This window comes from Streptomyces sp. NPDC005574, assembly GCF_040605435.1.
Classification (GTDB): domain Bacteria; phylum Actinomycetota; class Actinomycetes; order Streptomycetales; family Streptomycetaceae; genus Streptomyces.
On the sequence record NZ_JBEXCW010000064.1, the window covers coordinates 1 to 49,854 of the forward strand.

General features: G+C 72.2%; 47 protein-coding genes and 1 pseudogene. 21 read left to right on the forward strand and 27 right to left on the reverse strand.

Going from position 1 to position 49,854, the window contains the following annotated elements; genetic code table 11:
- Positions 1–102: 102 nt before the first annotated feature.
- The gene (locus ABZT03_RS30455; protein WP_356045290.1) at positions 103–954 is read right to left on the reverse strand and encodes a hypothetical protein; all 852 of its coding nucleotides are present in this window, start codon (positions 952–954) and stop codon (positions 103–105) included.
- Positions 955–1,665: 711 nt separating this feature from the next.
- On the opposite strand from ABZT03_RS30455, the gene ABZT03_RS30460 reads away from it, so the two are divergent.
- From ABZT03_RS30460 to cseC, 5 genes are all read left to right on the forward strand, one after another.
- A complete protein-coding gene (locus ABZT03_RS30460) occupies positions 1,666–2,601 on the forward strand; it encodes an A/G-specific adenine glycosylase (protein WP_356045292.1) in 936 nt (311 codons plus the stop codon).
- Positions 2,602–2,848: 247 nt separating this feature from the next.
- Positions 2,849–3,388 carry a SigE family RNA polymerase sigma factor gene (locus ABZT03_RS30465; protein WP_356045295.1) on the forward strand — a complete coding sequence of 180 codons (540 nt, stop codon included), beginning with the start codon at positions 2,849–2,851 and terminating at the stop codon, positions 3,386–3,388.
- Positions 3,389–3,459: 71 nt separating this feature from the next.
- Positions 3,460–4,092: a hypothetical protein gene (locus tag ABZT03_RS30470; protein WP_356045298.1), complete on the forward strand. Its 633-nt coding sequence runs from the start codon at positions 3,460–3,462 to the stop codon at positions 4,090–4,092.
- A gap of 228 nt (positions 4,093–4,320) precedes the next feature.
- Positions 4,321–5,025: a two-component system response regulator CseB gene (gene cseB, locus ABZT03_RS30475; protein WP_356045300.1), complete on the forward strand. Its 705-nt coding sequence runs from the start codon at positions 4,321–4,323 to the stop codon at positions 5,023–5,025.
- Positions 5,026–5,040: 15 nt separating this feature from the next.
- Positions 5,041–6,375 carry a two-component system sensor histidine kinase CseC gene (gene cseC / locus ABZT03_RS30480; protein WP_356045303.1) on the forward strand — a complete coding sequence of 445 codons (1,335 nt, stop codon included), beginning with the start codon at positions 5,041–5,043 and terminating at the stop codon, positions 6,373–6,375.
- A 99-nt stretch (positions 6,376–6,474) separates the two neighbouring features.
- Here cseC and ABZT03_RS30485 read toward each other — a convergent pair whose 3' ends face one another.
- Positions 6,475–8,058: an MDR family MFS transporter gene (locus tag ABZT03_RS30485; RefSeq protein ID WP_356045305.1), complete on the reverse strand. Its 1,584-nt coding sequence runs from the start codon at positions 8,056–8,058 to the stop codon at positions 6,475–6,477.
- Positions 8,059–8,183: 125 nt separating this feature from the next.
- Between ABZT03_RS30485 and ABZT03_RS30490 the strand changes: the two genes are divergently transcribed.
- Positions 8,184–8,771, forward strand: coding sequence for a helix-turn-helix domain-containing protein (locus ABZT03_RS30490; RefSeq protein ID WP_356045308.1), 588 nt, complete (start codon positions 8,184–8,186; stop codon positions 8,769–8,771).
- An 89-nt stretch (positions 8,772–8,860) separates the two neighbouring features.
- Here the strand turns inward: ABZT03_RS30490 and ABZT03_RS30495 are convergent, their stop codons facing one another.
- Complete coding sequence (locus ABZT03_RS30495) at positions 8,861–9,547, reverse strand: M23 family metallopeptidase (protein WP_356045311.1); 687 nt, start codon at positions 9,545–9,547, stop codon at positions 8,861–8,863.
- 372 nt (positions 9,548–9,919) lie between these two features.
- On the opposite strand from ABZT03_RS30495, the gene ABZT03_RS30500 reads away from it, so the two are divergent.
- Positions 9,920–10,105 (forward strand): hypothetical protein, encoded by a 186-nt coding sequence (locus ABZT03_RS30500; RefSeq protein ID WP_356045313.1) that lies wholly within the window; start codon positions 9,920–9,922, stop codon positions 10,103–10,105.
- Between the two features lie 431 nt (positions 10,106–10,536).
- Positions 10,537–11,175: an HAD family acid phosphatase gene (locus ABZT03_RS30505; protein ID WP_356045314.1), complete on the forward strand. Its 639-nt coding sequence runs from the start codon at positions 10,537–10,539 to the stop codon at positions 11,173–11,175.
- A 74-nt stretch (positions 11,176–11,249) separates the two neighbouring features.
- On the opposite strand, the gene ABZT03_RS30510 is transcribed toward ABZT03_RS30505, so the two are convergent.
- The gene (locus ABZT03_RS30510; RefSeq protein WP_356045317.1) at positions 11,250–13,778 is read right to left on the reverse strand and encodes an ATP-dependent Clp protease ATP-binding subunit; all 2,529 of its coding nucleotides are present in this window, start codon (positions 13,776–13,778) and stop codon (positions 11,250–11,252) included.
- Between the two features lie 442 nt (positions 13,779–14,220).
- Here ABZT03_RS30510 and ABZT03_RS30515 point away from each other — a divergent pair, with 442 nt between their 5' ends.
- Positions 14,221–15,006: an SCO3374 family protein gene (locus ABZT03_RS30515; RefSeq protein ID WP_356045320.1), complete on the forward strand. Its 786-nt coding sequence runs from the start codon at positions 14,221–14,223 to the stop codon at positions 15,004–15,006.
- On the opposite strand, the gene ABZT03_RS30520 is transcribed toward ABZT03_RS30515, so the two are convergent.
- The 10 genes from ABZT03_RS30520 to ABZT03_RS30565 form a co-directional block, all read right to left on the reverse strand.
- Positions 14,985–15,320 (reverse strand): Lsr2 family protein, encoded by a 336-nt coding sequence (locus ABZT03_RS30520; RefSeq protein ID WP_356045322.1) that lies wholly within the window; start codon positions 15,318–15,320, stop codon positions 14,985–14,987. The genes ABZT03_RS30515 and ABZT03_RS30520 overlap by 22 nt on opposite strands.
- Positions 15,321–15,597: 277 nt before the next feature.
- Positions 15,598–16,131, reverse strand: coding sequence for an amino-acid N-acetyltransferase (locus ABZT03_RS30525; RefSeq protein ID WP_356045324.1), 534 nt, complete (start codon positions 16,129–16,131; stop codon positions 15,598–15,600).
- A gap of 9 nt (positions 16,132–16,140) precedes the next feature.
- Complete coding sequence (locus ABZT03_RS30530; RefSeq protein ID WP_356045325.1) at positions 16,141–16,584, reverse strand: BlaI/MecI/CopY family transcriptional regulator; 444 nt, start codon at positions 16,582–16,584, stop codon at positions 16,141–16,143.
- Between the two features lie 119 nt (positions 16,585–16,703).
- Positions 16,704–16,883, reverse strand: a complete 180-nt coding sequence (locus tag ABZT03_RS30535) for a hypothetical protein (protein ID WP_356045328.1) — start codon at positions 16,881–16,883, stop codon at positions 16,704–16,706.
- 87 nt (positions 16,884–16,970) lie between these two features.
- Entirely contained in the window at positions 16,971–17,609 is a 639-nt protein-coding gene (locus ABZT03_RS30540; RefSeq protein ID WP_356045397.1) for a hypothetical protein, read from the reverse strand.
- A gap of 246 nt (positions 17,610–17,855) precedes the next feature.
- A complete protein-coding gene (locus ABZT03_RS30545; protein ID WP_356045330.1) occupies positions 17,856–18,653 on the reverse strand; it encodes a type III pantothenate kinase in 798 nt (265 codons plus the stop codon).
- Between the two features lie 4 nt (positions 18,654–18,657).
- The gene (gene nadC / locus ABZT03_RS30550) at positions 18,658–19,638 is read right to left on the reverse strand and encodes a carboxylating nicotinate-nucleotide diphosphorylase (protein WP_356045333.1); all 981 of its coding nucleotides are present in this window, start codon (positions 19,636–19,638) and stop codon (positions 18,658–18,660) included.
- 5 nt (positions 19,639–19,643) lie between these two features.
- Positions 19,644–21,368 carry an L-aspartate oxidase gene (locus ABZT03_RS30555; protein ID WP_356045335.1) on the reverse strand — a complete coding sequence of 575 codons (1,725 nt, stop codon included), beginning with the start codon at positions 21,366–21,368 and terminating at the stop codon, positions 19,644–19,646.
- Positions 21,365–22,357, reverse strand: a complete 993-nt coding sequence (panC, locus tag ABZT03_RS30560; protein WP_356045337.1) for a pantoate--beta-alanine ligase — start codon at positions 22,355–22,357, stop codon at positions 21,365–21,367. Before panC ends, ABZT03_RS30555 begins: the two co-directional genes overlap by 4 nt.
- On the reverse strand, positions 22,354–23,298 hold the full coding sequence (locus ABZT03_RS30565; protein ID WP_356045340.1) for a DUF2520 domain-containing protein: 945 nt from the start codon (positions 23,296–23,298) through the stop codon (positions 22,354–22,356). Before ABZT03_RS30565 ends, panC begins: the two co-directional genes overlap by 4 nt.
- A gap of 183 nt (positions 23,299–23,481) precedes the next feature.
- Between ABZT03_RS30565 and ABZT03_RS30570 the strand changes: the two genes are divergently transcribed.
- Complete coding sequence (locus ABZT03_RS30570; protein WP_356045342.1) at positions 23,482–24,819, forward strand: beta-eliminating lyase-related protein; 1,338 nt, start codon at positions 23,482–23,484, stop codon at positions 24,817–24,819.
- A gap of 92 nt (positions 24,820–24,911) precedes the next feature.
- A complete protein-coding gene (locus ABZT03_RS30575) occupies positions 24,912–26,018 on the forward strand; it encodes a DUF5937 family protein (protein ID WP_356045345.1) in 1,107 nt (368 codons plus the stop codon).
- Positions 26,019–26,033: 15 nt separating this feature from the next.
- Here ABZT03_RS30575 and ABZT03_RS30580 read toward each other — a convergent pair whose 3' ends face one another.
- The 3 genes from ABZT03_RS30580 to ABZT03_RS30590 form a co-directional block, all read right to left on the reverse strand.
- A complete protein-coding gene (locus ABZT03_RS30580; RefSeq protein ID WP_356045347.1) occupies positions 26,034–26,666 on the reverse strand; it encodes an AAA family ATPase in 633 nt (210 codons plus the stop codon).
- A 48-nt stretch (positions 26,667–26,714) separates the two neighbouring features.
- Positions 26,715–27,386, reverse strand: a complete 672-nt coding sequence (locus ABZT03_RS30585) for a response regulator transcription factor (protein WP_356045350.1) — start codon at positions 27,384–27,386, stop codon at positions 26,715–26,717.
- A 63-nt stretch (positions 27,387–27,449) separates the two neighbouring features.
- Entirely contained in the window at positions 27,450–28,652 is a 1,203-nt protein-coding gene (locus ABZT03_RS30590) for a sensor histidine kinase (protein ID WP_356045353.1), read from the reverse strand.
- Positions 28,653–28,770: 118 nt separating this feature from the next.
- Here ABZT03_RS30590 and ABZT03_RS30595 point away from each other — a divergent pair, with 118 nt between their 5' ends.
- Positions 28,771–29,769, forward strand: a complete 999-nt coding sequence (locus tag ABZT03_RS30595) for an SAM-dependent methyltransferase (RefSeq protein WP_356045356.1) — start codon at positions 28,771–28,773, stop codon at positions 29,767–29,769.
- A gap of 1 nt (position 29,770) precedes the next feature.
- Here ABZT03_RS30595 and ABZT03_RS30600 read toward each other — a convergent pair whose 3' ends face one another.
- A complete protein-coding gene (locus ABZT03_RS30600; protein ID WP_356045358.1) occupies positions 29,771–30,922 on the reverse strand; it encodes an NADH-quinone oxidoreductase subunit D in 1,152 nt (383 codons plus the stop codon).
- Positions 30,923–30,953: 31 nt separating this feature from the next.
- On the opposite strand from ABZT03_RS30600, the gene ABZT03_RS30605 reads away from it, so the two are divergent.
- A complete protein-coding gene (locus tag ABZT03_RS30605; protein ID WP_356045360.1) occupies positions 30,954–31,484 on the forward strand; it encodes a PH domain-containing protein in 531 nt (176 codons plus the stop codon).
- Positions 31,481–32,815, forward strand: a complete 1,335-nt coding sequence (locus ABZT03_RS30610; protein ID WP_356045363.1) for a PH domain-containing protein — start codon at positions 31,481–31,483, stop codon at positions 32,813–32,815. Before ABZT03_RS30605 ends, ABZT03_RS30610 begins: the two co-directional genes overlap by 4 nt.
- 111 nt (positions 32,816–32,926) lie before the next feature.
- Here the strand turns inward: ABZT03_RS30610 and ABZT03_RS30615 are convergent, their stop codons facing one another.
- Together ABZT03_RS30615 and ABZT03_RS30620 are read right to left on the reverse strand one after the other, a co-directional pair.
- On the reverse strand, positions 32,927–34,489 hold the full coding sequence (locus ABZT03_RS30615) for a hypothetical protein (RefSeq protein ID WP_356045365.1): 1,563 nt from the start codon (positions 34,487–34,489) through the stop codon (positions 32,927–32,929).
- A 121-nt stretch (positions 34,490–34,610) separates the two neighbouring features.
- The gene (locus tag ABZT03_RS30620; RefSeq protein WP_356045368.1) at positions 34,611–35,738 is read right to left on the reverse strand and encodes an alpha/beta hydrolase-fold protein; all 1,128 of its coding nucleotides are present in this window, start codon (positions 35,736–35,738) and stop codon (positions 34,611–34,613) included.
- 226 nt (positions 35,739–35,964) lie between these two features.
- Here ABZT03_RS30620 and ABZT03_RS30625 point away from each other — a divergent pair, with 226 nt between their 5' ends.
- From ABZT03_RS30625 to ABZT03_RS30650, 6 genes are all read left to right on the forward strand, one after another.
- Positions 35,965–37,776 (forward strand): phosphatidylglycerol lysyltransferase domain-containing protein, encoded by a 1,812-nt coding sequence (locus ABZT03_RS30625; RefSeq protein ID WP_356045371.1) that lies wholly within the window; start codon positions 35,965–35,967, stop codon positions 37,774–37,776.
- Positions 37,777–38,218: 442 nt separating this feature from the next.
- Entirely contained in the window at positions 38,219–39,124 is a 906-nt protein-coding gene (folP, locus tag ABZT03_RS30630) for a dihydropteroate synthase (RefSeq protein ID WP_356045374.1), read from the forward strand.
- Positions 39,121–39,624, forward strand: coding sequence for a nuclear transport factor 2 family protein (locus ABZT03_RS30635; RefSeq protein WP_356045377.1), 504 nt, complete (start codon positions 39,121–39,123; stop codon positions 39,622–39,624). Before folP ends, ABZT03_RS30635 begins: the two co-directional genes overlap by 4 nt.
- Before the next feature lie 269 nt (positions 39,625–39,893).
- Positions 39,894–40,253, forward strand: a complete 360-nt coding sequence (gene folB / locus ABZT03_RS30640; protein WP_356045379.1) for a dihydroneopterin aldolase — start codon at positions 39,894–39,896, stop codon at positions 40,251–40,253.
- The gene (gene folK / locus ABZT03_RS30645) at positions 40,250–40,861 is read left to right on the forward strand and encodes a 2-amino-4-hydroxy-6-hydroxymethyldihydropteridine diphosphokinase (protein ID WP_356045381.1); all 612 of its coding nucleotides are present in this window, start codon (positions 40,250–40,252) and stop codon (positions 40,859–40,861) included. The genes folB and folK overlap by 4 nt, the downstream gene beginning before the upstream one ends.
- 101 nt (positions 40,862–40,962) lie before the next feature.
- Positions 40,963–41,448: a DUF3180 domain-containing protein gene (locus ABZT03_RS30650; RefSeq protein WP_356045384.1), complete on the forward strand. Its 486-nt coding sequence runs from the start codon at positions 40,963–40,965 to the stop codon at positions 41,446–41,448.
- A gap of 22 nt (positions 41,449–41,470) precedes the next feature.
- Here ABZT03_RS30650 and folE read toward each other — a convergent pair whose 3' ends face one another.
- The 6 genes from folE to dacB all read right to left on the reverse strand — a co-directional run bounded on the left by folE (position 41,471) and on the right by dacB (position 49,150).
- Positions 41,471–42,076: a GTP cyclohydrolase I FolE gene (gene folE, locus ABZT03_RS30655; protein ID WP_356045386.1), complete on the reverse strand. Its 606-nt coding sequence runs from the start codon at positions 42,074–42,076 to the stop codon at positions 41,471–41,473.
- Positions 42,077–42,212: 136 nt separating this feature from the next.
- Positions 42,213–44,252, reverse strand: coding sequence for an ATP-dependent zinc metalloprotease FtsH (gene ftsH / locus ABZT03_RS30660; protein ID WP_356045389.1), 2,040 nt, complete (start codon positions 44,250–44,252; stop codon positions 42,213–42,215).
- Between the two features lie 195 nt (positions 44,253–44,447).
- Positions 44,448–45,008, reverse strand: a complete 561-nt coding sequence (hpt, locus tag ABZT03_RS30665; RefSeq protein WP_356045399.1) for a hypoxanthine phosphoribosyltransferase — start codon at positions 45,006–45,008, stop codon at positions 44,448–44,450.
- A gap of 125 nt (positions 45,009–45,133) precedes the next feature.
- Positions 45,134–46,156, reverse strand: a complete 1,023-nt coding sequence (gene tilS / locus ABZT03_RS30670; protein WP_356045392.1) for a tRNA lysidine(34) synthetase TilS — start codon at positions 46,154–46,156, stop codon at positions 45,134–45,136.
- Between the two features lie 191 nt (positions 46,157–46,347).
- Positions 46,348–47,481 (reverse strand): zinc-dependent metalloprotease, encoded by a 1,134-nt coding sequence (locus tag ABZT03_RS30675; RefSeq protein ID WP_356045394.1) that lies wholly within the window; start codon positions 47,479–47,481, stop codon positions 46,348–46,350.
- 88 nt (positions 47,482–47,569) lie between these two features.
- Positions 47,570–49,150, reverse strand: a complete 1,581-nt coding sequence (dacB, locus tag ABZT03_RS30680) for a D-alanyl-D-alanine carboxypeptidase/D-alanyl-D-alanine-endopeptidase (RefSeq protein ID WP_356045401.1) — start codon at positions 49,148–49,150, stop codon at positions 47,570–47,572.
- Positions 49,151–49,274: 124 nt separating this feature from the next.
- On the opposite strand from dacB, the gene ABZT03_RS30685 reads away from it, so the two are divergent.
- A complete protein-coding gene (locus tag ABZT03_RS30685) occupies positions 49,275–49,784 on the forward strand; it encodes an inorganic diphosphatase (RefSeq protein WP_356045403.1) in 510 nt (169 codons plus the stop codon).
- On the opposite strand, the pseudogene ABZT03_RS30690 reads toward ABZT03_RS30685, so the two are convergent.
- A pseudogene (locus ABZT03_RS30690) lies at positions 49,756–49,854 on the reverse strand (IS6 family transposase); the annotation flags it as partial. The gene ABZT03_RS30685 and the pseudogene ABZT03_RS30690 sit on opposite strands and share 29 nt — an antisense overlap.

A 49,854-nucleotide genomic window follows, 5' to 3' on the forward strand; every position in this document is an offset into this window, starting at 1 on the left:
GCTGCCCTTCGTCCCCGCCGGCGCGCTCCTGGTCTTTCCTAGTGCCGTGACCGGAAAGGTTCACCGGCTCGCGACGCCCGGCAAACCCTTCCGGTCACGGCACTAGTCGTTCTGGAGCACGAACGACGTCTGGGCCTTGGCGAAGGCGGGTGCCTTGGCCTCGACCAGGTAGGTGCCGGCCTTGGCCGATCCCGCCGGCGGCGTCGCGCACTCGGGCGCACTCGGCTTGCGGTCCCACTTCACGGTGTACGTGATGCTGCTTCCGGCCGGCACCCGGAAGACCAGACCGCCGGACACCTTGGGGCAGTCGGCGGAGGACCAGTAGTCGTCGTCGGTGCCGGCCTGCGTGATCGTCAACACCGCGTTCTTCGGGCCGAGATCGACCTTGCAGTCACTGGCGGCGGAGTTCTTCGCGGTCAGCTCGAACGTCGGCGCCTGTCCCGGCTCGTAGGCGTTCTTGGCGCTGCGCAGGGTCAACTTCACGTTGCTCGCGGTGCAGTTGGGCAGAGTGGAGCCGGCCGGAAGCACGTCGGCGGACCCGACACCGCCGCCCGTACCGCCCGCCGCGGCACCGCCGGCACCGCCGCCCGCGCCTCCGGCACCGGACCCGGAGCCCGAACCGTCACCGGTGCCCGAGCCGGAGCCCGACGTGGTGCCGGAGCCCGAACCGTCACCGGTGCCCGAGCCGGACCCGTCGGAGGCGCCGCCGCTCGACTCGTCGCGCCCGCCCGGGGCTTGGCTGATCGCGGGGCCGCTGCCGGAGGGTCCCGCGGTGATCGTGGGGACGGGGTTCTTGCCGTTGGAGCCACCCGCGCCGTTGTCGCCGCCGCCGCCGGAGGCCACGATCCAGACGATCAACAGCGTCAACAGGGCGAGTACGGACAGCAGTACGGCCCTCCGTCGCCAGTAGATGGTGGAGGGAAGCGGCCCGACCGGATTGCGCAGAGATCCCACGGCGCAAACTGTACGAGAGATCGCCACGTTCGCTTGCCCCACCCGCCGCCCGGGGCCACAACTTTTCCGGATCATCATCCCGGTTCCGGCCGTCCCCGCCCGGGTGTTGGCCGAGCCGGGCCCGCCATGATCGCGGACTGTCACGACAACGCCGTCTCGCCTACCGTGCGTGATCACGGAGTGCGGTGCCGATGGTCCCGGCCCGGCCGCCCGCGCGACAGCCGTACGTGGGCGCCTGCGCCGTCAGACCCATCCGTGCCGTAGACCCGTCACGACCGGACGACCGCCCCCACCCGTCGCGACGGCCACCCCCCATCCCTCCGTTGCGACGGCGCCCACCCCTCCGTCGCGACGGTCGCCGCTCCACCCCTCCGTCGCGACGGTCATCGCTCCACCCCTCCGTCGCGACGGTCGCCGCTCCACCCCTCCGTCGCGACGGTCATCGCTCCACCCCTCCGTGGTGAGGTCGCCTCCCCACCCCGCCGCTGCGACGGTCGACGCCGGAACGGTCACCTCCTCATCCCGGTCCGCCCTCCACCGTCGGTCACCGGCGACCCGCGCGCGGGCACGGTGGCGCCCCCCTGTTCGCGATCGCGTCCCTTGCAGCTCTGGCCACGGGTGCGACACTCCGTCGCGCCGCCTTCAGCCGCGCCTCCCCCGGGGTGGCGCCGCCCCCGTCCGCCCGCCCACGCATGGCAGGATCAAAGGGCCATGACTGCGCCCACGAAACCCCCGCACAGCACCCCCTCCGGCACCGCGTCCGACCGCGATCCCGGAGCGTCGCTCCACTGCCCCGTCATCGACTGGTTCGACACGCACGCGCGTGACCTGCCCTGGCGGCGGGCCGAGGCCGGGCCCTGGGGGGTGATGGTCAGCGAGTTCATGCTCCAGCAGACGCCGGTGAGCCGGGTCCTGCCCGTCTACGAGCAGTGGCTGGCCCGCTGGCCGCGCCCCGCCGACCTGGCCGCCGACGCGCCCGGCGAGGCCGTCCGCGCCTGGGGCCGGCTCGGCTACCCGCGCCGCGCGCTGCGGCTGCACGGGGCCGCCGTCGCCATAACGGAACGGCACGGCGGGGACGTACCGACCGAGCACGCTCAGCTCCTCGCGCTGCCCGGCATCGGCGAGTACACGGCCGCGGCCGTCGCCTCCTTCGCCTACGGGCAGCGGCACGCCGTCCTGGACACCAACGTCCGCCGGGTGCTGGCGCGCGCCGTGACCGGCGTCCAGTACCCGCCGAACGCCACCACCGCCGCCGAACGCAGGCTGGCGCGCGAGCTGTTGCCGCCGGACGAGGCGACCGCGGCCCGCTGGGCCGCCGCCTCCATGGAACTCGGCGCGCTGGTGTGCACGGCCAGGAACGAGACGTGTCACCGCTGCCCGATCGCCGGGCAGTGCGCGTGGCAGCTGGCGGGCAAGCCCGAGCACGACGGGCCGCCGCGGCGCGGACAGACGTACGCGGGTACCGACCGCCAGGTCCGCGGCAAGCTGCTGGCCGTCCTGCGGGAGGCGCACACGCCCGTCCCGCAGTCGGCGCTCGACCGGGTGTGGCACGAGCCGGTGCAGCGCGCGCGGGCGCTGGACGGACTCGTCGCGGACGGTCTGGTGGAGCCGCTGCCGAGCGGTCTGTATCGGCTGCCGCACGCCTGACCACACACCCGCTCGCACCCGCCGAGCCCTCAAATCCCGCTATAACGCGCCCATTCGGTGCACCCCCTTACCCCGTTCCTACTTCCGTTACACAACCGACGGACAGCCGAGTCCTAGCCGCGCGCTGCTTCGGACAGCCCCGTGACAAGCCCTCCGTACCTTCAGTTGCGTACCGCGGGGAAGCGGGACGCAGGCAACGGAGAACCGGCAGCGGGCAGGTCGGAAACGGGGATGGAGGCGGTTGATCATGGCGCAGGGCGAGGTGCTCGAATTCGAGGAGTACGTCCGCACCCGGCAGGACGCGCTGCTGCGCAGCGCGCGTCGGCTCGTCCCTGACCCGGTCGACGCGCAGGACCTGCTGCAGACCGCGCTCGTACGGACGTACGGCCGCTGGGACGGTATCGCCGACAAGCGGCTCGCGGACGCCTATCTGCGCCGGGTCATGATCAACACGCGGACCGAGTGGTGGCGGGCCCGGAAGCTGGAGGAGGTCCCGACCGAGCAGCTGCCGGACGCCTCGGTCGACGACTCCACCGAGCAGCACGCGGACCGCGCCCTGCTGATGGACATCCTGAAGGTCCTGGCTCCCAAGCAGCGCAGCGTCGTCGTCCTGCGACACTGGGAGCAGATGTCCACCGAGGAGACGGCCGCCGCCCTCGGCATGTCGGCGGGAACGGTCAAGAGCACGCTGCACCGGGCGCTCGCCCGGCTCCGCGAGGAGCTGGAGAGCCGCGATCTGGACGCACGCGCGCTGGAGCGTGAGGAGCGGGAGCGTTGCGCGGCCTAGGCACCAGGGCCGGGGACACCGGGCAGGGCGGGTATCCGGCGGACGGAGCACCCCTCCCGCCCGGTAGCCCGTTGGTCCGGGGGACCCTGCAGGCGGCGATCACGGCAGTGGCCGTGCTCGCCGCCCTCGCCCTTTTCGTCTCGGCCTGCGCCACCGGCGGCACCGGCGCGCGCGACGAGGGTCCGGCCCACTCCGACGTGGTGGGCGGCGGCAAAGTGGCCTCGGCCTCCCCCGCGGTGAGCCCCGCCAGGACCGCCGCCCGCGTCGACGCCGTCCAGCTGGTCAAGGACGATCCGGCGGTCTCCGCGGAGGTCAAGCGCGAGCTGAAGCCGTGTGTCGCCGACGAGTACCCCGTGGACGTGTCGTACGGCGACCTGACCGGCTCCTCGGCGGACGACGTCGTGGTCAACGTGCTGACCTGCGGTGACGCGGTCGGCGTCGGCTCGTACGTGTACCGCGAGGAGAACGGCCGGTACGAGAACGTGTTCCGGGCCGAGGAGCCGCCGGTCTACGCCGAGATAGACCGCGGCGACCTGGTGGTGACCAAGCAGGTGTACGAGAAGGGCGACCCGGTGTCGAGCCCTTCCGGCGAGAACGTGATCACCTACCGCTGGGGTTCGGGCCGGTTCACCGAGGCGTACCGCACGCACAACGACTACAGCAACGCCGTGGGGGACCAGCCCACGGTGGCTCCGGGCGACTGAGCGGCACGGCTGGGGACCTTGCGGACTCCACGAACTTCACGGACCTTGGGAGCCTCACGCGTCCGGTGCGCGGCGCGCGGTCCGCGATCCTCGCGGATCTCCGGCAGAGTGAACCGATCGGACCCCCCGAAACGATTCCCCGGTGAGCAGCCCGCGCACCCGCGAGGGCACGGGCCGTCGACCACACGTCCGCGGACGGCGGCAGGAACGAGAGGCGAGAGCAGCGGCATGGCAGACCAGACCCACGTCCTTTTCGTCGAGGACGACGACGTCATCCGTGAGGCCACCCAGCTCGCGCTGGAGCGGGACGGCTTCGCGGTCACCGCCATGCCCGACGGGCTGTCGGGCCTGGCGGCCTTCCGCGCGAACCGCCCCGACATCGCGCTGTTGGACGTCATGGTCCCCGGGATCGACGGAGTCAGCCTCTGCCGCCGGATCCGGGACGAGTCGACGGTGCCGGTGATCATGCTGTCGGCGCGCGCCGACTCCATCGACGTCGTGCTCGGCCTGGAGGCCGGCGCCGACGACTACGTCACCAAGCCGTTCGACGGCGCCGTGCTGGTCGCCCGGATCCGCGCGGTGCTGCGCCGCTTCGGGCACGCGAGCGGCGGTGACCGGACCGAGGGCGCCGACGCGCCGGCGGACGGGGGCGTGCTCAGCTTCGGGGAGCTGGAGATCGACACCGAGGGCATGGAGGTACGCCGCTCCGGCCGGCCGGTGGCACTGACACCGACCGAGATGCGGCTGCTCCTGGAGTTCTCCTCCGCGCCCGGCACGGTCCTGTCCCGCGACAAGCTGCTGGAACGCGTGTGGGACTACGGCTGGGGCGGGGACACCCGCGTGGTCGACGTCCATGTGCAGCGGCTGCGCACGAAGATCGGCCAGGACCGGATCGAGACGGTCCGCGGCTTCGGCTACAAGTTGAAGGCCTGAGCAGGGGATCAGAGTATGCGGGGGAGATCGCGGCGCCCGGTCCGGGAGCGCCAGGGCATGCGGACGGGCCTGCGGTGGAAGCTCAGCGCGGCCATCGCGCTGGTCGGCGCGCTGGTGGCGGTCGCACTCAGCCTGGTCGTGCACAACGCGGCCCGGGTGTCGATGCTGGACAACGCGCGGGACCTGGCGGACGAGCGCGTGCAGATCGCCCAGCGCAACTACGAGCTGTCGGGACGGCCGAACTTCCCGAACATCAAGATCGACGACTCGCGGCTGCCGGGCGAACTGCGGGAGAAGGTCGGGCAGGGCCGCCGGGCCACCTACGTCGCCGACCGGCCGGACGGAGTGCCGGACATCTGGGCCGCCGTACCGGTCAAGGACGGGCACGTCCTGTCCCTGCACACCGGCATCCCCGACCGCAGCACGGACATCCTGAAGGACCTCGACCAGGCGCTGGTGATCGGCTCCATCGCGGTCGTCCTCGGCGGCAGCGCGCTCGGCGTGCTCATCGGCGGCCAGCTCTCGCGCCGGCTGCGCAAGGCGGCGGCGGCCGCCAACCAGGTCGCCCGGGGCGAGTCGGACGTACGGGTGCGGGACGCCATCGGCGGTGTCGTACGGGACGAGACCGACGACCTGGCGAGCGCGGTGGACGCCATGGCCGACGCGCTACGGCAGCGGCTGGAGGCCGAACGCCGGGTCACCGCGGACATCGCGCACGAGCTGCGCACCCCGGTGACCGGACTGCTGACCGCCGCCGAGCTGCTGCCGCCGGGCCGGCCCACGGAGCTGGTCCTGGACCGGGCGCAGGCCATGCGGACCCTCGTCGAGGACGTGCTGGAGGTGGCCCGCCTCGACGGCGCCTCCGAGCGGGCCGAACTCCAGGACATCCTGCTCGGCGAGTTCGTCCGCCGGCGGGTGGCGGCGAAGGACCCGGAGATCGAGGTACGCGTGGTGCACGAGTCGGAGGTCACCACCGACCCCCGGCGCCTGGAACGCGTGCTGTTCAACCTGCTGGCCAACGCGGCCCGGCACGGCAAGCCGCCCATCGAGGTCAGCGTCGAGGGCCGGGTCATCCGGGTCCGCGACCACGGTCCCGGCTTTCCCGAGGACCTGCTCGCCGAGGGCCCGAGCCGCTTCCGCACCGGCAGCAGCGACCGCGCCGGGCACGGCCACGGGCTGGGCCTCACCATCGCGGCCGGCCAGGCCCGCGTCCTCGGCGCCCGCCTGACCTTCCGCAACGTACGCCCGGCAGGAGCCCCGCCCCACGTACCGGCCGAGGGCGCGGTGGCAGTCCTGTGGCTACCGGAACACGCCCCCACGAACACGGGGAGCTATCCGATCTTGCCGTAGGGACGGCGTCACCGACCTCCGCGCAGCCGCCCGCGCGGAGCGCGAAAGGCCCCCGGGGGCGGACACCACCCGGGGGCCTTCGGCTTGCGTCGTAGCGGATCAGACGGCTTCGACGATCGCGGCCGGCGCCGCCGCCACCGCGTCCTCACCCGGCTTGCCGGCGCCCGGGCCCGCGCCCTTCAGCGGGACCTCCTTGACGAACACGGCCGCCGCCAGCGCGACGACCGCGACCACGGCGCCCAGCAGGAAGGCGGAGTGCGTACCGGAGGACACCGCGTGCTGGTAGGCCTCGCGGGCCGCCGTCGGCAGCTTCGCCAGGCTCGCCGCATCCAGTTGGGCGGACCGTTCGGTGACCTTCGAGCCGAGCGCGCCGGCCCGCTCGGACATGACGTCCTGGACCCGGTTGTTGAACAGGGCGCCCATGATGGCGACACCGAAGGAGGAGCCGAGCGTACGGAACAGGGTGGTGGAGGACGAGGCGACGCCCATGTCCTTCATCTCCACGCTGTTCTGCGCGACCAGCATGGTGATCTGCATCAGGCAGCCCATGCCGAGACCGACGACGGCCATGAAGACGCCGGAGGTGAACCGGCTCGTGCCGGTGTCCATCGTGGACAGCAGGTACAGCCCGACGACCATCAGCACACTGCCGACGAGCGGGAAGACCTTGTAACGGCCGGTGTTCGTGGTCACCCGGCCGGCGACCATCGAGGTGACGAGCATCGCGCCGAGCATCGGCAGGAGCAGCAGACCGGAGTTGGTCGCCGAGGCGCCCTGCACCGACTGCTGGTACAGCGGCAGGAAGAGCGTCGCGCCGAACATCACGAAGCCGGTGACGAAGCCGATGGTCGACATCAGGGTGAAGTTGCGGCTGCGGAAGATGTGCAGCGGCAGGATCGGCTCGGCAGCCCTGCGCTGCCAGAACACGAAGCCGATGAGCGAGGCGACACCGATCGCGATGAGTTCCATGATCCGTGCGGACGACCAGGCGTACTCCGAGCCGCCCCAGGTGGTGACGAGCACGATGGAGGTGATGCCCACGGTCAGCAGTCCGGCGCCCAGGTAGTCGATGCGCGTCTTGGCCCGCTTCTTCGGCAGGTGCAGGACGACGCTGATCGCGGTGAGCGCGATCACGCCGAGCGGCAGGTTGATGTAGAAGGACCAGCGCCAGCCCCAGTTGTCGGTGATGGTGCCGCCGACCAGCGGCCCGCCGATCATCGCGAGCGCCATGACGCCGGCCATCATGCCCTGGTACTTGCCGCGCTCGCGGGGCGGGATCAGGTCGCCGATGATCGCCATGACACCGACCATCAGACCGCCGGCGCCGAGGCCCTGCACGGCACGGAACCCGATCAGCTCGCCCATGTTCTGGGCCATGCCGCTGAGCGCGGAGCCGATCAGGAAGATCACGATCGAGGTCATGAAGGCGCCCTTGCGCCCGTACATGTCGCCGAGCTTGCCCCAGATGGGGGTGGAGGCGGCGGTCGCGAGGGTGTACCCGGTCACGACCCACGAGAGGTGTTCCAGGCCGCCGAGCTCGCCGACGATCGTCGGCATCGCCGTGCCCACGATCATGTTGTCGAGCATCGCGAGCATCATCGTGATCATGAGCGCGAGCAGGACCACCCGCACGCTCCTGGGCGGTTTCTCCGCCCCGGCCTCTGTTTTCTCTGTGTCCGCCATCGTTTCCCACTCCCCTGGGTACCACCGCCCGCGGCCTACTTACTTGCCGCCCGGCTAGTTGACTACACTGGGACGGTAGACGCGCAACTAGCCGGGCGTCAAGTAAGTATGTCGGGGGTGCGACGATGGGCGGCACGATGGACGGCATAAAGCGGCAGCGCCGCGGCAACACCCGCCAGCGCATCCAGGACGTGGCGCTCGAACTCTTCGCCGAGCAGGGCTACGAGAAGACCTCGCTGCGGGAGATCGCCGAGCGCCTGGACGTCACCAAGGCGGCGCTGTACTACCACTTCAAGACCAAGGAAGAGATCATCGTCAGTCTCTTCGCCGACCTGACCCAGCCGATGGAGGACCTCATCGAGTGGGGGCGGCTGCAGCCGCACAACCTGGAGACGAAGCGGGAGATCCTCGGCCGCTACAGCCAGGCCCTGTCGGACGCGGCGCCGTTGTTCCGCTTCATGCAGGAGAACCAGGCGACGATGCGGGAACTGAGCATCGGCGAGTCCTTCAAGACCCGCATGATGGGCATGCGCGAGATCATCGTCGACCCGGACGCGGACCTGGTCGCCCAGGTCCGCTGCGTCAGCGCCCTGTTCACGCTGCACGCCGGGATGTTCTTCCTCCAGGACCTCAGCGGCCGGCCCGAGGAGAAGCGCGAGGCCGTCCTCCAGGTCGCCATCGACCTGGTGACGCAGGCGCACCAGGGGTCGTAGCCCCCGCTGTTCGGGACCCGGCCGGATCAGGTCTCACAGAACCTGCCGGGCAGCCAGGGCCCCGCCGGGCGGGACCCGCTCGGCGGGAACTAGACCGTCACGCCCTTGGCGTGCAGGAACGCGACCGGGTCGATGGCCGAGCCGTAGTTCGGGGTCGTACGGATCTCGAAGTGCAGGTGCGGGCCACTGGAGTTACCCGTGTTGCCGGACCGGGCGATGTGCTGGCCGGTGGCGACGATCTGGCCGACCCGCACGTCGATGCGCGAGAGGTGGGCGTACTGCGAGTACGTGCCGTTGCCGTGCTTGATGACTATCGCGTTGCCGTACGCGGGACCGTCACCGGCGCCGTTGCCGCCGGCCTTGACGACCGTGCCGCCGTGCGCGGCCATGACGTTGGTGCCGCTGGGCACGGCGAAGTCCTGGCCGCTGTGGGTGGAGTGCCACATGCCGCCGGCCTGGGCGAACTTCGCGGAGAGCGTGTACTTCTTCACCGGGTCGATCCAGGAGGCGGCCTTCTTCGCGGCGGCCTTCTTGGCGACGGCGGCCTTCTTCACGGCGGCCGCCTTCTTCACGGTCGCGGCCTTGGCCTGCGCCGCGGCCTGCGCCTGGACGGCGCTCGCGGCACCGGCGGCCGGCAGGGCCGTCACGCCGGTGTCGGCTGCGGCCGCGACCCCGGCCCCCAGCACGACCGACGCTCCCAGGCCCGTGGCCAGGAGGGCCGCACGGGTACGAAGGCGGGACGCACGGGAAGAACGGGACGAGACGCGCTGGGTCATCGGATACCTCACGGGACGGGGACAAGGAGAACCACCCGGCGCACTGTCGTCCGCCGGATGGGGCATCCCTTGGTAACCCTGGAGCCCGTCGGCACCCAAACGGCTCATCTACGACGGAACCTAGTACTTCATCTCAAAACTTCCGTCTTCTTGACAGACACCCCATTCAGGCCGAATCCACCCACTACGGCCGCCTCGGACTCCGACTTGAGGGATAAATGTCCTTTTTGCCAGAATCCGTCCACTTACTAGGCCGGGTAGTAACGGACATATCGCCTGTGCGGCTTGTCACCGGCCGACAAGATCCGAACTCCCGGGAATGTGACCGGGACTACGCTGCCGACCGGTCAACGGGACCCAGGGGGAGGCCACATGGAACCGACCACCGTGGGCGTGAAGATGGCGTCGAGCGTGGTCACCCCGCTGGTGCGCAGACTCTTCGTCACCGAGGGCCCCGGCGCCGCCCCGGTCGACGGGCCGAACAGTGGGCGGACGTGGCGCGGATGGCGGTGGCGCGCGCCCGTCCACGCGAACGCGTGCGCCTGCTCACCGACTTGACCGCTTCGGCACGGCGGCTCGCCGACCCGGTGGCCACCCGCGTACGGCTCCTCGCGCCCGGCCGCCCTGGAACACGCCGCCGCGCGGGCTGTAGTTGCACGGCACGACCGGCCTGGAAAGGCGGGCCCCGCACGTCCTCTGCGGCTCCACGACGCCGGAAGGGCTCGACCTCGCGACGCCGCCTGCAGGAGACACCCTCCCGGCCTGCGCGAGGTCTCCGTCCTCCTCGCCCCGGACGTGACAGCCGTATCCGAGGACGTCTTCGCCCCGCTCCCCCACCCGCCCGAAGTCACCAAGGTCTACGGCGTACTGTGACGCACGTCTCTGGCCACCTACCCCCCGGTAACCCTACGGTTCCCCTCGCGCCACCCACGTGAACGAACATGCACCCGACAACCGCACGTACGTCCGGACGTGAGAGGAACCCCCACATGAGAAGCCGACGCCCCTTGGCGCGCCGCACCGCCGTCCTCGCCGCCTCCGCGGCCGCCCTCGTGGCCATGGCCGCCCCGGCGAACGCCGTCACGGCGACGACGAGCACCTCCTCCACCACCGCTGCCGCCGCCGCCGCCGAGGACGTCGACTACGCCACCTGGCAGCAGGACTGCCAGGCCGTGATGAACCAGGCGCTGCCCGCCCTGAAGCAGCGCATCGCCGCGACGAAGCCGGGCGAGAAGCAGGCGATCGTCTTCGACATCGACAACACCACCCTGGAGACCGACTTCGGCTTCAGCTACCCCCAGCCGGCCAACAAGCCGGTCCTGGACGTCGCCGAGTACGCCCAGGAGCACGGCGTCTCGCTGTTCTTCGTCACCGCCCGCCCGGGCATCATCGACTCGGTGACCTCGTACAACCTCACCTACGACGGCTACAAGGTCTCCGGCCTCTACACGCGCGGCCTGCTCGACCTCTTCAAGGACGTCGCCGCCTACAAGACGGCCCAGCGCGTCGCGATCGAGTCGAAGGGCTACACGATCATCGCGAACATCGGCAACAGCGCCACCGACCTCTCGGGCGGCCACGCCGAGACGACGTACAAGCTCCCGGACTACGACGGTCAGCTGTCGTAGGACTTCCGGACACGCGGAAGGGGCCGGTGCTGTGAACAGCACCGGCCCCTTCCGTCGAGACGGACCCCGGAGGGTTACGCCTCCTTGCTCAGGTTCGGACCGGCTCCGCCGGCCGCCTGCTCGATCGGCGGGACGTCCGGCAGGGCCGCCTTCTCCTCGCCGCGGAAGGTGAAGGTCTTGGTCTCGCCCTCGCCCTCCGTGTCGACGACCACGATGTGACCGGGACGCAGCTCGCCGAAGAGGATCTTCTCCGAGAGCGTGTCCTCGATCTCGCGCTGGATGGTGCGACGCAGCGGACGCGCACCCAGCACCTGGTCGTAACCCTTCGTGGACAGCAGCTCCTTGGCGGACTGGGAGAGCTCGATGCCCATGTCCCGGTCCTTGAGGCGCTCGTCCACCTTGGCGATCATCAGGTCGACGATCTTGAGGATGTCCTCCTGCGTCAGCTGCGGGAAGACCACCACGTCGTCGACGCGGTTGAGGAACTCGGGGCGGAAGTGCTGCTTGAGCTCGTCCGAGACCTTGTTCTTCATGCGCTCGTAGTTGGACTTCTTGTCGCCCGAGGCCGCGAAGCCCAGGTTGAAGCCCTTGGAGATGTCCCGCGTGCCGAGGTTGGTCGTCATGATGATGACCGTGTTCTTGAAGTCCACGACCCGGCCCTGGGAGTCGGTCAGGCGACCGTCCTCCAGGATCTGCAGCAGCGAGTTGAAGATGTCCGGGTGGGCCTTCTCGACCTCGTCGAACAGGACGACGGAGAACGGCTTGCGGCGGACCTTCTCGGTCAGCTGGCCGCCCTCTTCGTAGCCCACGTAGCCGGGGGGCGAACCGAAGAGACGCGAGACCGTGTGCTTCTCGCTGAACTCCGACATGTCGAGGGAGATCAGCGCGTCCTCGTCGCCGAAGAGGAACTCGGCGAGCGCCTTGGACAGCTCGGTCTTACCGACACCGGACGGGCCGGCGAAGATGAACGAACCACCGGGACGCTTCGGGTCCTTCAGACCGGCACGCGTACGGCGGATCGCCTTCGACAGCGCCTTGACGGCGTCGATCTGGCCGATGACCCGCTTGTGGAGCTCGTCCTCCATGCGCAGCAGGCGGCTCGACTCCTCCTCGGTCAGCTTGAAGACCGGGATGCCGGTGGCCGTCGCGAGGACCTCGGCGATCAGCTCGCCGTCGACCTCGGCCACGACGTCCATGTCGCCGGCCTTCCACTCCTTCTCCCGCTTGGCCTTGGCGGCCAGGAGCTGCTTCTCCTTGTCGCGGAGGGAGGCGGCCTTCTCGAAGTCCTGCGAGTCGATCGCGGACTCCTTGTCGCGGCGCACGCCCGCGATCTTCTCGTCGAACTCGCGCAGGTCCGGCGGCGCGGTCATCCGGCGGATGCGCATCCGGGAACCGGCCTCGTCGATCAGGTCGATCGCCTTGTCCGGCAGGAAGCGGTCCGAGATGTACCGGTCGGCCAGGGTGGCGGCCTGGACCAGCGCCTCGTCGGTGATGGAGACGCGGTGGTGCGCCTCGTACCGGTCGCGCAGGCCCTTGAGGATCTCGATGGTGTGCGGCAGCGACGGCTCCGCGACCTGGATCGGCTGGAAGCGGCGCTCGAGGGCCGCGTCCTTCTCCAGGTGCTTGCGGTACTCGTCGAGCGTGGTCGCACCGATGGTCTGCAGCTCACCGCGGGCCAGCATCGGCTTCAGGATCGAAGCGGCGTCGATGGCGCCCTCGGCGGCACCCGCACCGACCAGCGTGTGCAGCTCGTCGATGAACAGGATGATGTCACCGCGGGTGCGGATCTCCTTGAGCACCTTCTTCAGGCGCTCCTCGAAGTCACCGCGGTAGCGGGAGCCGGCGACCAGTGCGCCGAGGTCGAGGGTGTAGAGGTGCTTGTCCTTGAGGGTCTCGGGCACCTCGCCCTTGACGATGGCCTGAGCAAGGCCCTCGACGACGGCGGTCTTGCCGACACCGGGCTCACCGATCAGGACCGGGTTGTTCTTGGTACGGCGGGACAGCACCTGCATGACCCGCTCGATCTCCTTCTCGCGCCCGATGACCGGGTCGAGCTTGGACTCACGAGCGGCCTGGGTGAGGTTCCGGCCGAACTGGTCGAGGACCAGGGACGTCGAGGGGGTGCCCTCCGCAGGACCGCCACTGGCGCCGGCGGTCTCCTTGCCCTGGTAGCCGGAGAGCAGCTGGATGACCTGCTGCCGCACCCGGTTGAGATCAGCGCCCAGCTTGACCAGGACCTGGGCGGCGACGCCCTCGCCCTCACGGATCAGGCCGAGCAGGATGTGCTCCGTGCCGATGTAGTTGTGGCCCAGCTGAAGAGCCTCCCGGAGCGACAGCTCCAGGACCTTCTTGGCACGGGGGGTGAAGGGGATGTGGCCGGACGGGGCCTGCTGCCCCTGCCCGATGATCTCCTCCACCTGCTGGCGGACCGCCTCGAGCGAAATCCCGAGGCTCTCAAGGGCCTTGGCGGCGACACCCTCACCCTCGTGGATCAGGCCCAGGAGGATGTGCTCGGTGCCGATGTAGTTGTGGTTGAGCATCCGGGCTTCTTCCTGAGCCAGGACGACAACCCGCCGCGCGCGGTCGGTGAACCTCTCGAACATCGTTAATCGCTCCTCAGAGCGGTCAGGCAGTAAGGGGACGCTCCCCTCCCTGTCCTTCCGCAGCTTAGTCCCGCAAGCGGGGACCGCTCATTCCAACTGCCGACACCGGACCGAGAACCAACACTGCCTCCTGACCCCGTACGCCGACATATGCTCCAACCCGATCGTGCGAGACGATGTTCCCGCAGGCCAGGCAGTTACCCCCGCCACCAGTACGCCGATGGCGAACGTGAGACGGCCCGATCTGCTCGTCGCCCCCTCCCACTAGGGATTGTCTTACCCGCTCCGGCGGACACTCCATGCCGCGCGCACCGGTTCGCTCCGCTATGGGCGAACAACCTCGCTCCGCCCCGCGCCCCCGCACGCCCCCCTGTCCGGCACTGTGTGCGTTTGCCGAAACACCCAGCGTAACTCGCGGGGCTTTCCGGCGGTTGCACTTGGCATGGTTGGCACCCCTGGCCCGGTCCCCCGTCCCGTCCGCGCTTCCCATTCGGCCTCCCTCCCGCCCTCTGTCTCGCAGCCCGCCTCGCAGCCCGCTCCGCTTCCTCTCCCGCTTCCCCGACGGCCGCTCGACGCGAGCGATCAGGTCCGCCTCTGGTACGAGAACGAACTGGGCTGGCCCACCGTGCCCGCGGACCCGGCGGGCGCGCACGAGGCCGGCGTTCCGGGGAGCCGGGGAGGGACTGCGGGCCGGAGAGGGTCCGGCGGCCGGGGCGGCCCGGAGAGCGCCCGGGTCCCGCTGCGGCTGCGGACGGGCGTGCGCTTCGACGTCCTGGACCTGCCGGCCGAGGCGGGCCGGGCGGCGCTGCGGCACCTCGCGCCGGACTCCCCGGTGGCCGTGCGGGGCGACCGGATGCGGCTGCTGGTGGCGGCGGGCAGCGCGGAGGAACTGCCGGGGGTGCTGGCCTGGCTGGAGTGGGGGGCGCTGCCCCTCGATCTCACGGCGCTCGGCGAGGGCGGGCTCATGGACGCGCCCGCTCCTCCCGCCACGGGGCGGGCCGGAGGGCTCTCGCTCTCCCCGGGCGGCGCGGAGGTCCTGCAGGGGGCCGCCACGTGGTTGCGGCCCCCCGGGCCGGGACGCGAGGTCGAGGCCTCGCTGCCGACACTGTCGGCCTTGGGGGGCGGTGGGGGCGCCCCCGATCTCGTGCGGGTGGTGGCCACCGCGGCGACGCGGTGCCACCGGTTGAGGCTGATGCGCGCGAGCGCTCAGCCGTTGGCCTTCTCGTAGGCCTCGCGGATCGACGCCGGAACGCGACCGCGGTCGTTGACCTCGTAGCCGTTCTCCTTGGCCCACGCGCGGATCTGCGCGGTGTCCTGGCTGCCGCCGGAAGCGACGCGCGTCTTTCCGCGCCCGCCCGCGGCCCGGCCCCCGGTGCGGCGGCCGCCCTTCACGTAAGGGTCGAGAAGACCGCGCAGCTTGTCCGCATTGGCGGTCGTGAGATCGATCTCGTAAGTCTTGCCGTCCAGTGCGAACGTGACAGTCTCGTCCGCCTCGCCGCCGTCGAGGTCGTCGACAAGAAGGACCTGAACCTTCTGTGCCACCGGATTTCCTTTCATCCATAACCTGTGGGCCCGGGGCCCGCGGCGTCCGCCGTTTCGCCGTCCCCTGTTATATGCAGTACTGCAGTACGTCGGAAAGCAAACCGCTTTTGCCGGAAAAACACAAACCCCCGGCAGAGACCCGCAGGTCCGCCCCGGTCCGGAAACGTACGCGTTTCGGACATAGGGAACCCGGGCAGGGCGGGCCGGAGTGGAATATCTCTTGACGGTCCTTGTGGATCCTTGACGGGGCTTGGGGATGCTTGGGGATGCCCGGCGATCACAGATGCAGAAGCATCCGGCTGTTGCCCAAGGTGTTCGGTTTCACCCGTTCGAGACCGAGGAACTCCGCAACGCCTTCGTCATAGGAACGCAGGAGCTCCGCGTAGACATCGGTGTCGACGGGTGTCTCACCGATCTCGACGAAGCCGTGCTTGCCGAAGAAGTCCACTTCGAAGGTCAGACAGAAAACGCGGCGAACACCGAGCCAGCGTGCGGTCTCCAGCAACTTCCCCAGCAACTGATGACCCACACCGGCGCCCTTGAGGCCGTCCTTCACGGCGAGAGTGCGGACTTCCGCGAGGTCTTCCCACATCACGTGCAGAGCCCCGCAGCCGACGACCTCCGCGTTGTCGTCCCGTTCGGCGACCCAGAACTCCTGGATGTCCTCGTAAAGCGTCACGGTGGCTTTGTCGAGCAGGATGCGGTCACGGACGTAGGCATCGAGGAGACGGCGCACAGCCGGGACATCGCTGGTTCGGGCCCGCCGGACGGTGATGGCTTTCGAGGTGACTTCGGGGCGCTCTGCTGACATGAGCGGACGCTATCGCCCGCCGGCCCCCGGTGCCGAGCCGGGGTTCTCGCCGCCGGTATCGGGTGCCGTATCCGGGGCGGGTTCGGGAGTTTCCGGCCCCTGGACGATCCGTACGGCGTCCCGCAGGGCATGTCGCTGTTCCTCGCTCATCATCCCGAAGAACGCGACGAGAGCGGCGGCGGGGTTGTCGCTCTGCGACCAGGCGTCGTTCATCAGGGCGGCGGCGTAGGCGGCCCGTGTGGAGACCGCCTCATATCGATAGGCCCGGCCTTCCGCCTCACGGCGCACCCAGCCCTTCTGATGGAGATTGTCCAAAACGGTCATCACCGTGGTGTAGGCGATGGACCGTTCCTGCCGAAGGTCTTCCAGGACTTCCCGAACGGTCACCGGGCGGTTCCACTTCCACACCCGCGTCATGACCGAGTCTTCGAGTTCTCCCAATGGGCGAGGCACAGCTCAGCACAATAGTGGGAGATCCGGGTATTGACCTGCCGGACGTGCGCTTTCACCGGCAAAGATGACAAAAAGGGCGTACGACGGGGAAGTCGTACGCCCTGCGAGGTGCGGCGGGTTCAGGCGTCGGTGGGCGCCGAGGCCTGGCGGGCGCCCTCCGCGCGCGCGAGGGCGGCGTCGACGGCCGCGTCCTCCTTGGCCTTGTTGGCCCCGCCCTGGGTCTTCACGATGACCCGGATGAGCCCGATGAAGAAGACGGCCATGACCACCGGAGGCACGAGCGCGGAGACGTAGTCCATGCGTCCAGAGTAGCCACGGCCCCGAAGGCGGGCGGGGCGGGGTGGGGCGAAACGGGCCGGAAGCTGCTGCAGGCGGGCGCGGGCCCCTCAGACGGCGGTGAGCTGGTGCGGCGGGTTCGCCGGCGGCGGGGCCGGCTTGCGGCGGGGGAAGACCTCGCCCGGGGTCGGGATGGGACGCGGCGGCCGGGGGGCGTCGGGGGCGGGCCGGGGGGCCGGCCTCTCGGCGGGCTTCTTCTCGGGCCGCCGGGCGGGGTCCTGGCCGCCCGACCCGCCCGAGCGGCCGCCGGGCAGGGCCAGCAGGCGCGTACGGGAGGCGGGAACCGCCGGGACGGCCGCGAGGGCGGCGGGCGCGGCCCGGCGCGCGAGGCGGGCCCGTACGTCCTGTTCTGCCGGCCCCTGGCAGCGTTCGAGGAGCGCCGCCGCCACGGGGCTGCCGCGCAGGGCCCGCAACGCGGCGAGGTCGTCGGCGTCCGGGCGGTGTCCGGCGCCGAGGACCTCGTCGAGGAGCGCGAGGTAGCCGGCCGCGGTGCCCGGCAGGGCGGCGCGGTAGCGGACGAGGTCGGCCACCAGGAAGGCCCGCAGCCGGGCGCCCTCCCGCAGCGCCTCGTCGAGGGACTCGGCGAGCCGGAGACAGTCCTGGACGTCCTCGGCCGGGGCGGGGCTGGGCTGGAGGGCGAGGGCGAGAGCGCGGCGGAGCACACGCAGCTCCTCCGCACTGAACGCCATGCCGCCGCGGGATCCGTATGGCGTGGGCATGCGGCGACAGTACGCGCTAATCAGACAAATTCGACATAACGGGCTGGTGTGGCGTGGTGGGGCCACCCGGGTGGAGGCGCGGGCGGACGCGCGCCCGGCGGCCGGGTGAGCGGGTGCCGCCGCTGGCGACGCGCCGGGGTGAGCGGGTGCGGTCACCCGGGCCGCCCGCCCCGCGCGCACCGGTGGGCGGGGCGGGCGCCGAGCCGGCCGCGCCGCTCACATGCGGGCCACGTTCCGTTCGTAGACCAGTCGCAGGCCCACCAGGGTCAGCCACGGTTCGTGCTCGTCGATGACCGAGGACTCGCCCAGCACCATGGGCGCCAGCCCGCCCGTGGCGATCACCGTCACCTCTTCGGGGTCCTGGGCCAGCTCCCGCGCCATCCGCTGCACGACGCCGTCCACCTGGCCGGCGAAGCCGTAGACGATGCCCGACTGCATCGCCTCGACCGTGTTCTTGCCGATCACGCTCCGCGGCCGCGCCACCTCGATCTTCCGCAGTTGGGCGCCCTTGACGCCCAGCGCCTCGACGGAGATCTCGATGCCGGGGGCGATGACCCCGCCGACGTACTCCCCGCGCGCGCTGACCGCGTCGAACGTCGTCGCCGTACCGAAGTCGACCACGATCGCCGGGCCGCCGAAGAGCTCGACGGCGGCGACCGCGTTGATGATCCGGTCCGCGCCGACCTCCTTCGGGTTGTCGGTGAGGATCGGCACGCCCGTCTTGACGCCCGGCTCGACCAGGACCGCCGGCACGTCGCCGTAGTAGCGGCGGGTCACCTCGCGCAGCTCGTGCAGCACGGACGGCACGGTCGCGCAGATCGCGATGCCGTCGATGCCGTCACCGAGCTCGTCGCCGAGGAGCGGGTGCATGCCCATCAGGCCCTGCAGCAGCACGGCCAGTTCGTCGGCCGTGCGGCGCGCGTCCGTGGAGATGCGCCAGTGCTCGACGATGTCCTCGCCGTCGAACAGTCCCAGGACGGTGTGCGTGTTGCCGACGTCGATCGTCAGGAGCATGGCCTTACTCCGCCTCGCGCAGATCGAGGCCGATGTCCAGGATCGGCGCGGAGTGGGTCAGCGCGCCGACGGCGAGGTAGTCCACGCCCGTCTCCGCGTACGCCCTGGCGTTGTCCAGGGTGAGCCGGCCGGAGGCCTCCAGGGCGGCGCGGCCATGGACGAGGGCGACCGCCTCCTCGCACTCGGCCGGCGTGAAGTTGTCCAGCAGGATCAGGTCGGCCCCCGCGTCCACCACCTCGCGCAGCTGGTGCAGCGTGTCGACCTCGACCTCGATCGGCACGTCCGGGAACGCCTCGCGCACGGCCTTGAACGCCTGGGCCACCCCGCCCGCGGCGACCACGTGGTTGTCCTTGACCAGGGCCGCGTCCGACAGCGACATGCGGTGGTTGACGCCGCCGCCGCAGCGGACCGCGTACTTCTCCAGGGAGCGCAGACCGGGCGTCGTCTTGCGGGTGTCCCGCACCCGGGCGCCGGTGCCCTCCAGGGTGTCCGCCCACGCGCGCGTGGCGGTCGCGACGCCCGACAGGCGGCACAGCAGGTTCAGGGCGCTGCGCTCGGCGGTCAGCAGGTCACGCGTGCGCGTGGTGACCGACAGCAGCCGCTGCCCCTCCGTCACGCGGTCGCCGTCCTCGACGTGCCGCTCGACCTCCAGCTCGTCGGTGCAGACCACGGAGAGCACGGCTTCGGCGACCCGCAGGCCCGCCACGACGCCCGCCTCGCGCGCGGTGAAGTCGGCGGTGGCGACCGCGTCCTCGGGGATGGTCGCGACCGTCGTCACGTCCACCCCGTGGTCGAGGTCCTCCTGGATGGCGACGTTCGCGATGTCCTCGACCTCCACGGGGTCGAGGCCCGCGTCGGCCAGGAGCTGGGCGAGCGCGGGGTCGAGCCCGCACTCCAGGTATTCCTCGCCGGCGTCCGCGCCGCCACAGGCGCAGCCGTCGCCGCAGCCGCCGTTCGACACGAGGGGGAGGTCGGGGGTGCTCACTGCTGTCACTGCTCCTGAAGAGGCTGCCGGTGCTGCCGGGTCGGGGGGAAGTCTGCGGTATCGGTGGTGCGTACGGCGAGCGTGCGGTCCGGATTCAGCCGTACGACGATGTGGCGGCGCCATGCCCGGTCGTCCCGGTCGGGCCGGTCCTCACGCCAGTGGCAGCCGCGTGTCTCCTCGCGCTGGAGCGCGGCGGCGACCAGGACGCGGGCCACGCACAGCAGGTTGGTGGCCTCCCAGGTGTCGACACCCGGCTCCGCGGTCTTGCCGTTCTCGTCGAGGGCGTCACGCGCGTCGCTGTGCAGCCGCTGGAGCCGGCTCGCGGCGGCCTCCAGCGAGGCGGCCGAGCGCAGGACGCCCGCGCCGTCCGTCATGATCCGCTGGATCGTGAAGCGGGCCTCGGACGCGAGCAGCGGGTGCGCGGGCCGGCCGGGGTGCGGCACCGGCTCGGGCACCCGCGCGCGCAGGCCGTCGCCGGCCCGGCTCGCCGCGATGTCCGCGGAGATGCGCTCGGCGTACACCAGGCCCTCGAGGAGGGAGTTGGAGGCGAGCCGGTTCGCGCCGTGCACGCCCGTGCAGGCGACCTCACCGCACGCGTAGAGGCCGGGGACGGTGGTGCGGCCGCGGGAGTCGGTGCGCACGCCCCCGGAGGCGTAGTGGGCCGCCGGGGCGATCGGGATGGGCTCGGTGACCGGGTCGATGCCGTGCGTGCGGCAGGCGGCGAGGATGGTCGGGAAGCGGTGCTCCCACATGTCGGCGCCGAAGTGCCGGGCGTCGAGGAACATGTGCTCGGCGTCCTGCTCCTGCATGCGGCGCATGATGCCCTTGGCGACGATGTCCCGGGGCGCCAGTTCGGCCAGCTCGTGCTGCCCGGCCATGAAGCGCACGCCGTCGGCGTCGACCAGGTGGGCGCCCTCGCCGCGGACCGCCTCGGAGACCAGGGGCTGCTGGCCCTCCGCGTCCGCGCCGAGGAACAGCACGGTCGGGTGGAACTGCACGAACTCCAGGTCGGAGACCTCCGCACCGGCGCGCAGGGCGAGAGCCACGCCGTCACCCGTGGACACGGACGGGTTGGTGGTGGCCGAGAAGACCTGGCCCATGCCGCCGGTCGCGAGGACCACGGCGGGCGCGTGCACGGCGCCCACGCCGTCGTGCTGGCCCTCGCCCATGACGTGCAGGCTCACGCCCGCGGTGCGGCCCTCGGCGTCCGTGAGCAGGTCCAGGACGAGTGCGTTCTCGATGGTCCGCATGCCGCGCGCGTGGCAGGCCTCGACGAGGGCGCGGGAGATCTCGGCGCCGGTCGCGTCGCCGCCCGCGTGCGCGATGCGGCGCCGGTGGTGGCCGCCCTCGCGGGTGAGTTCGAGGCCGCCCTCGGAGGACTCGTCGAAGTGGGCACCGGTCTCGATCAGCCGGCGTACGGCGCCGGGACCCTCGGTGACCAGGAGCCGTACCGCCTCCTCGTCGCACAGGCCCACGCCCGCCACCAGCGTGTCGTCCAGGTGCTGTTCCGGCGTGTCGCCGTCGCCGAGGGCCGCTGCGATCCCGCCCTGCGCCCAGCGGGTGGAGCCGTCGTCCAGGCGGGCCTTGGTGACCACGACGGTCGTCAGGCCGGCGGCCTCGCAGCGCAGGGCGGCGGTCAGCCCGGCGACCCCGGAGCCGACGACCACCACGTCCGCGGTGATGTTCCAGCCGGGCGCGGGCGCGTGCAGTCGTATGCCTGTGCTGGTCACGAGGCGGCTCCGAAGGTGAGGGGGATGTTGTCGATCAGCCGGGTCGTCCCGACCCGGGCCGCGACGGCGAGGACGGCCTCGCCGGTGAAGTCGTCCGCGATGTCCGTGAAGTCGGACGGGTCGACGAGAGCCAGGTAGTCCAGGTCGAGGGGCGGATCCAGCCGGGCGGCCTCGTCGAGGACCAGGCGGGCGGCCGCGCGGACGGCCGCCGGGCCACCAGGGGACGCCTGCGCGACGGCGTGCGCGTCGGCGGCCGCGCGGGACTCCCCGATGGCGCTGAGCGCCTCGGCGCGCGCGCGTGTGGCGGGCACCTCGCGTGCCCGTGCGCGCAGCGCCTCCTGGGCGGCGTGCCGGTCGGCGCCCGCGAACAGGGCCTGGGACAGGGCGAGGGCGGTGCGCCGCGCCTGGGCCGAGAGGTACCGGTTGCGGCTGGACAGGGCGAGGCCGTCGTCCTCCCGGACCGTGGGCACGCCGACGATCTCGACGCCGAAGTTCAGGTCGCGGACCATCCGGCGGATCAGGGCGAGCTGCTGGGCGTCCTTCTGCCCGTACAGGGCGAGGTCGGGGCGCGTGAGGTGCAGCAGCTTCGCGACGACGGTGAGCATGCCGTCGAAGTGCCCGGGACGCGCGGCACCCTCCAGGCGCCCGCCCATGGGTCCCGCCGTGACGCGGACCTGGGGTTCGCCACCCGGGTAGACCTGCTCCACGGACGGGGCGAACACGGCGTCCGCGCCGGCCGCCTCGGCGATCTTGAGGTCGGCGTCCAGGGTGCGCGGGTAACGGTCGAGGTCCTCGCCCGCGCCGAACTGGAGGGGGTTCACGAAGACGGTGACGACGACCTCGCCGTCCGGGCCCGCGATCCCGCGCGCGGTGCGGATCAGGGTGGCGTGGCCCTCGTGCAGGGCGCCCATGGTCATCACGACGGCCCGCCGGCCCCGGCGCGCGCGTGCGTGCAGTTCGTCGGCGGTGCGCAGCAGGGTGGTGGTCATCGGGCGTCTCCCTCGGCGCCGTCGGTCCCGGCGGAGCCGGCTCCGTCGGCGAGTACTCCGAGGAGGTCCTCGGCGAGTTCCGGTTTCAGCAGGCCGTGGGCCAGCGCCCGGTCGGCGGTCGCGCGGGCCATCGCGAGGTACCCGGCGACGGTCTGCGGGGCGTGCGCGCGCAGCTCCGCGACGTGCGCGGCGACCGTGCCGGCGTCCCCGCGCGCGACGGGGCCGGTCAGCGCCGCGTCGCCGGAGCGCAGGGCGTTGTCGAGGGCGGCGCCGAGCAGCGGGCCGAGCATCCGGTCCGGGGCCTCGACTCCGGCCGCGCGCAGCAGCTCCATGGACTGGGCCACGAGCGTCACCAGGTGGTTGGCGCCCAGGGCGAGCGCCGCGTGGTAGAGCGGGCGGTTCTGCTCGGCGATCCACTCGGGTTCGCCGCCCATCTCGATGACCAGGGCCTCGGCGGCCAGCCGCAGTTCGTCGGGCGCGGTGACGCCGAAGGAGCAGCCGGCCAGGCGCTGGACGTCCACGGCGGTGCCGGTGAAGGTCATCGCCGGGTGCAGCGCCAGCGGCAGCGCGCCCGCGCGCAGGGCGGGGTCGAGGACCTTGGCGCCGTAGCGCCCGGAGGTGTGCACCAGCAGTTGGCCGGGCCGCACGGCGCCGGTTTCCGCGAGGCCCTCGACCAGGCCCGGCAGCGCGTCGTCCGGGACCGTCAGCAGCACCAGGTCGGCGCGGCGCAGGACCTCGGCGGGCGGCACCAGAGGTACGTCGGGCAGCAGGTGCGCGGCGCGGCGTCTGGAGGCGTCGGAGACTCCGGAGACGGCCACCGGGCGGTGCCCGGCGAGCTGGAGCGAGGCGGCCAGCGCGGGGCCCACGCGGCCGGCGCCGACGACGCCGACGGTGAGCCGCGCGGGGCGGTCCCTGGGGTCTGGCTGGTGGACTGTACTCACGCGACGGCGGCCTTCCCGTTCCAGTCCGCTCTGGGTACCGGACGATTTCTCGTCATGTTAACGCGATTGGTTCCGGGGGCGCCGGGTTGTCCACAGGCTGTGGGTTTCCGCGCACCGCGCGCGGGCGGTGGGCCGGCGGGAAATGCGGGTGCCCCGCGGGCCGGCGGACGGCATGATCCGGGGATGAGCGATACGGCGTGGCAGGACCGGGACGAGCGATCGCCCGCACGGGAGTCCGACGAGGACCGACCGGGACGGGAGGCGGGCGACGGGCCGTCCGGAGCGGAGGCCCAGCAGCAGCCCCGGCCGGAAACCGACGCGGAAGGGCCCGGACCGGTGGCCGGCGGCGGGCCGTCCGGGCCGGAAGCCGAGGAGGAGCGGCTCCGTCGGCGGCGGGAGCGGCGCATCGCCGCCACCCGCGGCGCGGACCGGGCGCTCGCGCGCCTCGGCTTCCTCGGCTCCCTCCGGGACCGGCTTGCCCTGCTGGACGCCGCGGCGGACGTGCACGACCTGGACGAGACCTCGGACATCTACGGCAACGGCGTCGTCGAGGCACTGGAGGAGAAGGTCGCCGGGCTGCTCGGCAAGGAGGCCGCCGCGTTCTTCCCCACGGGCACCATGGCCCAGCAGGTGGCCCTGCGCTGCTGGGCGGGCCGTACCGGTGACCGGGCCGTCGCCCTGCACGCGCTGGCCCACCCCGAGGTGCATGAGCGCGATGCGTTCAGCCAGGTCAGCGGCCTGCGCCCGGTCACGGTGACGAGCGAGGCGCGGCAGCCGACCGCCGCCGAGGTGCGCGGCCTCGAGGAGCCGTTCGGGGCGTTGATGCTCGAACTGCCGCTCAGGGACGCCGGTTTCGTGCTGCCGTCCTGGGAGGAGCTGACCGAGCTCGTGGAGGCGGCGCGCGAGCGCGACGCGGTGGTGCACTTCGACGGCGCGCGCCTGTGGGAGACCACCGTCCACTTCGACCGCTCCCTGGCCGAGATCGCGGACCTGGCGGACAGCGTCTACGTGTCGTTCTACAAGTCCCTGGAGGCGTTCGGCGGAGCGGCCGTGGCCGGGCCCAGGACGCTCGTCGAGGAGCTGAAGGTCTGGCGGCACCGCTACGGCGGTGCCGTGTTCCAGCAGTTCCCCACCGCGCTGTCGGCGCTCGTCGGCCTGGAGCGGCAGCTGCCGCTCCTGCCCGCGTACGTGGCGCAGGCGCGCGTGGTGGCCGCCGCGCTGCGCGAGGGCCTCGCGGCGGCCGGGGTGCCGTGGGCGCGCGTGCACCCCGAGGTGCCGCACACCCACGACTTCCAGGTCTGGCTGCCGTACGACGTCGACGTGGTCTCCGAGGCCGCGATCCGGCAGGCCGAGGAGACGGGCGCCGTGCTGTTCGCCAACGCCTGGGACCGCAAGGGACCGGGCCTGAGCGCGACGGAGGTCTACGTCCGGGAGGCCGCCCTGGAGTGGACGGCCGACGACGTGCGGGCCGCCGCCGCGGAGTTCGGCTCCCGGCTGGCCGAGGAGAGCGGCACGGCCTGACCGCCGCGTGACGCGTCTCACAGGGGAGGCGGCGCGGGCGGCGGCCGTCGGTCGCCGGCCGCGCTGTCAGTGGCGGAGTGCACCATGAGGGCATGGGCGTGCGCATCGACATCGCGGGGCTGCGGCAGGAGCGGGTCGCCGTCGTGCCCTCCCCCCTGGCCGAGCTCGGCATGGCCCTGCACGCGCTCTCCGAGTCCGGTCACCATCCGGGGCTCCAGGGCTGGGCCACGGGCGTGACCGCCCGGCTCGACTCGCACCTCGCGGACCGGATGTGCGAGGCGGACTTCCTGTGGCGGTCGACGTTCTCGGACCTGTTCCTGCCGTCCGCCGGCGTCCCGGGCCGCGCCACACGGCCCGGCGCCACGCTCGCCGAGGAATTGGACCTGCTGGACAAGCTCACGGACGAACAGTTCGTGGACGCGGCCCTGGAGTTCACCTGCGCCCTCCCCTACAGCGCGCACGGCCCGGCCGCGCTCGCCGACCCCGGGTCGCGGCGCCGGGCGCTGGAGCTGGCCGCCGCGCGCGGACCGCAGCAGCTGCGCTTCAGTGAGCGGCTGCTGGCCGACCCGCCGCGGATCCGGGCCTGGCTGCGGCAGTTCCTGGAGGACTGCGAGGAGGCCTTCTTCGCGGAGACCTGGGCGCGGCTGCGGCAGCAGCTCACGGCGGACGCCCGCCACAAGTCGGAGCTGCTGCGGCGCAAGGGCCTGGCCGAGGCGCTGGCCGCGGTGTCCCCGGCGGTCACCCTCGACGAGAGCGCCGCGCGGATCACCGTCGACAAGCTCGGTGACGGCCGTACGGCGACGGCGGACGGCGGCCTCCTGCTCGTCCCCACCAGCCTGGGCCGGCCGCACCTGATGGTCCTGCACCGGTACGGCTGGCAGCCCGTGCTGCACTACCCGGTCGCCTCCGCGGAGCTCACCGCCCCGCCCTCGGTGGAACAGCTGACCCTGCGGATGTCGGCCCTGTCCCACCCGGTGCGGATGCGGCTGTGCCGCAGCCTGGCCCGCAGCGCCTTCACCACGGGCGAGCTGACCCAGGTCCACGGCATGACCGCGCCGGAGATATCCCGGCACCTGGGCGTCCTGAAGAAGGCCGGCCTGGTCACCACCCGCCGCCGCGGCCGCTACGTCCTGCACCAGCTTGACGTGACGGTGGTGGCCCGCCTGGGCAGCGACTTCCTGGAGGGGATCCTCCGGTAGGCACGCCGGGGGCGGTCAGTCGAACCGGATGCTCCTCAGACCGACCCCCGTCTGCCGCAGCCGCGTCCGCACCGCGCCCTCGGTGTTCGGCTCCAGCCGCAGCCCGGCCAGGACGGCGACGCGGTCCGCGGTCTTGGGCACGGTCGAGTCGTCCGTCCACAGTTGCTCGGCGAACTCCGGCTCCCGCAGCCGCTCCAGGCAGTGGTCGAGCCGCCGCACGGCCCAGCCCTCCGCGCGCGCGGAGGCGTTCTTCCCGGCGACGTACTGGAGGAGGTGTCCGAAACGGCGCTCACCCAACCGCTTCAGGACGGTCTCGCGCCGCGCCAGCAGGGTGAAGTGCCGTACGTCGTGGTCGAGTTCGCGCAGCCGACCGACGGTCTCGGCGAAGTGGCCGGAGTCGGTGACCGTCATCGGGACGATCACGACGCCGGTGTGCGCGGTGAGGGTGAGATCCAGGACCTCGACGACGCCCTGCCGCCAGGACGCCAAGTCCTGGAAGTCACCGCGCAGTCCGGGCGGCAGCATGCGGTGCAGACCGAACCCGACCTGCTCGGGGTCGCAGATCACGCTGCCGGGCAGGCGCCGCCGGATCTCGTGTGCGGTCTGTGTCTTGCCGCCCCCGTGGGGGCCGTTGATCCACAGGAGCATGCGCAGACCCTAGGACCTGTCCGCCCTCGCGGGTCGCGTTTCGCGCGTTCAGCCGTGGCCGCCCGCCCGGACCAGTCCCGTCTCGTACGCCAGGACCACGACCTGCACCCGGTCGCGCAGGCCCAGTTTGGTCAGGATGCGGCCGACGTGGGTCTTGACCGTGGCCTCGGACAGCACCAGGCGGGCGGCGATCTCGCCGTTGGACAGTCCCTGGGCGACCAGGACCATGACCTCGCGCTCGCGTTCGGTGAGCCGCTCCAGGCCCTCGTGCCGGTCCTTCTTGCCGGCGGAGGGCAGCATGGGCGCGAACCGGTCCAGGAGGCGCCGGGTCGTCGACGGGGCCACGACCGCGTCGCCGCTGTGCACGGAGCGGATGGCGGTGAGGAGTTCGCCGGGCGGCACGTCCTTGAGCATGAAGCCGGAGGCGCCCGCCTTCAGTCCGGAGAAGGCGTACTCGTCGAGGTCGAAGGTGGTCAGGATCAGCACCTTCGGCGGGTTGTCCTCCGAGCAGATGCGGCGGGTGGTCTCCACGCCGTCCAGCTTCGGCATGCGCACGTCCATCAGGACGACGTCGACGGAGGTCGCGCGCAGCACCTGGAGGGCCTCGACACCGTCGCCCGCCTCGGCGACGACCTCCATGTCCGGCTGGGCGTCGAGCACCATCCGGAACCCGGTGCGCAGCAGCACCTGGTCGTCGACGAGCATCACGCGGATCGTCATCGGGTCTTCTTCCGTTTCCGTGGGGCCTGGCAGGTGCGGGGCGGGCGCGGGCGCCGGGTGGCGTCAGTGCGCGGGTTTGAGCGGGAGCAGGGCGCTGATCCGGAATCCTCCGCCCGGCCGGGGCCCCGCGTCCAGGGTGCCGCCGACCATGCCGACGCGCTCGCGCATGCCGATCAGGCCGTGGCCCCGGCCGTCGGCGCCACCCTCCTCGTACAGCTCGTGCGGGGCGCCCTTGCCGTCGTCCTCGACGAGCAGGCCCAGCCCGTCGTCGAAGTAGACCAGCCGTACGCTGGCGCCCGCGTTCGGACCGCCGTGCTTGCGCGTGTTGGTCAGCGCCTCCTGCACGATGCGGTACGCGGTGAGCTCGACGCCGCTGGGCAGCGGGCGCGGCGTGCCCTCGACCTTGAAGTCGACGGGCAGGCCGGACCCCCGGCACTGCTGGACGAGGTCGTCGATCTGCTCCACGTCGGGCTGCGGGACGTACTCGCCGCCCTCCCGGTGCTCCCCGGTGCGCAGCACGCCGAGCAGGCGGCGCATCTCGGCGAGGGCCTGGCGGCCGGTGGAGGAGATGGTCTCCAGGGCCTTCTTCGCCTGGTCGGGCGCGGCGTCCAGGACGTAGGCGGCGCCGTCGGCCTGCACCACCATGACCGACACGTTGTGCGCGACCACGTCGTGCAGTTCACGGGCGATCCGGGCGCGTTCGGCGGCGACGGCGACCTTGGCCTGCGCCTCGCGCTCCTTCTCCAGCCGGGCCGCCCGCTCCTCCAGCTGCGCGAAGTAGGCGCGGCGGGTGCGGATCGAGTCGCCGAGCACCCAGGCCAACGCGAACGGCACCGTCTGGAAGATCATTATGGCGACGTTGCCGAGGACCGACGTCTCGTGGTTCGGCCAGCGCAGCTGGGCCAGCGGGGCGGCGCACAGACCCGTGGTCAGCGCGAGCCTGGAGGCCCAGCGGGCACCGGTCGCGGCCACCGTGTAGACGATCACCAGCATGGCGAAGTCGGCGGCGGTCACCGCCGCGTCCAGCGCGAGCTGCGCGGCGCCGAGGGCTATGGCGAGCAGCAGCATCTTCTCCGGCATGCGCCGGCGGAACGCGACGACCGCGCTCAGCAGGAACGCGATCGGGACGATGACGGCCAGGGATTCCGTGCCCGCGCCCGTGTGACGGGCTGCCCCGCTGACGACGGAGATCCCGAACAGGACGGCGGCCCAGAAGCCGTCGACCCATGCCGGGTGCCTGCGGAGGAAGTCGTAGAGGCGTTGCACGTAACCCAGAGTAGGGAAGCGAGATGCGTGCAGGGGTCAACCGGAGGGTCGATCCGCATCGGGCGCGCGTACTCCGCAAGGTGGAGGGAGCGCTCCCCTGTACGCCTAACCTGAACGCGTGGCTGCAGAGGTGAGGGGTGAGTGGCGGGGCCGGCGGGCGGCGGCCGAAACCGCGCTGTACGGGCCGGACGGCTTCTACCGCAGGCCCGAGGGGCCGGCCGGGCACTTCCGTACGTCGGTGCACGCCTCGCCCCTGTTCGCCGGGGCGGTGGCGCGGCTGCTGTGCCGCGTGGACGACGCGCTGGGCGGCCCCGACGTCCTCGACTTCGTCGACATGGCGGCGGGGCGCGGGGAGTTGGTCACCGGTGTCCTCGCCGCGCTGCCGGCCGGTGTGGCCCGCCGTACGCGCGCGTACGCCGTCGAGGTCGCCGGCCGGCCGCCGCACCTCGACGACCGGATCGAGTGGCGGGCCGAGCCCCCGCGGGGCGTCACGGGCCTGCTGTTCGCCAACGAGTGGCTGGACAACGTGCCGGTCGAGGTGGCGGAGGTGGACGACGCGGGCGCGGCACGTCTGGTGCTGGTGCGGGCGGACGGCGTCGAACGGCTCGGGGAGCCCGTCGCCGGCGCGGACGCGCAGTGGCTCGCCCGCTGGTGGCCGCTGCCGGCCGAGGAGGGACTGCGGGCGGAGATCGGCCGGCCGAGAGACCTGGCCTGGGCGGACGCGGTCACCCGCGTGGACCGGGGACTCGCGGTCGCCGTCGACTACGGGCACACCGCGGACGCGCGACCCCCCTTCGGAACCCTGACCGGCTTCCGGGAGGGCCGTGAGACGGCACCCGTGCCGGACGGGTCGTGCGACATCACGGCGCATGTCGCCCTGGACGCCTGCGCGCTCCCCGGCGCACGCCTGCTGCCGCAGCGCGAGGCGCTGCGCGCCCTGGGCATCAACGGCGCACGCCCCCCGCTCACGCTCGCGTCCAGCGACCCCGCCGCCTACGTGCGCGCCCTGGCGAGCGCCGGCGAGGCGGCGGAGCTCACCGCGCCGGGCGGGCTCGGCGACTTCGGCTGGCTGCTCCAGCCGGCCGGTGTCCCGGACCCGCTCGGCCCGCCGGACTGACCTACTTGTCGATGTCCCCGACGACGAAGAACAGGGAGCCGAGGATCGCCACCATGTCCGCCACCAGCGTCCCCGGCAGCAGCTCCGCGAGCGCCTGGATGTTGTTGTACGACGCCGAGCGCAGCTTCAGCCGGTACGGGGTCTTCTCGCCCCTGCTGACCAGGTAGTAGCCGTTGATGCCGAGGGGGTTCTCGGTCCACGCGTAGGTGTGGCCCTCGGGCGCCTTCAGCACCTTGGGCAACCGCTGGTTGATCGGCCCGGGCGGCAGTTCGGCGAGCCGGTCGAGACAGGCGTCGGCGAGGTCGAGGGCGTTGTGGGTCTGCCGCAGCAGCACCTCGAAGCGGGCGAGGCAGTCGCCCTCCTGCCGGGTGACGACCTCCAGGGTGTCCTGCAGCTCCCCGTAGGCGAGGTACGGCTCGTCCCTGCGCAGGTCGAAGTCGACGCCGGAGCCGCGCGCGATGGGTCCGCTCACGCCGTACGCGTGCACGGCCGCCGGGGTGAGCACGCCCACGCCCCGCGTGCGCCCCCGGAAGATCTCGTTGCCGAGCACCAGGTCGTCGTACACGTCCATGCGCGAGCGGACCTCGGCGACGGCCCCGCGCGCGCGGGTCGCCCAGCCGGCCGGGAGGTCCTCCTTGAGGCCGCCGACGCGGTTGAACATGTAGTGCATCCGGCCGCCGGAGACCTCCTCCATGACGTTCTGGAGCGTCTCGCGCTCCCGGAACGCGTAGAAGACCGGGGTGATCCCGCCGAGTTCCAGCGGATACGAGCCGAGGAACATCAGGTGGTTCAGCACCCGGTTGAGCTCCGCGAGCAGCGTGCGCGTCCACACCGCGCGCGCGGGGACCTCCATGCCGAGCATGCGCTCCACGGCCAGGACCACGCCCAGCTCGTTGGAGAAGGCCGACAGCCAGTCGTGCCGGTTGGCCAGCATGATGATCTGCCGGTAGTCACGGGCCTCGAACAGCTTCTCCGCGCCGCGGTGCATATAGCCGATCACCGGCTCCGCGTGCATGATGCGCTCGCCGTCCAGGACCAGCCGCAGCCGCAGCACCCCGTGCGTGGACGGATGCTGGGGACCGATGTTGAGCACCATGTCGGTGCTCTCCGCGGCACCGCCGATGCCGACCGTGGTCTCCGTCGTAGGAGTCATGCGGACAGTCTCCCCTACGTACGCTTGGCCCATGGAGACGGGGAGCCCGCACGACACGGGGCATGCGGGATCGGTGGGGACGGCGGGGGCGGCGGAGGGCGAGCCGGCATGGACCGGGCTGCCACCGGGGCTGCTGCGGATGCGACGGCTGCTGCTGGTGGTGTGGCTGGGCCTGCTCGCCGTCGGCCTGGCGGTGCTGCTCGGCCTGACGGCCGGGCCCGCCTGGGCCGCCCTCGCGCTGCTGCCGCTCGCGCTCGCCGCCTGGGGCTGGGTCCTGCTGGGCCGCAACTGGCGTTCCTGGCGGTACGCCGAACGGGCCGACGACCTGCTGATCAGCCGGGGTGTGCTGTGGCGTGAGGAGACCGTCGTGCCGTACGGCCGGATGCAGCTGGTCGAGGTCACCTCCGGGCCCGTCGAACGGCACTTCGGGCTGGCCAGCGTGCAACTGCACACGGCCGCCGCGGCGAGCGACGCGACCATCCCCGGCCTGGACCCGGCCGAGGCGGAACGGTTGCGCGACCGGCTCACCGAACTCGGCGAGGCCCGATCGGCCGGCCTGTGACCGCGCCGGACGTCGACGGCGGCATACGCGAGAAGCCGCCCGTCACCGAGCGGCGGCTGCACCCCGTCACACCGCTCAGGCGGGCCTGGGCGCCGATCGCGGTGATCGCCGGCTGGGCCGTGCACGACCCCGACCAGGCGCAGCGCCAGCTCACCCGGCTGACGACCACCACCCTCCTGATCGCACTCGCCGCGATCGTCCCGGCCGCCGCCCTCTACGGCTTCCTGACCTGGTGGTTCACCCACTTCGCGGTGACGGACTCCGAACTGCGCATCCGCACCGGGCTGTTGTTCCGGCGCACCGCGCACATCCGGCTGGAACGCATCCAGGCCGTCGACGTCACCCAGCCGCTGCTCGCCCGGGTAGCGGGCGTCGCCAAACTCAAACTCGACGTCGTCGGCGTGGACAAGAAGGACGAACTCGCCTTCCTCGGCGAGGGCGAGGCCCGCGCGCTGCGCGCCGAACTGCTCGCGCGGGCGGCCGGTTTCGCACCCGAGACGGCACACGAGGTCGGCGAGGCACCGTCCCGGCAGCTGCTGCACGTGCCGCCGGGCGTCCTCGCCGTCTCGCTGGTGCTGACCGGCGCGACCTGGGGCTCCCTGGCCGCCGCGCTCGTCGTACCGCCGCTGCTGTGGCTGGCCACCCACAGCCTGTGGACGGTCCTCGCCACCGGCCTGCCGCTGCTCGGCGCGGCGGGGGCGAGCAGCGTGGGACGGTTCGTGGCGGAGTACGACTGGGCGGTCGGCGAGTCCCCCGACGGGCTGCGCATCGACCACGGGCTGCTGGACCGCACCCACGAGACCGTGCCGCCCGGCCGCGTGCAGACCGTACGTCTCGTGGAGCCGCTGCTGTGGCGGCGGCGCGGCTGGGTGCGGGTCGAACTCGACGTGGCCGGGTCGTCCAACTCCGTGCTGGTGCCGGTCGCGCCGCGGGAGATCGCCGAGGCGGTCGTCGCGCGCGTGCTGCCCGGGGTGGCCGTGCCGGCTCCGGCCGCGCTGGCCCGCCCGCCGCGACGCGCCCGGTTCTGCGTGCCCCTGTGGTGGCGGGCGTACGGCTTCACCACCACGGACGCGGTGTTCGTCACCCGGCACGGCCTGCTCCGGCGCAGCCTCACGCTGGTGCCGCACGCGAAGGTGCAGAGCGTCCGGCTGACGCAGGGCCCCTGGAAACGGGCCCGCTCTCTCGCCGACGTGCATGTGGACACGGGCGCGAACAAGACGGTGACGGCACGCCTGCGCGACTCCGCGGAGGCGCGGGACCTGCTGCGCGAACAGTCGGAACGGTCCCGGACCGGGCGGCGGGTGGCCCGGCCGGACCGCTGGATGGCGTGAGGCGGGGCGGACACGACGAAGCCGGCGACAGGTGTCGCCGGCCGTGGGTCGCGCGGGTGCCGATGCCCGTGTCGGTGTCGGTGCCCGTGTCGGCATCGGTGCCCGAGTCGGTCAGGACACCGCGCTGCGCAGGCCCTCCACGTCGATGTGCTCCGTCTCGTCGTGGGCCGTCAGGTCGATGACCTGGCCGACGCCCCGCGCCTGTTCGGTCGCCGGCTTGAACTGCGTCTCGGACTCGGCCTTGTGGAGCGCGAGGGCCTCCTGGCCGACGACGTCGGCGAGGTCCTCGTTCTGGACCGACTCCAGCGGGTCCCCCGTCTCCTGCTGCGTACCGAAGAAGTCGAAGCCGCCCTCGACCATCGGGCGCCGCGCGGGCGTTCCCGGTACGACGGCCACGGCGGTCGGCGCGATGAAGTGCCCGGAGGGCTGCTGCACGGGCTGCGCGGTGCTGCGGGCCGGAGGGGTGGCGGCCGCGCGCTGATGCCCGTCGACCGCCTCGGGCTTCCCCCGCGCCTCGTCCTCCTGTCCGGCCTCCGTGTCGTTCCCGCCGGTGTCACCGGGTGCCGCCGTCGCCGGCGCTTCCGGCTCCGGCGTCCGCCGAGTCTCCTGCTTCAGGAAGGCGGCCCTGGGGGCCGGCTTCGCGGCGAGCCTGGGCTCGGGGACGAACGGGGTGGCCTCACGGTCGGCGCCGGCAGCGGGGGCGGCGCCGGTCTCCAGGGCCTCGCTCGGCTCGGCGTCGGTGTCGGCATCTGCATCGGCGTCGGCGTCCGTGTCCTCGGGGAGGTCCGTCTCGGAGTCGGCTTCCGCCTGCGCCTCGACGGAAGCCTCGCCGTCGTCGACGGCTTCCTCGCCGGCTCCTTCGCCATCGATGTCAGCGGAGCGCTCACCGGTGGCCTCGGCGTCGAACTGTCCCAGCGCCGCCTTCGCCCGCAGGAACAGCCGGGAACCCTCGGGCGAGAAGATGGCGGGGGCCGCCTCCTCGGCGTCCTCGTCCGCCGCGGCCGCCTCGGCGTCCTCGTCATCGACTTCGGCATCGGCATCGGTGTCCGTACCGGTCCCGTCCTCGGTTTCCGCGTCGACCGCGGTCTCCGTGCCGGCCTCGCCGTCGGCCTCCGCCTCGGCCGGGGACCCGGCGGCGACCGCCCCGGTGTCCTCGTCCGGACCCGTCTCCGCGTCCGCGTTCGTCACCGGACCGGCGGGCAGCGCGCGCGCCGGGCCGACCGTCTCTATCTCCAGCAGGCGACGGCCTTCGAGCGCGCTGGCGCGCTCGGTCTCCGCGGTGGCGTACCGGCGCAGCAGCGCGGCGTGCTCGTTGCGCAGCCCGGCCAGCTCCGCGCGCTTGGCCCGCAGCCGCTGCTCCAGTTTGACGCGCAGTTCGCGCGACTCCTCGAGGTCGGTCTCCAGCTCGGCGACGCGTTCCTCGTGCCGCCACTCGTCGCTCGCCCGCGCGCGCGTGAGGTCGGCGACCTGCCGGCCCGCCTGGCTGTCCCAGTGGCGCATGACGACCGCGCCGCCGACCGCCGTCACCGCGGCGGCCGCGGCCAGCGCGCGCAGCGCCGACGGCTGCGTGAACAACCAGGGGCCGAGGGCGCAGACAAGGGACACGCCTGCGATTGCCGAGAAAGGAAGGAGCCGGTGCAGGGGCGGGGAATGGCGGTGGCGTCCACGTGGCATGGCCAGAAACTTACCGCGCGTAGGCGAACCTTGGTGCCCCGCCCCGTAAAAACAACGCCGTCCCGCGGCCTTTACCCGACATCGGCATTCCGGCCACGCCCGAATTCGCCCCGCGCCGCCCTCACCGGCCGCTCAGCCGCCCGCTGATCCACTGCAGCGTCCCCGGGATCTCCCGCCGCCAGGTGTTGAAGTTGTGGCCGCCGCTGTCGAGGATGATCGAGGAGATCCGCGTCAGTCCGGTGGCCTTCACCCGCCTTATGAACGCGAGGGTGTCCTTGTAGTTGGACTCCCCGATCCGGCTGCTGCTGACGAGCAGTGAGGTGTCCGGCGCGGGCAGGTGCTTGAGGCACCACCACAGGTCCGCCCGGTCGCGCACCTCGTCGTCGCCCTGGAAGAGGTCGCCCGTGGTGGGGTCGATCGGCGCCTTGTAGTACGGCGACAGCCCCGCCCCGGCCGCGTACACCCCGGGGTGGTGCATCGCGATCTTCAGCGCGCAGTAGCCGCCCGTGGAGTCGCCGATGATGCCCCAGCTGCCCGGCTTCCGGCCCACCCGGTAGTGGGCCAGCACGGCTTCCGGCAGGTCCTCGGCGAAGAAGGACTCGGTCTGCGGCCCGCCCGGCACGTCCACGCACTCCGTGTCCCGCGGCGGCGCCACGGTCGGGCGGAGCATCACCAGGATCATCGGCTGCACCCGCCCGTCCTTGGCCAGCTGCAGGGCCGTACGCGGATAGTGCAGCTTGTCCACGAGCGCCTGGGCGGTGCCCGGGTAGCCGGTGAGCACGACCGCCGCCGGGAAGGTGCGCGTGCGGTACCGGGGCTGGAAGTACTCCGGCGGGAGGTACACGTACGCCGGCGTGGCGATGTGCGTCGCGCGGCCCACGATGTCGACGCGCTGCACCTGTCCGCCGTTCTGCGGACGGGAACCGCCCGACTCCTTCACCCGCCGGGTGTCGACGACCCGCAGGGGGCCGCCCGATCCGGCGGGGGAGTTGTGGTCGACGACGACGCCCTGTCCGTCCTCCTGGCCGAACAGGTCCGCCCAGGTGGCGTAGAACCCGAACGCCTGGTTGGTGGCGAGTCCCAGCGTCGCGAACAGCGCCAGCTGGGTGGCGAACAGCAGACCGACCCGGCCGCCGACGGCTCGCCAGCTCGGCCGTGCCAGCCGTGGCCACTGCCACACCGTGCCGCCGAACAGCACGACGGCGAACAGGATCGCCAGCGTCAGTGACGCGTTGCTCGTGAGACCCATGGGGCTGCTTCCCGCCTATGGTTTCCGCCCGGGCCCTCACACTGTCGTGAGAGCTTGTCCGGGACTTTCCTCCGCCTTTGAAAGGGCTTTGAGGAGCTGAGTGAACCTCTCTCCTCGAGACACCGTCCTAGAGGGCGCAATGTCGCCGGATGCCCGAATCGGCACCGGATCCAGAAACTCTCGCGCTAGCTAGTGGGTTGCGATGTCTGTCAGGACAGATGAGGAAATGTCGGTCGAGGTTCCGAAACGATCACATCCGGTCCAGCGTGCTCTCCGTGGCCCGCGTCCCGAGGTGGTTCCCGTCCTCATCGCCAGAGCGTGTGCTCTGGTCGGTCTCCTGGACATCGCCGCGGGCGTCTTCCCGCGCTTCCGTCACAGCCGTATGCACAGCGTCGCGGAGGTGCTGCCGGGCGCGCTCGGGCCGTTCGCGGCCGCCCTCTCACTCAGCAGCGGGGTCCTCCTGCTGCTGCTCGCGCACGGGCTGCGGCGCCGCAAGCGCCGCGCGTGGCGGGCCGCCGTGGCCCTGCTGCCGGCGGGCGCGGTGGCCCAGCTGACGTACCGCCACTCGCTGCTCGGCGTGCTGATCTCGCTGGCGCTGCTCGCACCGCTGCTGCGCCACCGCGACCAGTTCGCCGCGCTGCCCGATCCGCGCAGCCGGTGGCGCGCGCTCGCCAACTTCGTCCTCATGGGTGCCGGTTCCCTCGTCCTCGGACTCGTCATCGTCAGCGTCCACCCGCACCGCCTGGTCGGCGACCCGAGCCTGGCCGATCGCATTACGCACGTCCTCTACGGCCTGTTCGGCTTCGAGGGACCGGTCGACTACCAGGGCGACACCTCGTGGACGGTCGCCTTCTCCCTCGGCGCCCTCGGACTGCTCACCGCGATCACCACCATCTACCTCGCGTTCCGCCCCGAGCACCCCGCCGCGCGACTGACGGAGGAGGACGAGGCCAGGCTGCGGGTCCTGCTGGACAAGCACGGCGGCCGCGACTCGCTCGGCCACTTCGCGCTGCGCCGCGACAAGGCGGTCGTCTTCTCACCCAGCGGCAAGGCGGCGGTCACCTACCGGGTCGTGTCCGGCGTGATGCTCGCCAGCGGCGACCCCATCGGGGACGTGGAGGCGTGGCCGGGCGCCATCGAACGCTTCATGGACGAGGCCACCGCCCACTCCTGGACGCCCGCCGTCATGGGCTGCTCCGAGACCGGCGGCGAGGTGTGGACCCGCGAGACCGGCCTGGACGCCCTCGAACTGGGCGACGAGGCGGTGGTGGACGTCGCGGATTTCTCCCTCGCCGGCCGCGCGATGCGCAACGTACGGCAGATGGTCAAGCGCATCGAGCGGGCCGGTTACGAGACCCGGGTCCGGCGCGTCCGTGACCTCGGGGAGGCCGAGCTGGAGCGCATCCGCCGCGCCGCCGAGGACTGGCGCGGCACCGACACCGAGCGCGGCTTCTCCATGGCGCTGGGCCGCATCGGCGACCCGGCCGACGGCGACTGCCTCATCGCCACCGCCCACAAGACCGACGAGCGGCCGGGTCCCTACGGCGACCTCAAGGCGGTCCTGCACTTCGTGCCATGGGGCACGGACGGAGCCTCCCTCGACCTGATGCGCCGCGACCGTTCGGCCGACCCCGGCATGAACGAGCTCCTCATCGTGGCGGCCCTCCAGGCCGCCCCGAAGCTCGGCATCGCGCGCGTCTCGCTCAACTTCGCGATGTTCCGCTCGGCGCTCGCCCGCGGCGAGAAGATCGGCGCGGGACCCGTGCTGCGGGCCTGGCGCGGACTGCTGGTGTTCCTCTCCCGCTGGTTCCAGATCGAGTCCCTGTACAAGTTCAACGCGAAGTTCCAGCCCCGCTGGGAGCCCCGCTTCGTCGTCTACCGCGCCTCCGGAGACCTGCCGCGCATCGGCTTCGCCGCCATGCAGGCGGAGGGCTTCGTCGACATCGCCCTGCCGCTGCCCCGCTTCCTGCGGCGCCGCACCCCCACCGCGCGCGCGTGCACCCACGTCACGGCGGAACGCAGCGTCCGCGCGGCGTGACGGCACCCGCAGAGGGGTGGCCGGGCGGATGCCGGACGACGGCACCTGCAGGAGAGTGGACGGGCGGATGCCGGACGACGGCACCCGCCCGGGAGGAGACCACGGATCTACGGCGGCACACGGCACCGGGACCCGGCCGGGACGGAACGGAATGGTGCCGGCCGGGACGGAAGGGACGTGCGGCGCCGGGACCCGGCCGGGACACGGGATGGTGCCGGCCGGGACGGAAGGGGCGTGCGGCACCGGCGCCCGGCCGGGACGGAAGGGGCGTGCGGCACCGGCGCCCGACCGGACGGCACGGCAGGCCACGGCACGGCACGGAAGGGCACGCACGCGCGCGTGCCCTCGCCGGACACCCGGCGCGCCTGCCCGGGCCGGGCCCGCTCCCCCACCTGGCCAGGCGCGGGCTACCGGCCTCGCGCCCTGGGCCTAGGCTGAACGCATGAGCAAGCAGAGCGGACGCGGGCGTGTCGCGGGCCTTCCGGAATGGGACCGCTGCGCGGTCATGGGAGTCGTGAACGTCACGCCCGATTCCTTCTCCGACGGCGGCCGCTGGTTCGACACCACGGCCGCCGTCAAACACGGCCTCGCGCTGGTCGGCGAGGGCGCCGACCTGGTCGACGTCGGCGGCGAGTCCACCCGCCCCGGCGCCACCCGCGTGGACGAGGCCGAGGAGCTCAGACGCGTCGTCCCCGTCGTCCGCGGTCTCGCCTCCGAGGGCGTCACGGTGTCCGTCGACACCATGCGCGCCTCCGTCGCGGCCCAGGCCCTCGCCGCCGGCGCCGCCCTCGTCAACGACGTCAGCGGCGGCCTCGCCGATCCCGCGATGATCCCGGTGGTGGCGGAGGCGGGCGCGCCGTTCGTCGTCATGCACTGGCGCGGCTTCCTGGACGGCGACAACGTCAGGGGCGTCTACGAGAACGTCGTACGCGAGGTCGTCGACGAACTGCGCGTGCGCGTGGAGGCCGTCCTCGCCGGCGGCATCGCGCCGGACCGGGTGGTGGTCGACCCCGGTCTCGGCTTCTCCAAGGACGCCGGGCACGACCTCGTCCTGCTCGCCCACCTCGACCGGTTGCTCGCCCTCGGGCACCCCCTGCTGGTCGCCGCCTCCCGCAAGCGGTTCCTCGGCCGTGTCCTGGCCGGACCGGGGGCGGCCCCGCCGCCCGCGCGGGAGCGCGACGCGGCGACGGCCGCCGTGTCCGCGCTCGCGGCGCAGGCCGGCGCATGGGCGGTGCGGGTGCACGAGGTGCGCGCGACGGCGGACGCGGTACGGGTCGCGCGCGCCGTGGAAGGGGCACGCACGCAGGAGAACGCGCCGGGCGCGGCCTTCGGTGAAGGAGCCCGGTGAGCGCCCCCCACACCGACGTGGAGCAGGTCGGACAAGCCAACACCGCGTTCTACGAGGCCCTGGAGCAGGGCGACTTCGAGGGACTCTCCTCGCTCTGGCTCACCCCCTCCGACCTGGGCGTCGACGAGGAGTACCACGACCCGGCCGACGTCGGCGTGATCTCCTGCGTGCACCCGGGCTGGCCCGTGCTGACCGGCCGCGGGGACGTCCTGCGGTCGTACGCCCTGATCATGGCGAACACGGACTACATCCAGTTCTTCCTCACCGACGTGCACGTCTCCGTCACCGGCGACACCGCCCTGGTGACCTGCACGGAGAACATCCTGAGCGGCGGTCCCGCCCCCGAGGGCGACGAGGAGCTCGGCCCGCTCGTCGGCCAGCTGGTGGTCGCCACGAACGTGTTCCGCCGAACCCCCGACGGCTGGAAACTCTGGTCGCACCACGCCTCACCGGTGCTGGCCGAGAACGACGAGGACGAACCCGAGGAGCCCCCCTCCTGAGGGGGCGTGCGCGTCCGGGAGCACCCCGGAATCCCCCACCGGGACCAAGAAGTGGTTGGAATCACGACACGCGGGTAGGGGCGGCTACCAGCCCGCGGGCCGCCGGGTACTTCGGGTGGCACGCACCACGAGGAACCCCGGTCTCCGCCCGGGCCCGTGCCCTCGTGGCCCGGCCCTGTCGGTGCCCGCGGGTAGATTCACTTGAGGCCGGTCCACCGCCCGCACGCGGTACCGACCGGCCCTCACCGACGACTGCAGGAGTGATTCGCGTGGATCGTGTCGCGCTGCGCGGCCTCAAGGCCCGTGGACACCACGGGGTGTTCCCCAGGGAGCGCGAGGAGGGCCAGACCTTCGTCGTGGACCTCTCCCTCGGCCTGGACACCCGGCCGGCCGCGGCCGACGACGACCTGACGAAGACCGTGCACTACGGCATCGTCGCCGAGGAGGTCGTGGCCGTCGTCGAGGGCGAGCCCGTCAACCTCGTCGAGACGCTCGCCGAACGCATCGCCCAGACGTGCCTGAAACACGAAGCGGTCCAGGAGGTCGAGGTCCGCGTCCACAAACCGGACGCCCCGATCACCGTCCCCTTCGACGACGTCACCGTCACCATCACCCGGAGCCGAGCATGACCGCGTCCTTCACCGAGGGCCACAGCGACCCGACCGTCCAGCCGGTGCCCGCCTCCGTCGTGGAGAAGGTCGACGCCGCCGACACCACCCTCCACAACCCGCAGCGGGCCGTGCTCTCCCTCGGCTCCAACCTGGGCAACCGCCTGGAGACCCTCCAGGGCGCCGTCGACGCCCTGGAGGACACCCCCGGCGTACGCGTCAAGGCGGTCTCCCCGGTCTACGAGACCGAGCCGTGGGGCGTCGAGCCGGGCAGCCAGCCCTCCTACTTCAACGCGGTCGTACTGCTGAAGACCACCCTGCCCCCGTCCTCCCTGCTGGAGCGGGCGCACGCCGTGGAGGAGGCGTTCAACCGGGTGCGGGACGAACGCTGGGGCCCGCGCACCCTCGACGTCGACATCGTCGCGTACGCCGACGTCGTCTCCGGGGACCCGGACCTCACGCTGCCCCACCCGCGCGCCCACGAACGCGCCTTCGTCCTCGCCCCCTGGCACGACGTGGACCCCGAGGCCCAGTTGCCCGGCCTCGGTCCGGTCGCCGGCCTGCTCGACACCGTCACCCGTGAGGGCGTCGATCCCCGCAAGGACCTGGAACTCCACCTGCCCGAGTAGTCGTTAAGGTTCAGGCGACCACAGGACGGCCCGACGGGACGGCCGTCCGGAAGGTCACCACGACCACAGGGCCGGCGGGCCCGGGGAACCGAAGGGGCACCGTGAGAGAGCTTCGCATCAGGCTGCTGGCCGGCGTTTTCGTCGTGGCCGGGATTCTGTCCTGGGCGGGCGCCCGCCTCTGGAACTCGATCGGGACCCTGCCCAGCGTCCCCCTGGCCGCACCGATCGTGCTGGCAGTGATCGCGGTGGTCCTGCTGGCCACGGCGCTGTCGATCCACGCCCGGCTGAAGGCGCAGCGCGAGCGGCGGCCCGGCGCCAAGGGCGTCGACCCGCTGATGGCGGCCCGCGCGGTCGTCTTCGGCCAGGCCAGCGCCCTGGTCGCCGCCCTCGTCGCCGGCATGTACGGCGGCACGGGCGTCTTCCTCCTGGAGTCCCTCGACATCCCCGCCCGCCGCGACCAGGCGATCTACGCCGGTTTCTCCGTCCTGGCGGGCATCGGCGTGATAGCTGCGGCCCTCTTCCTGGAGCGCGTCTGCAAGCTCCCGGAGGACGACGAGAACAACACGGGGGCCGCTTCGGCGGCCTGAGACAGGCGGCAGGCCGCGGGCGTCAGCGGGCCATGATGAGGCTCATCGCCTCGTTGCGGGTCGCGGGGTCACGCAGCTGCCCGCGGACCGCCGAGGTGATGGTCTTCGCCCCGGGCTTGCGAACCCCCCGCATCGACATGCACATGTGCTCGCACTCGACGACGACGATCACCCCGCGCGGCTCCAGGATCTGCATGAGGGAGTCGGCGACCTGCGTGGTGAGCCGCTCCTGCACCTGCGGTCGGCGCGCGTACACGTCCACGAGCCGGGCCAGCTTCGACAGCCCCGTGATCTTGCCGTCGGTGGACGGGATGTACCCCACGTGGGCCACCCCGACGAACGGCACCAGGTGGTGTTCGCAGGAGCTCAGCACCTCGATGTCCTTGACCAGCACCATCTCGTCGTGGCCCAGGTCGAAGGTCGTCGTCAGCACGTCCTCGGGCTTCTGCCACAGACCGGCGAATATCTCCTTGTAGGCGCGCGCCACCCGCCCCGGAGTCTCCCGCAGCCCCTCGCGGTCGGGGTCCTCCCCCACCGCGATCAGCAGTTCACGAACGGCGCTCTCGGCCCGCTTCTCGTCGAACTCGCCGATGGACCCTTCGCCGTCCAGCGTCACGGGGTCGGTCATCTGCTGCCTCGTTCCTGTGCGTCTCGCCTGCGGGCATACGAAAATGCCGCGCCCCCCAGGCTAGAACCTGGGGGGCGCGGCTTCCATTCCGGACCTGTCGGGCACGGTGCCCCGCCGGGCACCGTGCCGTCCGGCGTCAGCTCTCGGGGCGGTCCTCCGGGGCCGTCTCCGTCACCGGGGCGTGCTCCGCCGCGGTGGACTTGACGGTGGAGATCGCCGACGTCGAGCCGTTGGCGCCGTTCGTCAGTGCGAGCTCCCGGGGGGAGAGCACCGGCGGGCGGGTGGAGGGCGTACGGCGGGAGGAACCGGTCCAGGCGGGCCGGGGCGGACGCTTCACGATCGGGGCGAAGATCTCGGCGATCTGCTCCTTGTTCAGCGTCTCCTTCTCCAGCAGCTGAAGCACCAGCTGGTCGAGGACGTCGCGATTCTCGACCAGGATCTCCCAGGCCTCGTTGTGCGCCGTCTCGATCAGCTTCTTGACCTCTTCGTCTACCAGCGCGGCTACCTCTTCCGAGTAGTCACGCGGGTGCGACATCTCCCGGCCCAGGAAGGGCTCGGTGTTGTCGCCGCCGAACTTGATGGCGCCGAGACGCTCGGTCATGCCGTACTGCGTGACCATCGCGCGGGCCGTGGCGGTGGCCTTCTCGATGTCGTTCGCGGCACCCGTGGTCGGGTCGTGGAAGACGAGCTCCTCCGCCGCGCGGCCGCCCAGCATGTACGCGAGCTGGTCCAGCATCTCGTTGCGCGTGGTGGAGTACTTGTCCTCCTCCGGCAGCACCATCGTGTAGCCCAGAGCACGGCCTCGGGAGAGGATCGTGATCTTGTGGACCGGGTCGGAGTTCGGAGACGCCGCCGCGACCAGGGCGTGTCCGCCCTCGTGGTACGCGGTGATCTTCTTCTCCTTGTCCGACATGATCCGGGTCCGCTTCTGCGGGCCCGCGACCACACGGTCGATCGCCTCGTCCAGCATGGAGTTGTCGATCAGCTTGCGGTCGCTGCGCGCCGTGAGGAGCGCCGCTTCGTTCAGCACGTTCGACAGGTCGGCGCCGGTGAAGCCCGGGGTACGGCGGGCGACCGCCGACAGGTCGACGTCCGAGGCGACCGGCTTGCCCTTCTGGTGGACCTTGAGGATCTCCAGACGGCCGAGCATGTCCGGACGGTCGACCGCGATCTGCCGGTCGAAACGGCCGGGGCGCAGCAGCGCCGGGTCGAGGATGTCGGGCCGGTTCGTGGCGGCGATGAGGATCACGCCGCCCTTCACGTCGAAGCCGTCCATCTCGACGAGCAGCTGGTTCAGGGTCTGCTCGCGTTCGTCGTGACCGCCGCCGAGGCCGGCACCGCGATGGCGGCCGACCGCGTCGATCTCGTCGACGAAGACGATCGCCGGGGCGTTCGCCTTGGCCTGCTCGAACAGGTCACGGACCCGGGAGGCACCGACACCGACGAACATCTCGACGAAGTCGGAACCCGAGATCGAGTAGAAGGGGACTCCGGCCTCGCCCGCGACGGCTCGCGCCAGCAGGGTCTTGCCGGTGCCGGGAGGGCCGTACAGCAGTACGCCCTTGGGAATCTTGGCGCCGACGGCCTGGAACTTCGCCGGTTCCTGGAGGAACTCCTTGATCTCCTGGAGCTCCTCGACGGCCTCGTCCGAACCCGCGACGTCGGAGAACGTCGTCTTCGGGGTGTCCTTGGTGATGAGCTTCGCCTTGGACTTGCCGAAGTTCATGACGCGGGAGCCGCCGCCCTGCATCTGATTCATCAGGAACAGGAACACGACGACGATGAGGACGAAGGGGAGCAGGGACAGCAGGATCCCGACGAAGGCGTTCTGCTTCGTCGGCGCGACCGTGTAGCCGTCGGGGATCTGCTTGTCCTGGTACTTGGTCTGCAGCGTGTTGGCGATGGTCACGCCTTGGTCGCCGATGTAGCTCGCCTGGATCTTCGAGCTGCCCTTGACCTTCACGCCGTCTTTGAGCTGGACCTTGATGGTCTGCTCGTCGCCGGTGGTGATTTTGGCCGACTCGACCTTGTTGTCATTGATCGCCTGGACGACCTGGCCGGTGTCCACCGTCTTGTAGCCACCGGACGAGCCGACGACCTGCATCAACACGACCACGGCAAGGACGGCCAGCACGATCCACATGACCGGCCCACGGAAGTATCGCTTCACGTCCATCCATACGGAGCGGTGTCGCCCCGTCCCTCCTGCCATAGTGAGTTTGATAAGACAGTTCTTCTGACGGTACCCCAGCATTGTGGGCCGAAGCCGCACGGGACAGCCGGTGAACCCGTCTGCATGCTCCAACGGTGGGCGATCCGCTGAGGTTCCCGGTCGCCCTCCGAGCGGCCCAGGGCGTTGCGCCCTTCGGGTTCAGCCGCCGTACACGTGGGGCGCGAGCGTACCCACGAACGGGAGATTCCGGTACTTCTCGGCGTAGTCGAGGCCGTAGCCGACGACGAACTCGTTGGGGATGTCGAAGCCGGCCCACTCCACCTCGATGGCGACCTTGGCGGCCTCGGGCTTGCGCAGCAGCGTGCACACCTTGAGGGAGGCGGGCTCGCGCGAGCCGAGGTTGGAGATCAGCCAGGACAGGGTCAGCCCGGAGTCGATGATGTCCTCGACGATCAGGACGTGCTTGCCCTTGATGTCGGTGTCGAGGTCCTTGAGGATCCGGACCACCCCGGAGGACTGGGTGCCCGCGCCGTACGACGACACGGCCATCCAGTCCATCGTGACGGGGGTGGACAGCGCCCGGGCGAGGTCCGCCATCACCATCACCGCGCCCTTGAGGACGCCGACGATGAGCAGGTCCTTGCCCGCGTACTCCGCGTCGATCTTCGCGGCCAGCTCGGCCAGCTTCGCGTCGATCTCTTCCTTGGTGATGAGCACCTCTTTGAGGTCGGCACCCATGTCTTTCGCGTCCACCCGCATCACTTTCGGTCGTCCCACGTCTGATGGCCCGGCCAGCCCGGGGACCCGCGTCCCCTCGGCGTACTCGCGCGACCGCCCGGACCGCCCGCGACCCGCGCACACGGTCCGAGGGAGCGGGTCCGGATTCAGCCCTGCCGAATCACCAGTCTGCCACCCTGGCGCTGGGCCACGACCTTGCCCGGGAGATTGATCACTCCCTGGCCGCGCCAGCCGGTGATCAGCCGGTCCACTTCCTCGATGTGCCGGGCGAAGAGGGAACCCGCGGGCGCGCCCGCCTCGATGGCGGCGCGGCGCAGGATGCGGCGGCGCACGGCGGGCGGCAGGGCGTAGAGCTTGGCGCACTCCAGCAGGCCGGTGGCGTCGCGGACGGAGGCCTCGGCCTGGCCCGCCCAGGTGTCGAGGGCGTCGGCGTCGTCGCGGGAGAGCTGGGCCGTACGGGCGAGCGCCTCCACGACTCCCTTGCCGAGCGCCTTCTCCAGCGCGGGCAGCCCCTCGTGGCGCAGCCGCGAACGGGTGTACGCGGGGTCGGCGTTGTGCGGGTCGTCCCAGACGGGCAGCGACTGGACCATGCAGGCCTTGCGGGCGGTCTGCCGGTCGAGCCGCAGGAAGGGGCGGCGGTAACGGCCGTCGGCCCCCGAGACCGCGGCCATGCCCGACAGGGAGCGGATGCCGGAGCCGCGGGCGAGGCCGAGCAGGACGGTCTCGGCCTGGTCGTCGCGGGTGTGGCCGAGGAGCACGGCGGCCGCTTCGTGGCGGACGGCGGCGGCATCGAGGGCGGCATAGCGGGCGTCGCGGGCGGCTGCCTCGGGGCCGCCGCCGCGGCCGACGGTCACGGCGACGGACTCGGCCGGTTCCAGGCCGAGTTCGCGCAGGCGCAGCACGACCTCCTCGGCACGCAGGTCGGAACCCGGCTGAAGGCCGTGGTCGACGGTGACGCCGCCGGCGCGGATGCCCAGCCGGGGTGCCTCGAACGCGAGAGCGGAGGCGAGGGCCATGGAGTCGGCGCCGCCGGAGCAGGCCACGAGCACGAGCGGTGCCGGGGGGCGCGCGCGCGGGGTGTCGGGGGAGACGGGGATGTCGGTGAGGATGTCGTGGAGGACGCGGCGGACCGCCAGGCGTATCGCCGCGACCGCAGGATGGGGACCCATGTCCGGTTCCCTTCATGAAATTGTCGGGGGTTGAGCCCGAGCTCGGTCACTCAGAGTGTGTAGATGGTGACAGAGCCGGAGCGTTCCCCGAGCATTGCACGCCTACCCGTGCCTCACGGTCCCTCGGACGGGTGATTGAAGGGGCGTTCGCCTGCCGTCGGCCGGATTCGTCTCACGACCCGGCGCCGGGTTCACGAGTCGGCCTTCCGGTGCACCCGGGCGACCCAGTCCGCCGGTTTGGCGATCTCCGACTTCGTCGGCAGCGTGTTCGGGGACGTCCAGACGCGGTTGAAGCCGTCCATGCCGACCTGGTCGACGACGGCGCGCACGAAGCGTTCGCCGTCGCGGTACTGCTTGAGCTTGGCGTCCAGGCCCAGCAGCCTGCGCAGGGTCATGTCCAGCCGGGAGGCGCCCTTGGCGCGGCGCTGCTGGAACTTCTCGCGGATCTCCGCGACGGTCGGCACCACCTGGGGGCCGACGCCGTCCATCACGAAGTCGGCGTGTCCCTCCAGCAGGGACATGACGGCGGTGAGACGGCCGAGGATCTCGCGCTGGGCCGGCGTCTGCACGATCTCGACGAGGGAGCGCCCCCCGTCGTCCTCCTCGCTCTCCGGCCGGCCGCCGGCCAGCGACTGGGCGGCCTCCCGGATGCGCTCCAGGACGGTCATCGGGTCGACGTCGGTCTCCGCCAGGAAAGACTGGATTTCGCCCTCCAGGTGGTCGCGCAGCCAGGGCACGGCCGTGAACTGGGTGCGGTGCGTCTCCTCGTGCAGGCACACCCACAGGCGGAAGTCGTGGGGCTGGACGTCGAGTTCGCGTTCCAGGTGGACGATGTTCGGGGCGACGAGCAGGAGTCGGCCGCCGCCGTTCTGACCCGCCGGCAGGTCGCGGGTGTCGGGGGCGAAGGTCTCGTACTGGCCGAGGACGCGGGAGGCCAGGAAGGACAGCAGCATGCCGAGTTCGACGCCGGTGACCTTGCCGCCGACCGCGCCGAGGACCGCTCCGCCGGGGGTGGCGCCGCGCCGCTCCTGCATCTTGTCGAGCAGCGGTTTGAGGATCTCCCGGAATCCGGCGACGTTCGCCCGGACCCAGCCGGGGCGGTCGAAGACTAGGACGGGGGTGTCGTGGGTCTCCTCCGTCCCCATACGGGTGAATCCCCGGACGTGTCCCTCCGCGGCCTTGGCGTGTCGGCGCAGTTCCGCGACGACGGCCCGGGCCTCCTCGCGGCTCACCTCGGGGCCCGGCCGTACGAGCCGGGTCGCGGTCGCGACCGCGAGATTCCAGTCGACCATCCCGGAAGAAGCGGCACCACCGATGCTCGTCATGCGTCAACCGTACGTGAGCGCCGCCGCTTGGGGCAGGGCGGCGAGGGGTCGGCCGGTCCGGCCGCGGAGCCCGCCGGTCCCCCGCGCGTCAGCCGCAGCCGCACCCCGCGAGCGCGGTCGCCGCCCTGTCCAGCGCCGACTGGGCGGCCGCCGGGTCCGTCGTGCCGGAGGCCAGGAACGCGAAGGCCAGCAGGTGGCCGTCCTGGTCGACGACGGTTCCGGCCAGGCTGTTGACGCCCGTCAGGGTGCCCGTCTTGGCGCGTACGACCCCGGCCGCGCCCTGCGTGTAACGACTGCTCAGCGTGCCGGTGAAACCGGCCACCGGAAGGCCGGTGAGAACCGGGCGGAGTTCGGGGCGGGACGGGTCGCCCGCCTTGACGAGCAGCGCGGTGAGCAGGTCGGCGGTGAGCCGGTCCGCGCGGTCCAGGCCGCTGCCGTCGTGGAAGTCGGCGCCGGACAGGGGCAGTCCGAGCTTCTTCAGCCGGGCGCGGACCGCGGCCGCGCCGCCTGCGAAGTCGGCGCGGCCGCCCGCCGCCACCGCCGTCTGCCGGGCGAGGGCCTCCGCGATGTCGTTGTCGCTGTTGGTCAGCATGCGTTCGACGAGCGCCGACAGCGGGGGCGAGGAGACCGCCGCGAGGGGTTCGGCGCGGCCGGTCGCCTTGGAGGGGCCCGGAGACGTCGCCGTGATGCCGTGGGCCCGCAGGAGGGTGGCGAAGGTGCGGGCGGCCTCGGCGGCCGGGTCGGGCACGCGCGTCACCGGGCCGCTCGCGGAGTCGTCCGTGCGGGCCTCGTCCACCATCAGGGCGCTGACCGGCGCGAGGTTGTCGTTGGGCCCGATCGGGTGCTGCTCGGAGCCCGCGTAGAGGGTCGTGTCGTACGACAGCGTCACCTCGCGCACGCCCCGCTTCTCGAGCGCGGCGGCCGTGCGGTCGGCGAGGGTGCGCAGGCTCGCCCAGCCCCCGCTTCGCCGGTGGGCGGTCAGGGTGGGGTCGCCGGCGCCGACGAGGACGACCTCACCGGTGTCGGGCTCGAAGGCGGCGCGGGTGGTGAGACGGTGGTCGGCGCCCAGCGCGGACAGGGCGGCGACGGCGGTGGCGATCTTCGTGGTGGAGGCGGGGGTGAGCGCGGCGCGGGAACCGGTGCCGTAGAGACGCCGGCCGCCAGTGACGTCGACGACAGCGGCGCCCTGGTGGGCGCCGAGCGCGGGGTCCTTCAGCAGGGGGGCCAGGACGGCGGTGAGCGCCTTGGTGGCCGGCGCCGCCCGGAGGGTGCCGGCCGAGCCGCCGAGGCCGGTGAGGACGGACACGGCGCTGGGAGCCGGGCGGGGTCCGCCGGCCGCGGTGGCGGAACCGGGGTCACCGCCGTGATCTGCACCACCCACGTGCTCGCGGGCGGCTGCCCAGTCCCGCTCCGCCGTACGCTGGCCGGAGGAGTCCCAGGGGCCGGCCGCGGTCACCACCGTGGCGGCCAGCGCCAGTCCGGCGCCGGCGGCGCCGGCGGTGTACTGCCAGGTCTTCGGCCTCATGACCCGCGCGACCTGCGGTTCCGCGGCCCGGACGATCCGCGCGACCCGCGGTCCCGTCGCCCGTGAGATCCTCACGACCTGCGGTTTCACCACCGCGGCGGTCCGTGCCAGACGCGGCCGTACGGCGTTCGCGGCCCGCTCCACGTGCGGTCTCGCGGTCTGCCAAAACCTCAGCTCTGGCACGACGACCAGCCCCTTTCGCGATCACACACCTGCGTGAGGGACACTTAACCACCAGAACTATGTGTTGATCATGGAGGAGCCACCGGTGGAGTTCGACGTCACGATCGAGATTCCGAAGGGTTCGCGGAACAAGTACGAGGTGGACCACGAGACCGGTCGGATCCGTTTGGACCGTCGCCTCTTCACCTCGACCAGTTACCCGGCCGACTACGGCTTCGTCGAGAACACCCTCGGCGAGGACGGCGACCCGCTGGACGCGCTGGTCATCCTGGACGAGCCGACCTTCCCCGGCTGCCTCATCCAGTGCCGCGCGATCGGCATGTTCCGGATGACGGACGAGGCCGGCGGCGACGACAAGCTGCTGTGCGTGCCCGCGCACGACCCGCGGGTGGAGCACCTGCGCGACATCCACCACGTGTCCGAGTTCGACCGCCTGGAGATCCAGCACTTCTTCGAGGTCTACAAGGACCTGGAGCCCGGCAAGTCGGTCGAGGGCGCCAACTGGGTCGGCCGCGCCGACGCCGAGGCCGAGATCGAGCGGTCCTACAAGCGCCTCAAGGAGCAGGGCGGCACAGATACTGCCGCACCCCGCTGACCTTGATGAACACCTCATCGAGATGCCATTTGTCGCCAGCCTGCGACCGGCGTCGGCGCAGACCGGCCGC

Coding starts and splice junctions, on each gene's coding strand:
- ftsH (WP_356045389.1), bottom strand. CDS start 44,252: ATGGACGTGAAGCGATACTTCCGTGGGCCGGTCATGTGGATCGTGCTG.
- tilS (WP_356045392.1), bottom strand. CDS start 46,156: ATGGGTCCCCATCCTGCGGTCGCGGCGATACGCCTGGCGGTCCGCCGC.
- ABZT03_RS30515 (WP_356045320.1), top strand. CDS start 14,221: ATGGTTGGCACCCCTGGCCCGGTCCCCCGTCCCGTCCGCGCTTCCCAT.
- cseB (WP_356045300.1), top strand. CDS start 4,321: ATGGCAGACCAGACCCACGTCCTTTTCGTCGAGGACGACGACGTCATC.
- ABZT03_RS30460 (WP_356045292.1), top strand. CDS start 1,666: ATGACTGCGCCCACGAAACCCCCGCACAGCACCCCCTCCGGCACCGCG.
- folP (WP_356045374.1), top strand. CDS start 38,219: ATGAGCAAGCAGAGCGGACGCGGGCGTGTCGCGGGCCTTCCGGAATGG.
- ABZT03_RS30495 (WP_356045311.1), bottom strand. CDS start 9,547: ATGACCCAGCGCGTCTCGTCCCGTTCTTCCCGTGCGTCCCGCCTTCGT.
- ABZT03_RS30575 (WP_356045345.1), top strand. CDS start 24,912: ATGGGCGTGCGCATCGACATCGCGGGGCTGCGGCAGGAGCGGGTCGCC.
- ABZT03_RS30485 (WP_356045305.1), bottom strand. CDS start 8,058: ATGGCGGACACAGAGAAAACAGAGGCCGGGGCGGAGAAACCGCCCAGG.
- ABZT03_RS30525 (WP_356045324.1), bottom strand. CDS start 16,131: ATGTCAGCAGAGCGCCCCGAAGTCACCTCGAAAGCCATCACCGTCCGG.
- ABZT03_RS30510 (WP_356045317.1), bottom strand. CDS start 13,778: ATGTTCGAGAGGTTCACCGACCGCGCGCGGCGGGTTGTCGTCCTGGCT.
- folK (WP_356045381.1), top strand. CDS start 40,250: ATGACCGCGTCCTTCACCGAGGGCCACAGCGACCCGACCGTCCAGCCG.
- ABZT03_RS30585 (WP_356045350.1), bottom strand. CDS start 27,386: ATGACGATCCGCGTGATGCTCGTCGACGACCAGGTGCTGCTGCGCACC.
- ABZT03_RS30620 (WP_356045368.1), bottom strand. CDS start 35,738: ATGGGTCTCACGAGCAACGCGTCACTGACGCTGGCGATCCTGTTCGCC.
- ABZT03_RS30625 (WP_356045371.1), top strand. CDS start 35,965: ATGTCGGTCGAGGTTCCGAAACGATCACATCCGGTCCAGCGTGCTCTC.
- ABZT03_RS30675 (WP_356045394.1), bottom strand. CDS start 47,481: ATGACGAGCATCGGTGGTGCCGCTTCTTCCGGGATGGTCGACTGGAAT.
- ABZT03_RS30605 (WP_356045360.1), top strand. CDS start 30,954: ATGGAGACGGGGAGCCCGCACGACACGGGGCATGCGGGATCGGTGGGG.
- ABZT03_RS30615 (WP_356045365.1), bottom strand. CDS start 34,489: ATGCCACGTGGACGCCACCGCCATTCCCCGCCCCTGCACCGGCTCCTT.
- ABZT03_RS30580 (WP_356045347.1), bottom strand. CDS start 26,666: ATGCTCCTGTGGATCAACGGCCCCCACGGGGGCGGCAAGACACAGACC.
- ABZT03_RS30545 (WP_356045330.1), bottom strand. CDS start 18,653: ATGCTCCTGACGATCGACGTCGGCAACACGCACACCGTCCTGGGACTG.
- cseC (WP_356045303.1), top strand. CDS start 5,041: ATGCGGGGGAGATCGCGGCGCCCGGTCCGGGAGCGCCAGGGCATGCGG.
- panC (WP_356045337.1), bottom strand. CDS start 22,357: ATGACCACCACCCTGCTGCGCACCGCCGACGAACTGCACGCACGCGCG.
- ABZT03_RS30465 (WP_356045295.1), top strand. CDS start 2,849: ATGGCGCAGGGCGAGGTGCTCGAATTCGAGGAGTACGTCCGCACCCGG.
- ABZT03_RS30500 (WP_356045313.1), top strand. CDS start 9,920: ATGGAACCGACCACCGTGGGCGTGAAGATGGCGTCGAGCGTGGTCACC.
- hpt (WP_356045399.1), bottom strand. CDS start 45,008: ATGCGGGTGGACGCGAAAGACATGGGTGCCGACCTCAAAGAGGTGCTC.
- ABZT03_RS30490 (WP_356045308.1), top strand. CDS start 8,184: ATGGGCGGCACGATGGACGGCATAAAGCGGCAGCGCCGCGGCAACACC.
- ABZT03_RS30600 (WP_356045358.1), bottom strand. CDS start 30,922: ATGACTCCTACGACGGAGACCACGGTCGGCATCGGCGGTGCCGCGGAG.
- ABZT03_RS30535 (WP_356045328.1), bottom strand. CDS start 16,883: ATGGACTACGTCTCCGCGCTCGTGCCTCCGGTGGTCATGGCCGTCTTC.
- folE (WP_356045386.1), bottom strand. CDS start 42,076: ATGACCGACCCCGTGACGCTGGACGGCGAAGGGTCCATCGGCGAGTTC.
- ABZT03_RS30540 (WP_356045397.1), bottom strand. CDS start 17,609: ATGGCGTTCAGTGCGGAGGAGCTGCGTGTGCTCCGCCGCGCTCTCGCC.
- ABZT03_RS30505 (WP_356045314.1), top strand. CDS start 10,537: ATGAGAAGCCGACGCCCCTTGGCGCGCCGCACCGCCGTCCTCGCCGCC.
- ABZT03_RS30570 (WP_356045342.1), top strand. CDS start 23,482: ATGAGCGATACGGCGTGGCAGGACCGGGACGAGCGATCGCCCGCACGG.